The sequence below is a fragment of the Zwartia lucis genome, assembly GCF_965234455.1.
Lineage (GTDB): Bacteria > Pseudomonadota > Gammaproteobacteria > Burkholderiales > Burkholderiaceae_B > Zwartia > Zwartia lucis.
Map to the genome: position 1 here is coordinate 57672 of NZ_OZ248474.1, position 56917 is coordinate 114588.

59 protein-coding genes, 2 pseudogenes and 1 riboswitch (2 of these 62 only partly in view) are annotated in these 56917 nt (G+C 53.2%); of the genes and pseudogenes, 40 read left to right on the top strand and 21 right to left on the bottom strand.

The annotated features are described in order from the left end of the window. A protein-coding gene (locus AC8GE9_RS10915; protein ID WP_506677203.1) for an MATE family efflux transporter crosses the window boundary here: on the top strand, positions 1-398 show its end. 979 nt of this gene lie to the left of the window's left edge; only the last 398 of its 1377 coding nucleotides appear in the window; the start codon falls outside the window, past its left edge; its stop codon occupies positions 396-398. Between the two features lie 31 nt (positions 399-429). Here the strand turns inward: AC8GE9_RS10915 and AC8GE9_RS10920 are convergent. Further along, a pseudogene (locus tag AC8GE9_RS10920) lies at positions 430-1845 on the bottom strand (high affinity choline transporter 1). 126 nt (positions 1846-1971) lie between these two features. On the opposite strand from AC8GE9_RS10920, the gene AC8GE9_RS10925 reads away from it, so the two are divergent. The 5 genes from AC8GE9_RS10925 to can all read left to right on the top strand — a co-directional run bounded on the left by AC8GE9_RS10925 (position 1972) and on the right by can (position 5539). Beyond that, the gene (locus AC8GE9_RS10925; protein ID WP_506677204.1) at positions 1972-2517 is read left to right on the top strand and encodes a cytochrome b; all 546 of its coding nucleotides are present in this window, start codon (positions 1972-1974) and stop codon (positions 2515-2517) included. Positions 2518-2776: 259 nt separating this feature from the next. Then, positions 2777-3493: a TerC family protein gene (locus AC8GE9_RS10930; RefSeq protein ID WP_506677205.1), complete on the top strand. Its 717-nt coding sequence runs from the start codon at positions 2777-2779 to the stop codon at positions 3491-3493. Positions 3494-3614: 121 nt separating this feature from the next. Then, positions 3615-4361: an SDR family NAD(P)-dependent oxidoreductase gene (locus tag AC8GE9_RS10935; RefSeq protein ID WP_506677206.1), complete on the top strand. Its 747-nt coding sequence runs from the start codon at positions 3615-3617 to the stop codon at positions 4359-4361. Between the two features lie 15 nt (positions 4362-4376). Continuing rightward, the gene (locus AC8GE9_RS10940; RefSeq protein WP_506677207.1) at positions 4377-4874 is read left to right on the top strand and encodes a hypothetical protein; all 498 of its coding nucleotides are present in this window, start codon (positions 4377-4379) and stop codon (positions 4872-4874) included. Beyond that, positions 4874-5539, top strand: a complete 666-nt coding sequence (can, locus tag AC8GE9_RS10945) for a carbonate dehydratase (protein ID WP_506677208.1) — start codon at positions 4874-4876, stop codon at positions 5537-5539. The genes AC8GE9_RS10940 and can overlap by 1 nt, the downstream gene beginning before the upstream one ends. Here the strand turns inward: can and AC8GE9_RS10950 are convergent. Continuing rightward, complete coding sequence (locus AC8GE9_RS10950) at positions 5519-6769, bottom strand: MFS transporter (RefSeq protein ID WP_506677209.1); 1251 nt, start codon at positions 6767-6769, stop codon at positions 5519-5521. The two genes, can and AC8GE9_RS10950, sit on opposite strands and share 21 nt — an antisense overlap. 82 nt (positions 6770-6851) lie before the next feature. Between AC8GE9_RS10950 and AC8GE9_RS10955 the strand changes: the two genes are divergently transcribed. Beyond that, complete coding sequence (locus AC8GE9_RS10955) at positions 6852-7733, top strand: DMT family transporter (RefSeq protein WP_506677210.1); 882 nt, start codon at positions 6852-6854, stop codon at positions 7731-7733. A gap of 13 nt (positions 7734-7746) precedes the next feature. Here AC8GE9_RS10955 and AC8GE9_RS10960 read toward each other — a convergent pair whose 3' ends face one another. Continuing rightward, on the bottom strand, positions 7747-7941 hold the full coding sequence (locus tag AC8GE9_RS10960) for a hypothetical protein (RefSeq protein WP_506677211.1): 195 nt from the start codon (positions 7939-7941) through the stop codon (positions 7747-7749). Between the two features lie 125 nt (positions 7942-8066). On the opposite strand from AC8GE9_RS10960, the gene AC8GE9_RS10965 reads away from it, so the two are divergent. The 4 genes from AC8GE9_RS10965 to AC8GE9_RS10980 all read left to right on the top strand — a co-directional run bounded on the left by AC8GE9_RS10965 (position 8067) and on the right by AC8GE9_RS10980 (position 12191). Beyond that, a complete protein-coding gene (locus tag AC8GE9_RS10965; RefSeq protein ID WP_506677212.1) occupies positions 8067-9221 on the top strand; it encodes an alpha-hydroxy acid oxidase in 1155 nt (384 codons plus the stop codon). Positions 9222-9312: 91 nt separating this feature from the next. After that, positions 9313-9813 (top strand): TIGR00645 family protein, encoded by a 501-nt coding sequence (locus tag AC8GE9_RS10970; protein WP_506677213.1) that lies wholly within the window; start codon positions 9313-9315, stop codon positions 9811-9813. Between the two features lie 10 nt (positions 9814-9823). Next, entirely contained in the window at positions 9824-11386 is a 1563-nt protein-coding gene (locus AC8GE9_RS10975) for an alkaline phosphatase D family protein (protein ID WP_506677214.1), read from the top strand. Between the two features lie 151 nt (positions 11387-11537). Then, the gene (locus tag AC8GE9_RS10980; RefSeq protein ID WP_506677215.1) at positions 11538-12191 is read left to right on the top strand and encodes a response regulator transcription factor; all 654 of its coding nucleotides are present in this window, start codon (positions 11538-11540) and stop codon (positions 12189-12191) included. Here the strand turns inward: AC8GE9_RS10980 and AC8GE9_RS10985 are convergent. From AC8GE9_RS10985 to apaG, 6 genes are read right to left on the bottom strand one after another with little or no spacing between them, the layout of a single operon-like run. Beyond that, the gene (locus AC8GE9_RS10985; RefSeq protein WP_506677216.1) at positions 12184-13257 is read right to left on the bottom strand and encodes an AI-2E family transporter; all 1074 of its coding nucleotides are present in this window, start codon (positions 13255-13257) and stop codon (positions 12184-12186) included. The two genes, AC8GE9_RS10980 and AC8GE9_RS10985, sit on opposite strands and share 8 nt — an antisense overlap. Next, positions 13257-14204: a D-2-hydroxyacid dehydrogenase family protein gene (locus tag AC8GE9_RS10990; RefSeq protein ID WP_506677217.1), complete on the bottom strand. Its 948-nt coding sequence runs from the start codon at positions 14202-14204 to the stop codon at positions 13257-13259. Before AC8GE9_RS10990 ends, AC8GE9_RS10985 begins: the two co-directional genes overlap by 1 nt. A gap of 32 nt (positions 14205-14236) precedes the next feature. After that, positions 14237-14992, bottom strand: coding sequence for a DsbC family protein (locus AC8GE9_RS10995; RefSeq protein WP_506677218.1), 756 nt, complete (start codon positions 14990-14992; stop codon positions 14237-14239). 8 nt (positions 14993-15000) lie between these two features. Continuing rightward, positions 15001-16167, bottom strand: coding sequence for an FAD-dependent monooxygenase (locus AC8GE9_RS11000; protein ID WP_506677219.1), 1167 nt, complete (start codon positions 16165-16167; stop codon positions 15001-15003). 39 nt (positions 16168-16206) lie between these two features. Then, a complete protein-coding gene (gene mltA / locus AC8GE9_RS11005) occupies positions 16207-17496 on the bottom strand; it encodes a murein transglycosylase A (protein ID WP_506677220.1) in 1290 nt (429 codons plus the stop codon). Between the two features lie 33 nt (positions 17497-17529). Next, complete coding sequence (gene apaG, locus AC8GE9_RS11010; protein WP_028816673.1) at positions 17530-17904, bottom strand: Co2+/Mg2+ efflux facilitator ApaG/CorD; 375 nt, start codon at positions 17902-17904, stop codon at positions 17530-17532. Positions 17905-17963: 59 nt separating this feature from the next. Between apaG and rpe the strand changes: the two genes are divergently transcribed. The 11 genes from rpe (at position 17964) to AC8GE9_RS11065 (ending at position 29631) form a co-directional block, all read left to right on the top strand. Then, positions 17964-18677: a ribulose-phosphate 3-epimerase gene (gene rpe, locus AC8GE9_RS11015; protein ID WP_506677221.1), complete on the top strand. Its 714-nt coding sequence runs from the start codon at positions 17964-17966 to the stop codon at positions 18675-18677. 3 nt (positions 18678-18680) lie between these two features. Next, positions 18681-19397 (top strand): phosphoglycolate phosphatase, encoded by a 717-nt coding sequence (locus AC8GE9_RS11020; RefSeq protein ID WP_506677222.1) that lies wholly within the window; start codon positions 18681-18683, stop codon positions 19395-19397. Between the two features lie 256 nt (positions 19398-19653). Next, complete coding sequence (locus AC8GE9_RS11025; protein ID WP_506677223.1) at positions 19654-21192, top strand: anthranilate synthase component I family protein; 1539 nt, start codon at positions 19654-19656, stop codon at positions 21190-21192. 24 nt (positions 21193-21216) lie between these two features. Next, positions 21217-21807: an anthranilate synthase component II gene (locus tag AC8GE9_RS11030; RefSeq protein WP_506677224.1), complete on the top strand. Its 591-nt coding sequence runs from the start codon at positions 21217-21219 to the stop codon at positions 21805-21807. Between the two features lie 11 nt (positions 21808-21818). Further along, positions 21819-22847: an anthranilate phosphoribosyltransferase gene (trpD, locus tag AC8GE9_RS11035; protein ID WP_506677225.1), complete on the top strand. Its 1029-nt coding sequence runs from the start codon at positions 21819-21821 to the stop codon at positions 22845-22847. Then, positions 22844-23632 (top strand): indole-3-glycerol phosphate synthase TrpC, encoded by a 789-nt coding sequence (trpC, locus tag AC8GE9_RS11040; RefSeq protein WP_506677226.1) that lies wholly within the window; start codon positions 22844-22846, stop codon positions 23630-23632. The genes trpD and trpC overlap by 4 nt, the downstream gene beginning before the upstream one ends. A gap of 16 nt (positions 23633-23648) precedes the next feature. Next, positions 23649-24395, top strand: coding sequence for a uracil-DNA glycosylase (locus AC8GE9_RS11045; protein ID WP_506677792.1), 747 nt, complete (start codon positions 23649-23651; stop codon positions 24393-24395). 287 nt (positions 24396-24682) lie between these two features. Beyond that, a complete protein-coding gene (locus AC8GE9_RS11050) occupies positions 24683-26449 on the top strand; it encodes a DEAD/DEAH box helicase (protein WP_506677227.1) in 1767 nt (588 codons plus the stop codon). Next, complete coding sequence (locus AC8GE9_RS11055) at positions 26433-27680, top strand: class I SAM-dependent methyltransferase (RefSeq protein WP_506677793.1); 1248 nt, start codon at positions 26433-26435, stop codon at positions 27678-27680. Before AC8GE9_RS11050 ends, AC8GE9_RS11055 begins: the two co-directional genes overlap by 17 nt. A 42-nt stretch (positions 27681-27722) precedes the next feature. Further along, positions 27723-28724 (top strand): Bug family tripartite tricarboxylate transporter substrate binding protein, encoded by a 1002-nt coding sequence (locus AC8GE9_RS11060; RefSeq protein WP_506677228.1) that lies wholly within the window; start codon positions 27723-27725, stop codon positions 28722-28724. 94 nt (positions 28725-28818) lie between these two features. Continuing rightward, positions 28819-29631, top strand: a complete 813-nt coding sequence (locus tag AC8GE9_RS11065) for an aspartate/glutamate racemase family protein (RefSeq protein WP_506677229.1) — start codon at positions 28819-28821, stop codon at positions 29629-29631. On the opposite strand, the gene AC8GE9_RS11070 is transcribed toward AC8GE9_RS11065, so the two are convergent. Then, positions 29617-30708 (bottom strand): tRNA nucleotidyltransferase/poly(A) polymerase-related protein, encoded by a 1092-nt coding sequence (locus tag AC8GE9_RS11070; RefSeq protein ID WP_506677230.1) that lies wholly within the window; start codon positions 30706-30708, stop codon positions 29617-29619. The genes AC8GE9_RS11065 and AC8GE9_RS11070 overlap by 15 nt on opposite strands. Beyond that, positions 30705-32897, bottom strand: a complete 2193-nt coding sequence (locus AC8GE9_RS11075) for a lytic transglycosylase domain-containing protein (RefSeq protein WP_506677231.1) — start codon at positions 32895-32897, stop codon at positions 30705-30707. Before AC8GE9_RS11075 ends, AC8GE9_RS11070 begins: the two co-directional genes overlap by 4 nt. A gap of 52 nt (positions 32898-32949) precedes the next feature. On the opposite strand from AC8GE9_RS11075, the gene AC8GE9_RS11080 reads away from it, so the two are divergent. Further along, complete coding sequence (locus tag AC8GE9_RS11080) at positions 32950-33570, top strand: 5-formyltetrahydrofolate cyclo-ligase (RefSeq protein WP_506677232.1); 621 nt, start codon at positions 32950-32952, stop codon at positions 33568-33570. Between the two features lie 4 nt (positions 33571-33574). On the opposite strand, the gene metF is transcribed toward AC8GE9_RS11080, so the two are convergent. The 4 genes from metF to AC8GE9_RS11100 all read right to left on the bottom strand — a co-directional run bounded on the left by metF (position 33575) and on the right by AC8GE9_RS11100 (position 37262). After that, positions 33575-34420: a methylenetetrahydrofolate reductase [NAD(P)H] gene (gene metF, locus AC8GE9_RS11085; RefSeq protein ID WP_506677233.1), complete on the bottom strand. Its 846-nt coding sequence runs from the start codon at positions 34418-34420 to the stop codon at positions 33575-33577. Further along, positions 34417-34755 carry a phage holin family protein gene (locus tag AC8GE9_RS11090; RefSeq protein WP_028816663.1) on the bottom strand — a complete coding sequence of 113 codons (339 nt, stop codon included), beginning with the start codon at positions 34753-34755 and terminating at the stop codon, positions 34417-34419. The genes metF and AC8GE9_RS11090 overlap by 4 nt, the downstream gene beginning before the upstream one ends. Positions 34756-34787: 32 nt before the next feature. After that, positions 34788-36203, bottom strand: a complete 1416-nt coding sequence (gene ahcY / locus AC8GE9_RS11095; protein WP_506677234.1) for an adenosylhomocysteinase — start codon at positions 36201-36203, stop codon at positions 34788-34790. Positions 36204-36283: 80 nt separating this feature from the next. Further along, a riboswitch (S-adenosyl-L-homocysteine riboswitch) is annotated at positions 36284-36381 on the bottom strand. Positions 36382-36449: 68 nt separating this feature from the next. Continuing rightward, on the bottom strand, positions 36450-37262 hold the full coding sequence (locus tag AC8GE9_RS11100; protein ID WP_506677235.1) for an N-acyl homoserine lactonase family protein: 813 nt from the start codon (positions 37260-37262) through the stop codon (positions 36450-36452). Positions 37263-37410: 148 nt separating this feature from the next. Here AC8GE9_RS11100 and AC8GE9_RS11105 point away from each other — a divergent pair. Then, positions 37411-37815: pseudogene (locus tag AC8GE9_RS11105) on the top strand (carboxymuconolactone decarboxylase family protein); the annotation flags it as partial. Positions 37816-37952: 137 nt separating this feature from the next. Beyond that, positions 37953-38867, top strand: a complete 915-nt coding sequence (locus AC8GE9_RS11110) for an NAD(P)-dependent oxidoreductase (protein WP_506677236.1) — start codon at positions 37953-37955, stop codon at positions 38865-38867. Here AC8GE9_RS11110 and AC8GE9_RS11115 read toward each other — a convergent pair. Both AC8GE9_RS11115 and metK read right to left on the bottom strand, forming a co-directional pair. Then, positions 38864-39133: a DUF1289 domain-containing protein gene (locus tag AC8GE9_RS11115; RefSeq protein ID WP_506677237.1), complete on the bottom strand. Its 270-nt coding sequence runs from the start codon at positions 39131-39133 to the stop codon at positions 38864-38866. The two genes, AC8GE9_RS11110 and AC8GE9_RS11115, sit on opposite strands and share 4 nt — an antisense overlap. Position 39134: 1 nt before the next feature. After that, complete coding sequence (metK, locus tag AC8GE9_RS11120) at positions 39135-40304, bottom strand: methionine adenosyltransferase (protein ID WP_506677238.1); 1170 nt, start codon at positions 40302-40304, stop codon at positions 39135-39137. 215 nt (positions 40305-40519) lie between these two features. Between metK and dapF the strand changes: the two genes are divergently transcribed. From dapF to AC8GE9_RS11160, 8 genes are all read left to right on the top strand, one after another. Further along, positions 40520-41446 (top strand): diaminopimelate epimerase, encoded by a 927-nt coding sequence (gene dapF / locus AC8GE9_RS11125; protein WP_506677239.1) that lies wholly within the window; start codon positions 40520-40522, stop codon positions 41444-41446. Then, complete coding sequence (locus AC8GE9_RS11130) at positions 41443-42132, top strand: DUF484 family protein (RefSeq protein WP_506677240.1); 690 nt, start codon at positions 41443-41445, stop codon at positions 42130-42132. The genes dapF and AC8GE9_RS11130 overlap by 4 nt, the downstream gene beginning before the upstream one ends. 24 nt (positions 42133-42156) lie before the next feature. Then, positions 42157-43098 (top strand): tyrosine recombinase XerC, encoded by a 942-nt coding sequence (gene xerC / locus AC8GE9_RS11135; protein ID WP_506677241.1) that lies wholly within the window; start codon positions 42157-42159, stop codon positions 43096-43098. A gap of 261 nt (positions 43099-43359) precedes the next feature. Then, positions 43360-44526 carry a CobW family GTP-binding protein gene (locus tag AC8GE9_RS11140; protein WP_506677242.1) on the top strand — a complete coding sequence of 389 codons (1167 nt, stop codon included), beginning with the start codon at positions 43360-43362 and terminating at the stop codon, positions 44524-44526. A 222-nt stretch (positions 44527-44748) separates the two neighbouring features. Then, entirely contained in the window at positions 44749-45153 is a 405-nt protein-coding gene (gene dksA, locus AC8GE9_RS11145) for an RNA polymerase-binding protein DksA (RefSeq protein WP_506677794.1), read from the top strand. A 111-nt stretch (positions 45154-45264) separates the two neighbouring features. After that, complete coding sequence (gene hslV / locus AC8GE9_RS11150) at positions 45265-45801, top strand: ATP-dependent protease subunit HslV (protein ID WP_028816652.1); 537 nt, start codon at positions 45265-45267, stop codon at positions 45799-45801. Positions 45802-45803: 2 nt separating this feature from the next. Beyond that, positions 45804-47135, top strand: a complete 1332-nt coding sequence (hslU, locus tag AC8GE9_RS11155) for an ATP-dependent protease ATPase subunit HslU (RefSeq protein ID WP_506677243.1) — start codon at positions 45804-45806, stop codon at positions 47133-47135. Between the two features lie 8 nt (positions 47136-47143). Continuing rightward, positions 47144-47686: a cob(I)yrinic acid a,c-diamide adenosyltransferase gene (locus tag AC8GE9_RS11160; protein WP_506677244.1), complete on the top strand. Its 543-nt coding sequence runs from the start codon at positions 47144-47146 to the stop codon at positions 47684-47686. Here AC8GE9_RS11160 and AC8GE9_RS11165 read toward each other — a convergent pair whose 3' ends face one another. Further along, positions 47687-48163 (bottom strand): type II toxin-antitoxin system YhaV family toxin, encoded by a 477-nt coding sequence (locus tag AC8GE9_RS11165; protein ID WP_506677245.1) that lies wholly within the window; start codon positions 48161-48163, stop codon positions 47687-47689. Between the two features lie 23 nt (positions 48164-48186). Beyond that, positions 48187-48516, bottom strand: a complete 330-nt coding sequence (locus AC8GE9_RS11170; protein WP_506677246.1) for a type II toxin-antitoxin system PrlF family antitoxin — start codon at positions 48514-48516, stop codon at positions 48187-48189. A 197-nt stretch (positions 48517-48713) separates the two neighbouring features. Between AC8GE9_RS11170 and AC8GE9_RS11175 the strand changes: the two genes are divergently transcribed. From AC8GE9_RS11175 to AC8GE9_RS11185, 3 genes are read left to right on the top strand one after another with little or no spacing between them, the layout of a single operon-like run. Next, complete coding sequence (locus AC8GE9_RS11175) at positions 48714-49676, top strand: Bug family tripartite tricarboxylate transporter substrate binding protein (RefSeq protein ID WP_506677247.1); 963 nt, start codon at positions 48714-48716, stop codon at positions 49674-49676. A 30-nt stretch (positions 49677-49706) separates the two neighbouring features. Continuing rightward, positions 49707-50879: an L-rhamnonate dehydratase gene (locus AC8GE9_RS11180; RefSeq protein WP_506677248.1), complete on the top strand. Its 1173-nt coding sequence runs from the start codon at positions 49707-49709 to the stop codon at positions 50877-50879. Positions 50880-50884: 5 nt separating this feature from the next. Further along, on the top strand, positions 50885-51808 hold the full coding sequence (locus AC8GE9_RS11185) for a dihydrodipicolinate synthase family protein (RefSeq protein ID WP_506677249.1): 924 nt from the start codon (positions 50885-50887) through the stop codon (positions 51806-51808). A gap of 27 nt (positions 51809-51835) precedes the next feature. Here AC8GE9_RS11185 and AC8GE9_RS11190 read toward each other — a convergent pair whose 3' ends face one another. Then, positions 51836-52765 carry a LysR family transcriptional regulator gene (locus tag AC8GE9_RS11190; RefSeq protein WP_506677250.1) on the bottom strand — a complete coding sequence of 310 codons (930 nt, stop codon included), beginning with the start codon at positions 52763-52765 and terminating at the stop codon, positions 51836-51838. A 115-nt stretch (positions 52766-52880) separates the two neighbouring features. Between AC8GE9_RS11190 and AC8GE9_RS11195 the strand changes: the two genes are divergently transcribed. Next, the gene (locus AC8GE9_RS11195) at positions 52881-53906 is read left to right on the top strand and encodes a 4-hydroxythreonine-4-phosphate dehydrogenase PdxA (protein WP_506677251.1); all 1026 of its coding nucleotides are present in this window, start codon (positions 52881-52883) and stop codon (positions 53904-53906) included. Positions 53907-54069: 163 nt separating this feature from the next. Here the strand turns inward: AC8GE9_RS11195 and AC8GE9_RS11200 are convergent, their stop codons facing one another. Beyond that, on the bottom strand, positions 54070-54498 hold the full coding sequence (locus AC8GE9_RS11200) for a hypothetical protein (RefSeq protein WP_506677252.1): 429 nt from the start codon (positions 54496-54498) through the stop codon (positions 54070-54072). A 212-nt stretch (positions 54499-54710) separates the two neighbouring features. Here AC8GE9_RS11200 and AC8GE9_RS11205 point away from each other — a divergent pair, with 212 nt between their 5' ends. From AC8GE9_RS11205 to AC8GE9_RS11215, 3 genes are all read left to right on the top strand, one after another. After that, positions 54711-55400, top strand: a complete 690-nt coding sequence (locus AC8GE9_RS11205; protein ID WP_506677253.1) for a GntR family transcriptional regulator — start codon at positions 54711-54713, stop codon at positions 55398-55400. Positions 55401-55424: 24 nt separating this feature from the next. After that, positions 55425-56396 (top strand): Bug family tripartite tricarboxylate transporter substrate binding protein, encoded by a 972-nt coding sequence (locus tag AC8GE9_RS11210; protein WP_506677254.1) that lies wholly within the window; start codon positions 55425-55427, stop codon positions 56394-56396. Between the two features lie 102 nt (positions 56397-56498). Next, positions 56499-56917, top strand: partial view of an FAD-dependent oxidoreductase gene (locus AC8GE9_RS11215; protein WP_506677255.1) — the 5' end (the start) only. The gene runs 958 nt beyond the window's last position; the window shows 419 of its 1377 coding nt (coding positions 1-419); the start codon lies at positions 56499-56501; the stop codon falls past the right edge of the window.

A 56917-nucleotide genomic window follows, 5' to 3' on the forward strand; every position in this document is an offset into this window, starting at 1 on the left:
TAAAAATCGCCTTGACGGGTGGCGCTATGGCCTTTGTCGTCGCCGAGGCCATTGGACTGGCTGCCGCCATTTGGCCTCACAGCTGGATGAGACTGTTTAGTGATGATCCCGACATGATCGAAGCAGGCGTTAGCTACCTCCGGGTGGTTGGACCCTTCTTTGGTTTTTTTGGCTTAGGCTTCACGCTTTATTTTGCGGCCCAGGGCGCAAGAACGCTTTTTTGGCCCCTGACCTCTGGTGTACTGCGTCTGATTGTTGCAGTCCTTGGCGGCTGGGCCATTTTGCACTTCACCGGTTCATTGACATGGTTCTTTGCCGCCTCGGGCCTTGCCATGGCGCTCTACGGCATCGTGATCTTGGCGACGACCACACCACGCGTTTGGTTTAGGCGCAGATAAATGCCAGGAAGTCTGTCGAAACCTGCCTTTGCTATGCCTGCACGTTTCTTTTATTGGGCGTGATGTAAGAACCCAAAATCATGCCAATCAAACTCGCAATCAAGCCAAAAACTTGCGGCGGCACCGGCTCATCGACCCCTGTGATCTCTAAAATAATCCATGTCGATAGACCAAATAAAATCGCAAACGCCGCACCTAGATTGCTGGCGCGTTTCCAAAAAAGACCCGCAGCCAAGGGCACGAAGGCGCCTGCCAGCGTGATACGGTAAGCATTCTCGACCATCGTATGAATCGTGGCGTCCGTCGCGATCGCATAAAACGTGACCATTGCGCTAAATACCAACACCGTGAGTCTCGTTGATAAGAGCAACTGACGATCCGTCATGTGCGGCGCAAAACCTTTCAAAATATTTTCAGTAAAAGTGATGGATGGTGCAAGCAAGGTTCCAGAAGCTGTACTCATGATCACGGAAATCAATGCACCAAAGAAAATCACCTGCATATAAAACGGCATGTGATTCATGATCAAGGTAGGCAAGATCAATTGAGAATCTGTATCGATCAGGCTAGCAACCATTTGTGGATCGATAATATTGGCTGTGTAAGCCAGTAACAAGGGTACGGCTGCGAAAAAGAAATACTAGATACCACCCAAGGTAGTCGCCCACACGGCAATCGTTTCGTTACGCGAAGAGTTCACGCGCTGAAAGACATCTTGTTGAGGAATCGAGCCGAGCCCCATCGTGACCAGCGCAGCCATCCATCCCAACATATCCCAGATCTCAAAGGACGGTAAGAAATCAAATTTGCCCTCGGCGGAAGCCTTGGCCAATACGTTCGTCAAACCGCCCGCCTGATCGGTCGCAAAATTCGTGACCAACAACAAACCAATGATGATCACAATCATTTGCACGAATGTTGTCAGCGCGACTGACCATAGACCGCCGAAAATTGTATACAACACCACAACACCCGCGCCGATCAACATACCTTGGGTGACAGAAATGGCATCGACAGACAAGACGTTGAACACCAAGCCTAGCGCTGTGATTTGCGCAGACACCCAACCCAAATAGGACACGACGATACAGATTGACAGTAACAGTTCAGTTTGTCGGTTGTATCGAATTCGAAAGTAATCGCCAAGTGTCAGGAGATTCATCCGATAGAGCGGACGGGCAAAGATCAGACCAAATAAGACCAAGCAAAGCGAAGCGCCCAAGGGATCCGAAATCAAGCCTCTAAAACCTTCTTTCAAAAAAGTCGCCGAGATCCCCAAAACGGTTTCCGCGCCAAACCACGTCGCAAACACCATGGCGAGCACCATCGCCATCGGCAAGTTTCGACCTGCGGTCACATAGTCTCTCGCGTTGTGCACCTTGGATGCCCCATAGAGGCCAATAGCGACAGAAAGTGCGAGATAAGCAATGACAAGCCAAAGCAACATATCCAGAGTTCCTATCAGGCACGCAGTCTTAAGGAAAATTATTTTTCCGAATTATAGACAAGCAGTGCATAATTTCATCCATTTCCTGCAAAGCGACGCGTGCCTGTTCACGCACTTGAGAGAGCCATGACACATACCCACCCTTTGACGTTGAGAGTGCTGCACTGGCTCACTGCGCTTTTCCTCATCATTTTGATCGCTCTCGGTGTCTGGATGACGGAGCGGGCAGCCGCCAACCTCTGGGACGCGCTAACAAACACACTTTACGGCTGGCATAAACTCATCGGCTTTCTGGTGCTGTTTCTGACGGCGGTCAGAATCGTGGTCAAGCGGCGTTCGAGCCCACCTGCCTATCCTGCCAGCGTGTCACCCGCCACCGTCAAACTTGCCGCTGCCGGGCATCGTGCCCTTTATTTGCTCTTATTAGTCGTACCGTTACTAGGCTGGGCAGGCGTCACCGCCTTTCCCGCGCTCATCACACTGGGCGGATACCATCTTCCCGCCATGCCCGGCATCCCCAAGGATCAGGCCTTAGCCAAGCAACTCTTTGAAATCCACGGCAACCTCGCCCTCGTACTGGCAATCCTCGCCCTGGGACACATGGCGGCTGGGCTGCATCATTTAATCGTCAAAAAAGATGGTGTCTTTCAGCGGATGTGGTTTAAGTTATAAGGGTAAACACTCATAACACCACACTCTGCCCCCCAGAAGAGCGCTCTTAGGCAAATTTTGGTACATTGCGTACTCGATGGGGAGTAGCTCTGGTCCAGCAAAACAGGTGTTCTAAAGCCTGCTTAAAAGACCTTCGACAAGTCGTCATGCACGAAGCTCAAGCATTTGCGAAGCTTCCGGTTTGTCGGGCAGAGAGACACTGTGTGACTCGCTGAGCAAGACCGTCGTTCCTTAATCACACTAAAGGCCTCTTAAAATTATGGAACTCTTCTCCGCTCCCTGGTGGTCAGCTCTTTTGGCTATCATCATTATTGACCTCGTCCTCGCTGGCGACAATGCCATCGTGATCGCTCTTGCTGCACGCAAGCTTCCTCCCAAACTTCAAAGAAAAGCTATTGTTTGGGGCACCGTAGGTGCGATTGTCGTACGCTCGGCCATGACGCTTGTCGTTGTCTGGCTCCTCAAAATCCCTGGCCTGATGTTGATTGGCGGCTTGGCTCTAATCTGGATTGCTTATAAGTTACTCGTCGATACAGGTAGCGAAGACGATCACGACAGCGTGCAGGTCAACGGTTTCTGGGGTGCGATGAAAACCATCATCATCGCTGACGCCGTCATGGGCATCGACAACGTCTTGGGCGTCGCGGGCGCTGCTCAAGGCGCCTTTGATTTAGTCGTCATCGGTTTGTTAATTAGTATCCCAATCGTGGTGCTTGGAAGCACGGTCATCCTAAAACTGGTCGAACGTTTCCCGATTATTATCAGCCTGGGTGCCGCTGTCTTGGCCTTTACCGCCGCTAAAATGGTCGTCAACGAGAAGCTTCTCAGCGACATTTTCAAAGCAGGCACCAACACCTCAGTGATGTTGAGCTGGGGCTTAACCGCTATTGTGATTGCCGGCGTTCTTTACTTTGGTAACCAGAAAGCCAGAAAAGCTAAAGCTACCGCAGCAAGCGCCAACGCAGCAGATTCATAAACAGCAATCCCTGTCTGGCAGGTCTTACAACTGCTGCACTTAAAATTGGCCCCTTAAATACCTTAAGGGGCCAATTTTTTTGCTATACACTCGTCTGCATCTTCTCATCAGGAACAGCGCCATGCAGATCAATTTAAAAGGTAAACGAGCCCTCATCGCAGGCGGCAGTCGCGGTATCGGACTAGGCATCGCACAGTGTTTTGCAAAGGCCGGTGCAGATGTCTCGATTTGCGCACGTACGCAGAGCTCCTTGGACGAGGCGCAAAAAACCCTCTCTCAGCATGGTGGTCGCGTGTTGACAACGGCTTGTGATCTGGGCGATGCGAGTGCGATCCAAGCATGGGTCACTCACTCCGCCGCTGACTTGGGGGGCATCGACATCTTAGTCAACAATGCTTCTGCCTTTGGTCGCCAGGACAACGAAGAAGATTGGGCAGCGAGCGTACAAATCGATCTGATGGCGGCTGTCCGCGCAAGTGCTGCCGCGATGCCTTTTCTAGAAAAACAAGGTGGCAATATCATCCATATCTCATCCATCTCAGGCTTAAAAGCGACTGTTCGCTCCGTTCCCTATGGCGCGATCAAAGCTGCCATGATGGAATACACACAGACCCAGGCCCTCTCCTACGCCAAGAAAAACATCCGTGTCAACTGCATTGCGCCGGGCTCTGTCTTTTTTGAGGGCGGGAATTGGGACAAGGTCAAACGCGACAACCCAAAACTGTACGAAGCAACCTTGGCCAAAATCCCTTTTGGACGCTATGGCAAACCCGAAGAAATCGGACAAGTCGTAGCCTTTCTCGTGAGCGATCTTGGCTCTTGGGTCACGGGGCAAACCATCGTCGTTGACGGCGGCCAAACACTTTAGTTGATGGAATCTCTTATGCGCGTACTTTTTCATTCAATACTTGGCGCCGCACTCCTTTCCATTATGGTGGGTTGCGGTAGCTCTGAAAAAGATAAGAAAAAACAAGTCATTACATTACCTGAGCGTCCTGCCGAAATGATCTTTAGAAATATCAATAGCGTACAGGTTAAAAATAGCCTGATGAGTGCATGCTCCCAAAGCCGCATGCGAATTCAGCCTGACCAAAGCGAAGTCCTATGCGTTCGTCACCTCATGGACGAAACGCGCGAACAAATGCTGGTCAACATTGTCAATGATGAGTTTGCCAAAAATATTACTGACAACGTCAAATTCGTCATTACGCCAGAAGGCCGTGATGTCCGTGTCATTGGCAATGCCTATGTTCAATTTTCCTCCCCACTGAGTATGGGGATCAGTGGGGGCGTTAGAGCAACGCGCGTGAACCTGCTGGACGATGTCTCCTTTTCCATGGTCGAAACCCTACTCAAACAAGCAGGCGTGAGTCAACCCTGATGACCAAAACGAATAATCCCCACGAACTCACTCATCTTTTCGAAAAAAATAGAGAGTGGGTCGCCTCTGTCATCGACAGCGATCCTGATTTTTTTAATCGCCTCGCCAACCAGCAAACCCCAGAATACCTCTGGATTGGTTGCTCAGACTCGCGCGTCCCTGCCAACCAGATCACAGGCTTGGCCCCTGGCGAAGTCTTTGTGCATAGAAATATCGCCAACGTTGTCGTTCATACAGATCTCAACGCACTTTCCGTCATTCAATTCGCCATTGATCAACTTAAGGTCAAACACGTCATCGTGGTGGGACATTATGGATGTGGGGGTGTGCGTGCTGCCATGGAAAATGTACGTATCGGTCTCGCCGACAATTGGATCCGACATGTCAAAGATGTCCATGACAAACACGGCACCTATCTCGGTCGGCTCACCAACCAAACCGAGCGCCTCAATCGCCTGTGCGAACTCAATGTAATCGAACAAGTTGTGAACGTTTGTCAGACTACCAGCGTGCAAGATGCCTGGCATCGTGGTCAACCCGTGACGATTCATGGCTGGGTATATGGTGTAGAGGATGGCCTTGCCCGCGACCTAGGCGTGAGCGTGGCCTCGCCCGACGAGCTCGAGCAACGTTACCAACTCGTCCTAGCCAAACGCTTTACCTGACACGCCCAAGCTCTGGCGTCTGAGGCGCCAGAACAACCAAAAAGCAATCGTCAGGTTCAGACCATTCCAGATCAATCCATTGATCATTGCGACCTTGTAGGATCCCGTCACGTCAAATATTTTGCCGGACATCCAGCCACCCAAGGCCATACCAAGCATCGTGGCCATGATGACAGCCCCTACACGCCGACCTGTTTCCGCTGCAGGAAAATGCTCACGAATAATGATGGCATAAGACGGTACGATGCCGCCCTGAAACAGACCAAACGTCGCGGCAATGAGATAAAGCGACACCAAGCCATCAAAGGGTAAAAACATCAATAGCGCGATTCCCTGGAGGGAAGAGCCCAGCAATAGCGTCCTGATCCCGCCAATTTTGTCGCAAATCATCCCTGAAATCAGCCGGCTCACCACGCCACACGCTAGCATCAGGGAGAGCATCTCGGCGCCACGCGCTGCGCCATAACCCAAGTCGACACAGTAGGCCACGATATGCACCTGAGGCATCGACATCGCCACACAACACGCGAGTCCCGCAATGATCAGAAACGTCTGCGCCTGCCCCATACTCAGGCCAAAAGGACGTGTTGAGGCAAAGGCGGTTGAACTAGCAGCGGTAGGAGCCACATTCAGCGGGGGACGTCGCCTCAGGAACAAAGCAAGAATGCCCATGCTGACGCCACACACCACGCCCATCCAGAGATAGGTCTCCCGCCAGCCTATTGTGGTGACACCCCATTGGGCCAAATAAGGCCACACCGCCCCTGCAAGATAGTTACCACTGGCGCATACCGCTACGGCGATGCCCCGCCGCTTATTCCACCACAAAGAGGTGTCGGCCACCAATGGCGCAAACGTCGACGAAGTCCCGAGCAAACCCAGAAATAAACCATGCGCCATGGCAAAGCCCATGATGCTGGTACTCAAGCCTGCCCAGATGAAACCAATCAGAATCCCGGCCGAACCAATCAACAAGGAAATTGAGACACCGAAGCGATCGGCGAGCTTGCCCATGTAGACACCGCCAATACCGAACCCAATCATCATCAAGGTATAAGGCAATGTGGCATCGGAACGCGAAACACCGAACTCGGCCTGCACTTCGGGCAAAACAACCGCTACAGCGAACATACAGCTGCTGCCCATCAGCATCGCCAACAAGGCAATCACTAGACGCCAAAAGGCGTAGCGCGAGTCAATCAGATCAGCAGGAGCCGGAGTGTTGTTCATACATTGCATTTACGAGGTGCATGCAGCGTAACATGACTCAAACCCCCTTTGTAAGCCAGCATCTGGACGTACACTCTTACCCATGCAAAGCACCTTTTGGTTTACCCCGGCTTTTATCCTGATCTGGAGCACCGGCTTCATCATTGCCCGCTATGGAATGCCCTATTCCGAGCCGATGACCTTTCTGGCGATTCGTTTCGGCGTGGTCGTGCTGTGCATGATTCCGATCGTGCTCTGGCTCAAAGCGCCTTGGCCGCGCGGACGCCAGATTTGGCATATCGCCATCGCAGGCGCTTTGTTTCAGTTTGGGTATTTGGGTGGCGTATGGGCGGCCGTCAAACTCGGCATGCCCGCCGGTCTGGCCGCGCTGATTATTGGCTTGCAACCCATCCTGACAGGACTGCTTGCTTCTTTCGTCTCTGAGCGCGTCACGCCTCGTCAATGGCTTGGCCTCATCTTGGGCTTAACCGGTGTCGCACTTGTACTCATCACCAATATCCGCCTCGAAGGACTCTCCCTGACGAGCATCCTGCTTGCCTTTGCTGGAATGTTCGCCATCACCTCGGGCACGCTTTATCAAAAACGGTTCTGCCCAACATTTGACCTGCGTACAGGCTCGGTCATCCAGTTTTCGATTAGTACCTTGCTGTGCGTGATCATGATGTTAATTTTTGAAACACGTGAGATTCAATGGACTGCGCCCATGATTGGCGCGATGCTGTGGGGCGTTCTTGCCATCTCAATTGGTGCGATGAGTTTATGGTTTATTTTGTTACGTCGCGGCGATGCCACCAAAGTCAGCAGCATGATGTATCTTGTCCCACCCTGCACGGCAATCATGGCTTGGATACTTTTTGATGAGCCCCTCACACCGACTGTACTCATGGGCATTTTCATCACCATGCTGGGCGTATTGATTATCAACCAGACTTCGTGGCCTCGGTGGCTCAAACGAAGCCCTTAGGACAACTTTGCACCTAGCGACGGCGCTTCCAAAGCAGCACACCGGTCACTAGAACGACAGCCACGACAAGTATGAGCGGAAGATGATCCGCCGCCGTCAACGTATGAACAATCTCATCCCACAGGCTGTCGCCATGTCCTGGGTGAGCCGCCGCCTGATAACTGACCCCAAACAAACCACCCAAAACAGCTAATTTTTTTAATTCCATTGATCACTCCTCAAGAATTACCTGCATAAAGGCTTTACGCCCGTTAAACTTACAATTGCGCAAGGTCACAAAGCGTATGCGCTACTTTAGTTGATTCATGCACTTATGTCCGGAGATCATGCACCATGACAGTGATTACCAATGTCGAAGACCTACGCGTTCTAGCTAAAAAACGTGTTCCACGCATGTTTTACGATTATGCGGACTCTGGCTCCTGGACTGAAAGCACATATCGTGCCAATGAAAGCGATTTTCAAAAAATCAAGCTGCGTCAACGCATCTTGGTCAATATGGAGCATCGCTCGACCGTCACGACCATGATTGGTCAACGCGTTGCCATGCCTGTTGCTATTGCGCCTACCGGCCTGACGGGTATGCAACATGCTGATGGCGAAATTTTGGCTGCAAGAGCAGCCAAAGAATTTGGCGTCCCTTTTACTCTCTCGACCATGAGCATTTGCTCGATCGAGGACGTGGCCAAAGGTACAGATCATCATCCCTTCTGGTTTCAGTTGTATGTGATGAAGGACCGCGATTTTATCGAGCGCCTGATCGAGCGCGCCAAGCGTGCGAATTGTTCGGCGCTTGTGCTCACACTTGATTTACAAATACTCGGTCAGCGACACAAAGACCTGAAAAACGGCCTAAGCGCGCCCCCAAAACTCACGATCGCCAACATGATCGACATTGCGACCAAGCCGCGCTGGGCCCTTGGCATGCTGGGCACCCCGCGTCGCCAGTTTGGCAATATCGTCGGACACGTCAAAGGTGTCTCAGACATGAGCAAGTTGAGTGAATGGACCGCATCCCAGTTCGATCCTGCGTTAAACTGGAACGATGTTGAATGGATCAAAAAACTGTGGGGCGGCAAATTGATCCTCAAAGGCATCCAGGATCCCGAAGATGCGCGCCTCGCACTCAACAGCGGCGCCGATGCTCTGATCGTGAGCAACCACGGCGGACGACAACTCGACGGTGCCGAGTCCAGTATCCAGTGTCTGCCCGCGATTGTCGATGCAGTCGGCAAACACATCGAAGTCCACATGGATGGCGGCATCCGCAGTGGCCAAGACGTGCTAAAGGCCCGAGCGCTTGGCGCGCAAGGTTGTTACATCGGCCGTGCCTTTTTGTACGGTTTGGGCGCTATGGGTGGCCCAGGCGTCACCAAGGTCCTTGAAATGATTCACAAGGAGCTTGATCTAACGATGGCCTTTTGTGGACATACGGACGTTGAAACCGTGGATAAAAGCATCCTGCTGCCGGGTACTTTTCCGACCTGATAAATGTCTTTAATCTCTTTGAACTGTGATTTAATCCATGTCGTCGATTCTCTCATTTTTTTAAACAATGACCACTTCACGAATTAACCATATGCGTGCGCTGCCACGCTGGATTTTCATGAGCCGCTGGCTCCAAGCCCCTCTTTATTTGGGCTTGGTCGTTGCTCAAGGCATTTATGTTTGGCAGTTCTGGAAAGAGCTGATTCACCTGATCGGCATGATGGCTGTTGAAAAATCAGTCACCGAAACCGAACTCATGCTGATTGTGTTGGGTTTGATCGACGTTGTGATGATTTCAAACCTCTTGATCATGGTCATCGTCGGAGGCTGGGAAACCTTTGTCTCGAGGCTCGATCTCAAAAATCATCCCGACCAGCCCGAATGGCTTTCTCACGTCAACGCTGGCGTGCTCAAGGTTAAGCTCGCAACTGCCATCATTGGTATTTCGTCAATCCATCTGCTGAAAACCTTTATCAATGCGCCTAGCATGGATGACTCAACGATGTTGTGGCAAACAGTCATTCATCTAGCCTTTGTGGTGTCCGCCCTCGCGATTGCTTACACCGAAAAGTTGCTCCGCTCGAATCACTAATGCCTTCCACATGAAACGCCGCCAACTCCTCAGCTTGGCGGCCGCTTCAGCGGCCTTGGTTGGCTTACCCAAGACGAGCTGGGGGGGAGCAAAGTGGTCAACTTACCCTTTTTCACTTGGCGTTGCGAGTGGCTCTCCTACAAGCGACTCCATGGTTCTTTGGACACGACTTGGGCGCGCTGCACTCGAGCAAGCTGGTCGCAACCACACCCCAGTCGAGGTGACTTGGCAACTCGCCCTCGACCCGCAATTTACCCACATCGTCCAATCTGGCCAACTCAAGGCGAAACCCGAACTTGGGCATTCCCTGCATGTCGAGGTAGAGGGACTCTCGCCAGCGCGCGAATACTTTTATCGGTTTTTATCAGGTCAGGCCAGCAGTCCTATCGGTAGAACGCGTAGCTTTCCAGCTCCTCATCGTCCCGCGAATCGCTTACGACTCGCCTACGCCTCCTGCCAACGCTGGGGAGATGGTTTTTACTCAGCTTATCGGGATATGCGAGAGCAAAATCTCGATCTGGTGATGTTCTTAGGTGACTACATTTACGAGTATCCACCTTCCGCTTTTCGTGATGTCAGACCAACAACAGGGGGTTGGGTCTTGACTCTGGACGAATATCGCGATCGCTACGCGCTCCACAAGTCCGATCCTCACCTACAAGCCATGCATGCTGCATGCCCTTGGATCGTGACCTGGGATGACCATGAGGTCCAAAATGATTACGCCGAACTAACGGCGGGCTTCTCAGGCGCGCCCGTTCAGGATTTTGCTGCACGCAGAAGGGATGCCTATCAAGCTTTTTATGAAAACATGCCCGTACGGTACGCGGACTTCGCTCAACTCCTCAACCGACAAAGCAATCAGGTGCAGGTTTTTGGCAGTACCAAATTTGGCCAACTAGCCACCCTGTACAACCTCGACAATCGCCAATATCGGCACCGTCAAGCATGTACGCCTGGCGAGCGCCCAGGTGGAGCTAGGATTAATCCCCAGAATTGCGAACTGCTTAGTCAAGAGTACCGAACGCTTTTGGGCCAGCAGCAAGAGGGTTGGCTTAAGCGTCAATTCGAACGGAGTCAAACCCAATGGAACCTCATCGGTCAGCAAAGTCTAATTGGACCCCGCGGCATGGGCTCGGGCATGTCCAGGGTTTGGAACGATGGCTGGGATGGCTATCCAGCCGCGCGTCAACGACTGATTGACGCCATACAAACAACCGGTTTAAACAATCCCGTGATTCTAGGTGGTGACGTACACCAAAACTGGGTCGGCCACATTCTTTCGGATTATGCACGCCCCGACAGTAAAGCTGTCGCCGTAGAGTTTTGTGGCACAAGTATTACCTCTCGCAATAGCGCCACAGAAGCCGAGATCGAGAAGATATTGCAACACAGCCCATATTTTGTTTTTGCCAATGCCCAATATCGAGGCTACGGTGTTGTGGATGTTCAGCAACACTCCTTGACCACAAGCTTGCGTACCGTCAAAAATATCAGAGACCCTGATTCTGAGGTATTCACACTCAGTAGATTCAGCGTTGACGCGGGCCGCTCAGAGATACGAAAGCTCTAGAATAAGCCTAATGGCGTATATCCACGCCTTAAAAAGTTTTGTACTGTTCGTATGCACTTAATCAGTGCAAGGATCACTGGCCTCGCACATCAATCGTGTGGTTCCATCGCTCCACTTAAGGTCATCATCACAATAATTATTTCGGTGCAGCGTGAATACTTCTGGCGATACCCCTAGCTCAGGTCATATTTATTTAATCGACGACGATGCCTCCATTCGACGGGCCCTCACCGGTACCCTAGAAAGATTGGGCTATTCCATGAGCGTCTACGAAGCACCCGATGACTTTCTGAAAAGCGCTGTGCCGGTCTCGCCTGCAGTCATCTTGCTTGATATGCGGATGCCTAGTAAGTCTGGCGTCGAAGTCCAAGCAGAACTCATTGCCAACAAATGGCAAACACCCATCATCTTTATCAGTGGCGAAAGTCTACCCGCCCAGATCGTGCGGGCGATGAAACAAGGTGCAACCGACTTTCTACTCAAGCCTTTTTCGATGGAGTCCTTGCTACGCGCCGTCGATAGCGGCTTAGCCAAAGATGCCGAACAGCATTCCCTGTTGCTGCGCTCGCTCAACATCCAGCAACGCTACAATATACTCACGCCACGTGAAAAAGAAGTGTGCACGGAGATCGTATCTGGGCGGTCCAACAAAGAAATCGCTGAAATCAGCGGCTCAGCCGCTGCGACGATCAAGCTACATCGCGCTCGAGTCCTCAGCAAAATGCAAGCCAAATCCTTAAGCGACCTCATCGCCATGTTTGAGGGAACCAACTTGCTGCCCGAACCCAATAAAACGGTCAACTAAGTGGTTGTTGGTCGCTTTCTTGGACTTCTAAGACCCACTCTCGCCACAACGCAACAATCAATGCCATTAAGACGGGTCCGATAAAAAGACCCACAAAACCCATCGTCGTCACACCACCCACCAAACCAAAGAATGTGGGTAAAAATGGGAGTTTGACAGGCCCTCCCACCAAGCGAGGGCGCAAGGTCTTATCCACGATAAACAATTCTATCGAACCCCAAGCAAATAATGCGAGCCCTGTCAAAGCCTCTCCAGAACCCACGAGATAAAGAGACACCAAGGTGAACGACAACGGTGCGCCACCCGGGATCATGGCCATCACCGCGGTGATCACGCCCAGCAACACCGGCGAAGGCACACCCGCCACCCAATAGGCTAACCCAAGCACCACCCCTTCGCCGATCGCAATCAAGCCCATTCCCGTCACGGTCGAACTTGTTGTCGAGGGAATCACGCGTGACAAGCGCTGCCAACGGGTGGGCAAGATGCGCTCACCCAATACATCGAGCTGAGCCGCCATCCGGTGTCCGTCCTTGTAGACAAACAAGAGCGTGATCAGCATAAACAGCAGCGTCAACAAAATATGAAATACATTTCCTGTCGCGGACAAGATGAGGCGATAAATATTGCCGATATGCTGGCCACTCACCATTTCGACCATACTGCCCAAAGCGTGGGGCTGCCCAAGGTACTCATCCCAATAACCGCCCAAACGTTCACCCACCAGCGGCAAGGCCGTGATCCACATCGGCGCGCCTACACCGTCCTTGTTGGCGGCAATCAACCACGCCAGCAGATGACTCGCTTCGGTAAAGGCGTAATACAACGCAGCAGAAATCGGCGCGATCAAGACCAAAGTGATAAAAATAAGCGCCCCACTTGCGGCGAGTGTCGTTCGCCCCCCGCAAACATCGACCCACCGCGAGTAGATCGGCCAACTGGCAAACCCAATGATCAGTGCTGCGAGGACCGGCACCACAAAGCCACTAAAAAAATAGACGCCTGCCGCCAGTAATAAAACCAGCAGAATGCGCGCAACAATGTGGACCGGCAGTACGGGTTGCATTAGGTCAGCACTCTTGTGGGTGTGCCTGCAGCAAAGGCGGCGATATTGGCCACCACGTTCTTGTAAAACATCGCAAAGTTTTCAGGCGTCGCATAACCCAGATGCGGTGTCAGCACCGTCCGTGGAACTTGGCGCCAAGGATCGTTTGCCAATACTGGCTCTGACTCATACACATCCAGGCCTGCGCCACCAATTTTTCCTTGCTCGAGCGCTTTTTTGAGCGCATCCAAATCTACCAAGCCTGCGCGCGAGGTGTTGACCAAATAGGCAGTGGGCTTCATCGACTGAAGGCTCGCGGTATCCACAATCCCGCGCGTGCGATCGCTCAACACGAGGTGCACACTGATCGCGTCCGAGGTTTTAAAAAGCTCCTCTTTGCTGACCAGCTTGACACCCGCTTCGGCGGCACGCTCAGGCGTTAAGTTAGGACTCCAGGCCACCACGTCCATGCCAAAAGCCAAACCGACGCGCGCCACTTGTTGGCCCAAATTACCTACGCCCAAGAGTCCGAGTCGCTTACCCTTGATCGTCGGCGGCATCGAAGTCTGCCACAGACCCTTTCTCATATTGGCGTCTTCTTGCGGAATCTTTTTAAATAAGGCCAATAACAATGCCCAAGACAACTCAGCCGTCGCACCCGTACTCATCGGGTCTCCGGGCGAACCCGACACCACAACACCTTTTTTACGACAGGCCTCCAGATCGATCGAGTTGTTACGCAATCCCGTAGTGACCAACAATTTCAGATTAGGCAAGGCCTCAATCACCGAAGCGGGAAATGCCGACCGCTCACGCATCGCGACGACAACATCAAAAGGTGCGAGTGTGGCGGCAAGCTTTTCGGGCTGGATAAATGCATTAAAAAAAGTGACTTCGGACTTGAGCGAACCCCAATCGGCCAAACCCTCTGCCACTTTCAAATAATCGTCTAGTACGGCAATACGCATAGTGCTCTCCTGTGTTTTTCTATTGAATTAATTTACTTTATTGTTGTCGATGCTTTCAACCGCTTTTCGATTTCGTCTTTCGGTATTGCGCCCCCTACGCGACTACCATCTTCAAAGAAAATAGCAGGCGTGCCACGCACCAAGAGTTTTTTGCCTAACGCAACCATTTGATCGATCGGGACCTCACAGTCGATCTTAGGCGGCACCTTGCCCTTTAGCATCCAAGCATCCCAGGTCGCGGCGCGATCGCTTGCACACCAGACGTTACGAACCTTTTGCGTCGAGTCAGGAGACAAGATCGGGAAGGGGAAGGTGTAAACCGTCAGGTTATCGATGTCGCCCAACGCTTTACGCAGCACTTTGCAATAGCCACAGTTGGGATCCTCGAAAATGGCGAGCTTGCGCGACCCATCACCTTTGACCTGCTTCATCGCTAGTTCGACGGGCAACTGGTCGAAAGGTACGCGCGCAATGGCGTCCATCCGCTCGCGGGTGTAATCCTGACGCGTTTTTGCATCGATCAACGTCCCGTCGAAAACAAATGTGACATTCTCATCGGTATAAACCAACTCGGGACCCATCTGGATCTCATACAAACCATAGGGTGTCAGACGTACCGCCGTGATGGACGGGTTGTCGAAACGTTGCGAGAACAACTTTTTTACCGCTTGCAACTTGGCTTCGTTGGTCGCACTCGACGCACTCGATGCGCCTTGGGCAAAACTCACCGGGCCAAAAAGAGACACGCAAATAAAGGTCAAACCAAGCAATACATGCTTAAAAAACATCACAACTCCTAACGAGAGGCACCTGCAATTAAATGGCGTTTGATAAATGGAAGCTTTTCAACCACATTCATCCCCACATTACGCAACCAAGCCACGGGAGCTTGTTGCGCATTAAACAACCGAAACAACCCATCCGTCACTAAACGCATCGCCAACACGGGCTCCGCCCGAGCACGGCGATATCGTCTAAGCAACATCGCATCACCCGGACTGCGAAAAGACTCTCGATTGGCAATGGTATCAACAAGCGCTTCGACATCCCCAAGTCCGAGATTTAAGCCTTGCCCGGCCAGAGGATGGAGTCGGTGCGCCGCATCACCCGCAAGCGCCAGTCCATCGGCAATCATCGGCGATTGATTCAAACTCAAGGGAAACCCGTGCAGCGGACTTCTCATGGTCAGCGGACCCAAGCGAGATGCTGTCATTTCAGTGAGTGTGACGTTCAAGTATTGCGCCTGCTCAACAGCGGGCATGGACAATACCTCGTTGGCCAACGCCTCTTTCGCCGACCACACCATCGACACTTGAGGTCCGTCCGAAGTAGTCGGCATCGGCAATAATGCCAGCACGCCTTCCGGTGTAAACCATTGTATTGCCGTACCTTGGTGTGGGAGGCGCGTCGTGAAATGCGCCACCAAACCTGTTGCACCATAGGGCTGAACCGTGACGGGCACGCCGGCTGCCGCACGAAGTGCGGACTGCGCACCATCGGCAGCCACAAATAAGTCTGCCCGCATAATCAATCCTTGATCCGTCGCGATTTGCCCCGGCGTATAGCTTGCAAATTTCTCAGCGATCCAGGGCACGCCAAACATCTGCACGGCTTGTCTCAACACCCGCTCTATTTCAAGCGACTCCACTATCCAGGCTAGTTCAGTCTGCGCGGTTTGCCAGGCATTTAAATGCAACAAACCATCGGCGTCACCATGAATCTCCATGGCCTCTACCGGTGTTATTCGTCGCGCATCCAGCAAGTCCCAAACACCTAGCGCCGCGAGATAGCGCTGGCTTGCAGGCGAAATCGCATAGACACGCGCGTCAAACACCTCCGCCAACGCGGGATCGAAACTGCGTTTCGGGCCCAATATGGTCACGCGCTCGCCTCGGCGGGCGAAACCCAATGCGGCCGCAAGACCGACAATGCCCGTGCCGCAGATAACAATAGGCGTGTTCATAAGGGGCTTTTTATCATTGAGTTGAGGATCTCGGCGCACCTATCGCGCCGAAGGTTGACCTGCTTGTTTAGGCCACAGCGCCCACATCTGTCCTTGCTGCTTCATACGACCCGCCATATTGCCTGCCGCCTCGCCAAAACCCCAGTAAAAGTCCGCACGTGCGGGACCTTTAATCGCTGTACCTGTGTCCTGAGCAAATACCAGTCGATTGAGCGACTCTTTCGAAGAAGGCATCGTTGTGGATAAAAACACCGGCGTACCCAGTGGCACAAAATTAGTATCGATCGCAATCGATCGCTGTGCCATCAGGGGGATGCCGTACGCACCCTTAGGTCCGATTTCCGGATCGGTCACAGGCTCTTCCTGAAAAAACACCAGCGCTGGATTGGCATTGAGCATTTCCTGGGTACGATTGGGATTGCGCTTGGCCCAGGCGCGGATATTTTGCATCGACGTCTGCGCGAGAGGAATTTCACCCTTGTCGGCTAGCCATTTTCCAATTGACACATACGGGTGTCCATTATGGTCCGCATACGCCAAGCGAATCGTTTTTCCATCGGGTAATTGGACGCGTCCCGAGCCCTGAACTTGTAAAAAGAAATTGTCGACCGGGTCATCGACATACACGATGGCCGGTGGACGACGACCCGAAGATTCAATCGCCGCTCGGCTGTCATAGGGCACGACGCGCTTTCCCTCAAGCTTGCCCCGCACGCGTTTACCCGCAAGCTCCGGATACACGCGACCCAAGTCAATTGTCAATAAATCAGCGGGCACCGTATAGAGCGGCCATTGATACGCGCCACTCTTGGTGCGTGAACCCTTGACCAAGGGCTCGTAATAGCCAGTCACGATGTTGGCGGCCGTTTTGCCATCCGGCGCTTGTAAGCGCCAAGGCGAGAGCCATGTTTGAATAAAGCGACGTACAGCCTGTGTGTCATTGGCCGCCGGAGCGCGCTTTGGATCCAACGCAGCGGCACAGACGGGCTGCCAAGCGCGCGGTGTCGCGCGCGTGGGGCCTGCCAAATTGGTCGACGTAGGTCGCATCAGACCACGACAATTACGCACAAAAGTCGTCCAAACATTGCGTAAATCATCCTGATTCCATCCCGGTAAATCAGACCATGTCGCTTCCACAAACTTGCCCTGCAAATTGCGGGCGGCACTATCGGGCAAAGCACTGAGAGGGGGGACCGTCAACGGTGCATCAGGCGAGGCAGTGCCGGCGACACCGGGAGCCGCAGACTCAGGGGGTGTAGACACGGTCGAGCAACCCGCGATCAGCACCACAATTGTGGCCAAACTCAGGCGAAGCGTTCTTTTTTGCATCGTGATCGTATCTCGGTCTGTCGTAAAGTAAGGTTAGTGGAGAGTACGGGGCATTGCCAAAACAAACTCAGGGATATCCACCTCGAATGGAACCCCATTTTCACCTACGCAATGGTAACTGCCGCGCATTGTGCCCACGGGTGTCTTGAGCGGACAGCCGCTGGTGTACTCAAAGGTCTCGCCTGGTCCTAGCAGCGGCTGCTGACCAACCACGCCCAGGCCGCGGACCTCGTGCTCGCCCCGTTCTCCATCCGAAATAATCCAGTGGCGACTGATCACCTGCGCTGGGCGCTCACCCGTATTAGTAATCCGGACCTTATAGGCAAAAACGAACTGCTGTTTGCCCGGATCAGACTGCTCCGGCACAAAATGCGGCTCAACTACGACTGAGAGCTCAAAAGGTTTCACAAGCACATCCAAAGAAAACTGTAATAATGAAGGTTAACTAGAATCGGTGCTCGCATATCATGCCAGAAACACAAAATTTACCGAAAGCTCGTCTCGCTCCCAGTATTTTATCTGCGGACTTCGCCCGACTGGGCGAAGAAGTTAAAAATGTTGTGGCAGCAGGCGCGGACTGGATTCATTTTGACGTCATGGACAACCATTACGTTCCCAATCTGACGATCGGCCCTATGGTTTGTGAGGCTATTCGCCCGCACGTACAAGTCCCCATCGATGTTCATCTGATGGTCGAGCCTGTCGATAGCCTGATCCCGATGTTTGCCAAAGCGGGCGCCAATGTCATCACGTTTCACCCCGAAGCCTCCCGTCATGTCGATCGCAGTCTTTCTCTGATCCGTGACCAAGGCTGTCAGGCAGGCCTCGTCTTTAACCCCGGCACACCACTCGACTGGCTCGCACACGTGATGCACAAGGTCGACATCATTTTGCTAATGTCGGTCAACCCCGGCTTTGGTGGCCAAAGTTTCATCCCCGGCACCTTAGCCAAGCTGCGTCAGGCGCGCGCCTTGATTGATGCGCACACCCGAGTTGGCGGACAACCCATCGCTCTCGAGGTCGATGGAGGTGTCAAAACAGACAATATCGGTGCGATCCGTGCCGCAGGCGCTGACACATTTGTCGCAGGCTCCGCTATTTTTGGTCAGCCCGACTACACAAGCGTCATCCAAGACATGCGCAAGCAAATCGCGCTTGCGGATAAACAGGCATCGAACTAAACCATGACAACACCAACAACAGCGGCCCCTTCTGCCAAGCTCTCCTCCAAGTCTTACGATGCCGTCCTGCTGGATCTGGACGGCACACTGATGGATACGATCCCCGACCTAGCGATCGCCGTCAATGCCATGCTGACAGAGTTGGATTTCGCCACCATGCCTCAGTCGGAGATTTCGACCTATATTGGCAAAGGTTCTGACAGCCTAATGCGCCGCATTCTGGCAACCGCCCAAGGAGGCAAACCCGCCTCAGAGGCCTTGTTTTTACGTGGTCGCGACATCTATTACGCTGAGTACCACAAGATTAACGGCGATCACGCCATCATTTTCAATGGCGTGATCCCAGGGCTTGAGCGCATACAGAGCATGGGCCTGAAAATGGCTGTCGTGACGAACAAAAATACTGAATTCACCATGCCCCTGCTGGAGCGCACCGGTCTATTGCGCTTTATGCAAGGCGTTGTTTGTGGTGACACTCTGCTCGAACGTAAACCAAACCCTGCCCCGATGGTCCATGCCTGCGCCCTCTTGGGATCCAAACCCGCGCGCACCTGCGCGGTCGGCGACTCGATCAACGATGCACTCTCAGCGCGCGCAGCAGGCTGCTCGGTTCTGGCAGTCCCCTACGGCTACAATGAAGGTCAGAGCGTGCATACTCTGGATGTCGATGCTATAGTAGACTCCATTGATGCGGCAGCCCTATGGGTTGCGGCCCGCTAGTATCAGCATAGCGCCCTACGGATTTAGACCCTTATTTAAGAGTATAGTTTTTTAGATGAACAGTCCCGCTCACATCCAAACCCTTCCTTGCGCCTCGTGGCGCTGGTGGCGTTTGTGTTCCGGGTGATGGTTCGTCTGACTCCGGCCGCGAGGCTATAAACCTCAAAGCCAACAATACAAACCAAGCCCGTCCAACCATGGCCGGGCTTTTTTTTTAGTAAACCCGGTCTGCTAACTGCGAGAACCGCCCGAACAGATGACTGAAATCGAATTTAAAGCCCTTGCGGCTCAAGGCTACAACCGCATTCCATTGATCGCAGAAACCTATGCCGATCTGGATACCCCTCTGGGGATTTACCTCAAACTAGCGCACACCGGACCGCAGGGAGGCAAAAACTCCTGCCTGCTCGAATCTGTCGTGGGCGGCGAGCGCTTTGGGCGCTATTCTTTTATCGGACTGCCTGCGCGCAATGTCATCCAAGCGCGTGGTAGCAAAACCACACTATTACGTGACGACAATATTGTCGAAACCTACGAAGGCGACCCGCTGAGCTTTATCTCCGAGTATCAAAGCCGCTTTAAGGTCGCGTTGCGCCCTGGCATGCCGCGCTTTGCAGGTGGCTTGGCGGGCTATTTTGGCTACGACACGGTGCGCAATATCGAGCCCAAGCTCGGTCCCGCCCTCAAACCCTACCCTGCTGGCATGGGCGAAGGCCCCCCAGATATCTTGTTACTACAGACCGACGAACTCGTCATTGTGGACAACCTGGCCGGTCGGATTTACCTGATGGTGTATGCCGACCCCACTGAACCCGAAGCCTTTAGTCGTGCGCAAAAGCGCCTCAAAGAGCTACGAATCAAGCTGCGCAAACCTATTGAGATTCCTTACAGCCACGCAAGCGTCGTGACCAAAGAAGAGCGCAGCTTTGCCAAAGTGGACTACCTCGCTGCTGTGCGACGCGCCAAGGAATACATCGCCGCGGGCGATCTGATGCAAGTCCAAGTCGGACAGGTCATCACCAAACCCTTTAGCGATTCGCCGCTTTCGCTTTACCGCGCGCTGCGCTCGCTTAACCCTTCGCCCTACATGTACTTCTGGAACTTTGGTGATTTCCAAGTCGTTGGCGCCTCGCCCGAGATTTTGGTGCGCCAAGAAGCCTTGCCTGTTGCCCAAGACGCCCCCGCAGGGACACAAGCCGAAACAGAAATCACCATTCGGCCGCTGGCGGGTACACGCAAACGTGGTGCGACGCCCGAAGAAGACGCGGCACTCGCCGAAGAGCTGCTCGCCGATCCTAAGGAGCGTGCTGAACACGTCATGCTGATCGACCTCGCGCGCAATGACGTCGGTCGTGTGGCCAAAATTGGCTCCGTTAAAGTCACCGACACCATGGTGATCGAGCGCTATTCGCACGTGATGCATTTGGTCTCTAACGTCACCGGCACTCTCGAGGCCGGCATGAGCAATATGGATGTATTGCGCGCCTCGTTCCCCGCCGGCACATTGACCGGCGCACCCAAAGTTCGCGCCATGCAAATGATCGATGAACTCGAGCCCGTGCGCCGAGGCATTTACGGGGGTGCCGCCGGCTACTTGAGCTACGGTGGCGAAATGGATGTTGCTATCGCGATTCGCACCGGTATCATCAAGGACGGCATGCTCTACGTGCAGGCCGCCGCCGGCATCGTAGCCGACTCGGATCCCGAAATGGAATGGCTCGAGACCGAAGCCAAAGCACGCGCCGTTTTACGTGCTGCAGAACAAGTACAAAACGGTCTCGATGATCCGTTCTAACTCGCCAAAAACAGGACTGATGACATGTTATTGATGATCGACAATTACGACTCGTTTACCTACAACCTGGTGCAGTATTTTGGCGAGCTCGGCGAAGACGTGCGCGTCTACCGCAACGACCAGATCACGCTCGAAGAAATCGACGCGCTCAAACCAGATCACATCTGCATTTCACCGGGCCCCTGCTCACCCGCCGAGGCCGGCGTCTCCGTCGACGTCATCAAGCGCTATGCAGGTAAAGTGCCGATTCTGGGCGTGTGCTTGGGACATCAAGCCATCGGCGCTGCCTTCGGTGGCAAGATTGTACGTGCCCAGCAAATCATGCATGGCAAAACTTCGGCAATCACGCATACCAACTCGGACGTGTTCAAAAACCTGCCCTCACCCTTTACCGTGATCCGCTATCACTCACTGGCCATCGAGCGCGCCACGCTTCCGGAATGCCTGGAAATCACCGCCCAAACCGCGGATGGTGAAATCATGGGCGTGCGCCACAAAACACTGCCCATCTATGGCGTACAGTTTCACCCCGAATCCATTTTGAGTGAACATGGTCACGCCATGCTACGTAACTTTCTCGAACTGCCTGTCACCACAACAGCTTCGACCAAATAGGACTGCGCCCCATGATTACTCCGAGCGAAGCACTCCACCGCTGCATCGAACATCGTGAAATTTTTCATGATGAAATGCTCCACCTTATGCGTATGTTGATGCGCGGCGAGATGTCGCCCACCATCGCCGCGGCCTTGCTTATGGGCCTGCGCGTCAAAAAAGAAACCATTGGTGAAATTACGGCTGCCGCACAAGTCATGCGCGAATTCGCCACCCCTGTGCATGTCGCCAATCCCCAAGACATGGTGGACATGTGCGGTACGGGCGGTGATGGCAGCAACACCTTTAACATCTCCACGACCGCGATGTTTGTCACTGCGGCGGCTGGTGTACCCATCGCAAAACACGGTGGACGCAGCGCATCCTCATCATCAGGCAGCGCAGATGTACTCGAAGCGCTCGGCGCTAATCTTTCTCTGACGCCCGAACAAGTCTGCGCATGCATTGAGGAAACTGGCATCGGCTTTATGTTCGCCCCCGCTCACCACGGCGCGATGAAAAATATCGCACCCGTGCGTAAAGAACTCGGCGTGCGGACAATTTTTAATCTCCTTGGTCCTTTGACGAATCCTGCTGGTGCCGCCAATCAACTGATGGGCGTCTTTCACCCCGATCTCGTCGGCATACAGGTGCGCGTGTTGCAGTCCCTCGGCTCACGTCATGTCATGATTGTGCATGGTAAAGACGGGATGGATGAGGCCTCGCTGGGTGCAGGCACACTGGTTGGCGAGCTCAAAGACGGCGTCATCCACGAATACGAAATTCATCCCGAGGACTTTGGTTTAACCATGGCCTCCAATCGCAGCATTAGAGTCCAGAGCAAAGAAGAATCACGCGATTACGTCCTCGAAGCGCTGGGCAATATACCCGGCACCGCGCGCGACATTGTGGCGTTTAACGCAGGACTTGCCATTTATGTGGGCAATCATGCCACCACGATTCAAGACGGGATTAAGATGGCCTTTGAAGCGATTGCGAGCGGTGCCGCACGCAACAAACTCGAAGCCTTTTGTGCACACACACGGAAATATGCAGAATGAGCGATATCCTCAATAAAATCCTCGCCGTCAAAGCCAAAGAAGTCGCCGCAGAGCGCCAAGTGCGCAGCGAAGCCGAGCTCCTCAAAGAAGCCAAAGCGCGCAAAGATGTCCGCGGTTTTGGTAAAGCACTCGAAACAAAGGTCGCCGCAGGCAAGCCCGGCGTCATTGCCGAGATTAAAAAAGCCTCTCCCTCAAAAGGCGTACTGCGCGAGATTTTTATCCCTGCCGAAATCGCCGCGTCTTATGCCGAGCATGGTGCAGCGTGTTTATCCGTCTTGACAGACAAACAATTTTTTCTAGGTGACGATGACTATCTGCGTCAAGCGCGCGAAGCGTGCACACTCCCCGTATTACGCAAAGACTTTATCGTCGATCCGTATCAAATTATCGCTGCCCGGGCCATGGGTGCGGACTGTGTCTTGCTGATTGTTTCCGCCTTGAGTTCTACTCAACTTTCTGAGTTTGAGGAGTGCGCCTTCGAGCTTGGTATGGATGTGCTGGTCGAGGTCCATGATGCCGAGGAACTCGACATCGCGCTCGACATGAACACCTCTCTGCTCGGCATCAATAATCGTAATCTGCGTACCTTCGAAACCTCGCTGCAGAACACGCTCGATTTGCTGCAACGCATCCCCATTGGCAAACTTGTGATTACCGAAAGCGGTATTTTGGCGCCAGCGGATGTGCAATTGATGCGTGACAATGATGTCCATGCCTTCCTGGTTGGCGAAGCCTTTATGCGCGCACCCAATCCCGGCGCAGAGCTTGCGCGTTTGTTTGTCTGAGCGCGTTGTCCTGCGCATGACACCTCAGAGCAATCAGCTCCAAGAGGCCTCACTCTGGGCGCATTTCGAACGCATTCCGAACGCGTGGCAACCATGTCTGACATCTCCGTCTGTGCGCACCGCGCTCGAGAGCCTCTCGGCCATGCTGCAGACCCGCCTCGCGCAAGGTGCAGTCATTTATCCCTCGCGCCCTTTTCGAGCGCTTGACACCCTGCAACCCAGCACTGTCAAGGTCGTGATTTTGGGTCAAGACCCCTATCACGGCTCCGGACAAGCGCAGGGTCTCGCCTTTTCTGTCCCAGATGGTTTCAAACGCCCACCAAGCTTGCGTAATATTTTGCAAGAAATTGAGCGCGAGTATCCGACCAATCAGTCAGAACTTATATTGGTCTCCAACCTTCTTAAAAACGATTTGTCACGTTGGACACAGCAAGGCGTACTTCTCCTCAATACCTGTCTGACCGTCGAGGATGGACAACCCGCCTCACATGCCCGGGCGGGCTGGGAAACCGTGACGGATGCGCTCATCTCTGAGGTTGCCCGCGATCCCTCACCAAAAGTATTCATGCTCTGGGGGGCACACGCCCAAGCCAAGCGTGCACACCTGACCGATCAAGGCGATCACCTGATTTTGATGGCTAATCATCCCTCGCCACTCTCAGTCAGGAGACCTCCAGTTCCGTTTGTCGGCTGCAATCATTTCCACTTGGCAAATGAATGGTTAAAACAACACAACCGCCAAGTAATTGACTGGAAAGCATAATTTTTTACCTAAAGGGTATACCCGAATTAAAAAATAGGTTAGTATCTGGCTCTGCATAAAAAATGCATAAGTCTGAAAACAGGCAAACAACCTAGATTTCGGCTTCACATCATCGATTCCTGACCTCCTTTCCTTTCGTGGGCAGCTAGTGTGATCCAGATAGATGGATCTACAGCCCAGACGTTCGGTTGATTCGGTCGGCACGATGCTCGATTCAACCGACGACCGCCGGTCTACCAACTCTCCGGGCTGCGTCACATGGCCACTATCTGGCCTAAAGGAAAGTCATGTCCTTCGATTCGTTGGGGCTCGTCCCCGCTTTGTTGTCTTCCATTGAACGTACCGGCTTTACCACCCCGACACCCGTCCAGATGTCTGCGATTCCTGCAGCCTTGGCCGGTGCCGACTTGATGGTATCCGCCCAGACAGGCAGCGGCAAGACCGCAGCCTTTATGCTTCCCGCACTGAACAAAATCGCTCACAAGCCCGGTAACAAAGGCCGTGGCGTCCAAGTGCTGGTACTCACTCCCACACGCGAACTCGCCATGCAGGTGAGCGAAGCCACCGAAATGTACGGTAGCAACCTAGACGATTTGCGTGTCGCGACCGTTGTCGGCGGTATGCCTTATGGCGCCCAGCTCAAAGCACTCTCACGTCGTGTCGATGTGCTGGTGGCCACACCCGGCCGTCTCCTGGATCACCTGCAAGCCCGTCGTGTCGACTTGTCGACCGTGCACACCTTGGTACTCGACGAAGCTGACCGCATGCTCGACATGGGTTTCATCGACGACATCAATACCATCGTTGATCGTTGCCCCGAGTCACGCCAGACCTTACTGTTCTCAGCGACGTTAGACGGCACCGTTGCCAAGCTCGCAGCACGCATGATGCGCGATCCACAGCGTATCGAAATGACCTCTCAGTCAGATCGCCACGCCAACATTACACAAACGCTGCTGTATGCCGATGACGCTGGTCACAAACTGCGCTTGCTTGACCATCTCTTGCGCGACGTTTCGATGCATCAGGCCATTATCTTCACCGCCACCAAGCGCGGCGCGGACGATCTGGCCGAACACCTCGCCGACAGCGGCTTTTCAGCGATGGCCTTGCATGGCGACATGAACCAGCGACAGCGTTCACGGACCCTGTCCGAAGTTCAGGACGGCCGTGTCCGTGTCTTGGTTGCCACCGACGTTGCTGCTCGCGGCATCGACGTTCAGGCCATCAGCCACGCCATTAACTACGACTTGCCGATGCAACCCGAGGACTACGTTCACCGCATTGGTCGTACCGGTCGTGCCGGTCGCGATGGCGCAGCCTTTACCTTGGCCGTCCATAGCGAGCGTCACAAAATACGCCGCATCGAACATTTCATTGGCAACACCATTCCTCCAGACGTGATCGCAGGCCTCGAGCCACAGCGCTCCCCAAGTGCTCGCCCCGAAGGCGCGTCGCGCGGTGCGGGTGGTAAAAAGCCAAATCGCTGGAGCAATGACCGCAGTAGTGATCGCTTCGGTAGCAGCAACGACCGTTACTCCGCTGGCCGCAGCGAGCCCCGTACTTTTGTCCCGCGTGGCGATGCGCCTAGCGGTGCACCGCGCGGAGACCGACCCTATGCGGATCGTGGCGAGAAATCTTTCGCACCTCGTGGTGACAAACCCGCCTACGCACCTCGTGGTGACAAGCCTTTTGGTGATCGCGAGCGCACGTTTGCACCACGTGGTGACAAGCCCTCTTATGCACCGCGCGGTGATCGTGGCGATCGTCCCCAAGGTGCACGCAGCGACAATCCTTTCGCCAGTACACGCGGCGAAGGCCGTCCTTTCGAGCACCGCGGCGATCGCGCACCCTCAGATCGTCCGGCCTATGCGGGTAAGCCTGCAGCACGCTCAGGGCGTGAGTTTGCGCCTCGATCAGCCGCGCCAGGCAGCAAGACTTTCGCCCCACGCGGTGATGGTCCTGCTCGCGCACCAGGTGCGGCACGTCCTGGCGCACCTCGCGCTGCGGCAGGCGCACGTCGTGGCTTTAACTTTGATGGTGGTCGCCGCTAATCCAGCGATCTCCATTAGCGCGGACGCACTGGCTCACAGTCAGCGCGTCCGCGCTTTTTTGCATATGCAGATCCAGCAGGCGGGCGGTTGGCTTCCCTTTAGCGCCTGGATGCATCATGTGCTGTATGCACCCGGACTCGGCTACTACGCTGCGGGCAATACTAAACTCGCCGACACACAAAACCCCAATACGACAGCACTGAATGGCGATTTTGTTACTGCACCCCAGCTCACACCTTTGTTCGGATATACGCTTGCGCGACAGGTCGCCGAGGTACTGCGACAAACCGACACACTCGACGTACTCGAGTTCGGCGCCGGCAGTGGCGCACTCGCGCACGATCTTCTTACCGCACTCAACGCGCTAGGTCTCAGCGTTCGCTACAGCATCCTTGAGGTGTCAGCCGATCTCAGACAGCGTCAACAAGCGCGTTTGGCTACCTGGGGTGAACGTGTCACCTGGCTTGAGACGCTTCCGAAACACTTTGCCGGCTGCGTCGTCGGGAACGAGTTGCTCGATGCCATGCCGGTTGAGCTCTTTGTCTGGTCTGAGCAAGGTCAGGTCCTCGAACGTGGCGTCGTTTCACTGAAGTCCAATACTGTACCGACGTCAGACTCAATGAGCTTGGCTCAGGAATTCGCTTTTCAAGACCGGCCCGCCTCACCCATACTCATCGAAACTATCCAAACACGGATGCCCGCTCTGCCAGGCTACAGCTCTGAAATCAATCTGCTAGCAGAAGCCTGGATCCGCGATCTCGGTCGTTGGTTAACCCGCGGCGCAGCCTTACTGATCGATTACGGTTTTCCGCGTCATGAGTATTACCATCCCCAGAGGCAACGCGGCACCCTGATGTGTCATATCCAGCATCGCACTCATGATGATGTTTTTCTCGCACCCGGCCTCCAAGACATCACTGCGCACGTTGATTTCACTGCAATCGCCGAGGCCGCTCAAAAAAGCGGCCTCGACGTTCTTGGCTATACCTCTCAAGCACGCTTCCTATTGAATGCCGGCTTACCGCAGCTTCTGGAAGACTACGCGCAACAACAGCTCAACACGCCCGATTCAAAAGCACGCGTGCAAACCTACGCCGCTGTGCAAAAACTAATATCCGAGGCGGAGATGGGAGAGTTATTTAAAGTGATCGCACTGGGCCGAGGCATTGATTCGCCACTGAGTGGTTTTACACGCAGCGATCGCTCAGGGCAGCTTTCCAAGCAACTCTGATATGCTGGAAGCCACTTACCCAATTCATATAAATGGCCTTTAGTGCTTTTAAAAAAGGGAGATAAACGAATGAACATAAAAATGAAGTCTTTCGTACAAAGGATGGCTGGAGTACTTATCGCTGTCGGCATTAGCACAAATGCAGCGGCTTATCCCGATAAACCAATCAATCTCGTTGTCGTATTTGGTGCAGGCGGCACAAGCGATGTCGTTGCTCGACAAGTCGGGCAATCCCTCAGTGACGTGCTTAAAACAGAGGTTGTTGTTTTGAATCGACCAGGCGCAGGCGGTAATGTGGGCGCGACATTTGTGGCGAAGTCAGTTGCGGATGGCTATACCTTGCTTGCAGGATTTCCTGGACTGACCACCAACGCAGCGCTATATCAAAAGCTTGGTTATGATCCTGAAAAAGATTTCATACCCATTTCACTTGTTGCAAGCGCACCAAATGTTATCGTGGTTCCCGCGACATCAACAGCGAAAACATTAAAAGAATTCATCGCGCAGGCCGTTCAAAAACCAGCAGGCTTAAGTTTTGGTTCTGCCGGAGCAGGCAGCTCCTCCCATCTGGCCGGTGAGCTTCTCAAGGAAATAACTGGATTGAATTTCACGCATGTGGCCTACAAGGGAGGAACACCCGCGTTGGTAGATCTCGCGAGCGGACGTTTGGATTTAATGATTATTCCGCTGCCTGAAGCAATCAATTTAATTAACTCAGGGAAAATCAAACCCCTCGCATTAGCCAGTGACCACCGCTCCAAACTTATCCCAAATGTTCCTACGACCAGAGAGGCAGGATTGAACGATTTTGTTGTTGGCTCTTGGTATGGACTGCTTGCGCCACGAGGAACTCCTGACAAAGTTGTCGCAGCCCTATCCAATGCAACATCTAAGGCTCTCAAATCCGAAGGTATAAACAAAAACTTCGATACCAGCGGAATAGAGATGGTCGCGAGCACTTCAGATGAGTTCAGAAAATTTTTAGCAGATGAAACAAAACGTTGGCGAGCCGTCATCGAAAAAAATAAGATTCGGCTAGACTGATTTCTACATCATGCTGTCGACTATCAATGCCGAGAAAGCCATCTTTTATGCGCTTTCTCGGTCTTAATGTTTCGTTCGCTAAAGTGAGGACTGAATGAAAATTTGGTATCAAAGTTTTGTACAGCAAACCCTATTTGAAACCTATTTCACGCAACTTAAAAGAATCATTGCCGAAGCAAAAGATGAGTCAACAGTTGTGGATATTGTTGGCATAACCAAAACTGGCGGACTTGGAAAGCAACATCATTACTTGGAGTTTCTTCAAACAGCCGAGGTGCTCCAAAACATTGAAACTGCAAACGAGCAGGGCTATGACGCATTCATTATCGGCCACTTCACTGACTCTGGTCTCTATGAAGCAAGAGAGATCTCAAGAATTCCAGTCATCGGCCTTGGGGAGTCCAGCATGCATATGGCCTGCATGATGGGACGTCATTTTTCACTCATTGGTTTAAATCGTAAATCATTAGGCTTTATCGAGGAGCGCGCTCATCTTTACGGACTCTCCTCACGACTATCACCGTCCCAAACGATGTCGTTAAAAAACCCCGTCTTTCTGGAGCGTGCATTTGTCGATAAAGAGGTCATGAACAGCGTGATAGATGACTTCATGTCCGCTGCAAATAAAGCGCAAGAATCTGGTGCTGAAGTCGTGATCCCCGCTGGCGGAGTCGCGATGGCGGCCTTAAATGCAGCCGGAGTACATTTCACGCTTGACGGAGCAACCATATTGAATGGCATCGCCGCAGTCGTAAAAACCGCCGAAATGGCTGTAAAAATGGATCGGCTCATGTTAGGTCGATTCACAAGCAGAGCGTTGCATTTCGCCCCGCCAGGGTCTGATGAGCTTAAGGAGATACGGAAATACTACGGAAACAATGCCTACCGCAGCTTAGATAAGCGCTAACAACCGAGCGCTGCGTACGACTTGCTTGATCTCGGCCGGTGTTTTTGCGGTTTGGGCAGCTGCGCCGGCATCCACTCCTAAAACAGTATCTAACCGATTAAGCCAATTTATTTGATCAAACTCGGTCACCATTTTTGCTGTCTCAAATAAAGTTTTCATACGATCCGGCTTTCGTATCGCGTCACAAACCTCAAACAGCGACAATATTTCTTCAGGCTGCGTGACGCCAATCGCTTTTATCACCATAGGTAAAAGACGCGCCATATCAACACACTCACCCGGTACGCGCAGGCGCCTACCTAACTCCGCCAGTGACTCTGTTTGCAGACAGAGCAGTGCGTAACGTGCGCCCAATGGGAGATGAAATTGAGTTGTCCCTGCGGCTCCATCCACCCACTGCGCAACGCGGAGACTTTCTCGCCACTCGGGCATGATGCGTGCACTCGCACCCGTATCCACCAATACGGTCAACATACGCGAAGGTTTTACACTCATTAGTCCGCGCGATAACTCCTGCCAGACGCGCTCAGGCACCAGCGCATCAACCTCTCCACTCGCAACCATCCGTCGGCAGAGCGCCAATGTTTCTGGCGCAATAGAAAAATCCGTAAACCTTGCGGCAAAACGCGCCAGTCGCAAAATCCGCACTGGATCTTCTTCGAAGGCGGGGCCCACATGACGAAACATTCTTGCCTGCAAATCCGCAGCACCATTGAGTGGATCAACCAGCTCGCCCGACATCGACTGCGCCATCGCATTGATCGTCAGATCGCGACGCTTTAAGTCTTCTTCGAGGGTGACATCCGCACCCGTGTAAAACGTAAAGCCTTTGTAACCACGCCCCGACTTTCTTTCCGTGCGTGCAAGCGCATATTCTTCTTTCGTCAGCGGATGTAAAAAAACCGGAAAGTCGCCACCCACAGGGATAAACCCACGCGCAACCATCTCTTCGGGTGTCGCGCCCACTACGACCCAATCACGGTCACCAGCGGGCAGACCTAACAACGCATCACGCACAGCGCCACCCACAATGAAAACCTGCAAACCCGTCAAGGCGCGATCTTCAGTCATCTTCACGGCAGAGGCGAACGACCATACGGTCGGGGCTCAATTTGTCCCAGACGCTGCTTGAGCGACTGGGGATTACCGGTAAAGATCGCCGCATAGTAGGTGGCGTTAGACATCACTTTTTTAACGTAATCGCGCGTTTCGTTGAAAGGAATGGTTTCAGCGAAAATCGCGCCTTCGACCGGGGCATCGAGTTTGGAGCGCCACAGCATCGGACGACCCGGACCCGCGTTATATCCTGCGCTAGCCAACACCTGTGAGCCACCCAGATCAGACTGCACCATACTCAAGTAACTCGTTCCCAACTTTGTATTCGTATCAAAATCGTTCACGCTACCAGGTGTGAAGTTCGTCAATCCGATTTTCTGAGCCATCCACTTTGCCGTGGCAGGCATCAACTGCATCAAGCCCGAGGCCCCCACGTGTGAACGCGCGTCCATAATGAACAACGACTCTTGACGGATCAGCCCATACACCCAAGCTGGCTCGACATTGACCTCGCGGGCCTGAGCACTGACACGCCCTTCAAAAGGCGCTACAAAACGCTGCGTAAAATCCACCTCATTTTTAGTACGGACAGAGGTCGCCACGACGCGATCATAGATACTCTCGCGACGCGCCAACTCAGCAGCCGCCAACAATTGACGATCTGTCATGCCACGAAGCGCAAACGTCCACTCCGGCACAGCCTCTGGCCGCCAGCCTCTTTTGAATAAAGTCACGGCGCGCTGCAGGCCTGGATGAGCACGGGCCTGCGCCAACTCTTTCTCTGAAACAGGCTCGGGGCGCTTTGGTGCGGTAATCGTTCGACCAAGCTCCTCGACGGCGAGCTGACCATAAAAGCTGTAATCCGATACGATCGAAGCATAGGCTTTCTCGGCATCCGCTTTTTTACCTGTCGCCGCCAGACCACGCGCTTTCCAGTACACCCACGTCGGATCGCTACGTTGTGGCTCACGCATCGTATCGATACTTTGCATCACCCACTTCCAGTCAATTTTGGGTTGACGTAGCGCCATACGAACACGCCAAGCTTCGTTGTTGTCGGATAAGCGAACGGCGCCAGAGTCGCGATACCACGTATGCGCACGTGGATCGAGATTCATACTCGCGACCAAAGCCATCTGGCCATAGACCCATTGCATATTTTGCTTGGGAAGCAAGTTTTTCCATTGCTTTTTGACTAAGTTATCTGCCGCCGCCAGATCTGTCCGCGCCACGCGAGCGAGTCCCAGCGCAATGATCTCATTACGTTCAGGCGAGCCCAACGCGTTCTGCGTGGCCAACCACGCCGCAGGCCCTTTGATCATGGCGTCATACGCCGCCAGTTCTTTAGCGTCAAAGACATACGCGGCAAACCGGCGCGCATCCGGCAGTTTATTGTTTTCAATCGCTTCATTGAGGTACGGCATCAACTCAGCAGGCGTTAAAACACGGTCTGCGACGAGTTGGTCAAATAGTTTCCAACATGCGCCAAATGGCACAAATATTTTCATCGACTCCGCCGCTGTCGCACGCTGACCCTCCATATGCTTGGCCTCAAGCTGAGCACACAACACCTGATTGCTTGGGTTAAGGACAGTTCCCAACGCGCGTACCGAGACAAAATCACCGCTCCGCGCAGCGGTTAAAACCCATTCGCCGCGCAATCTATCCGCAAGATAGGCGCCACTGTTTTTTTCCAGAAACTGCTCCAAACTTTGATTCACACTTGGCGTTCTATAAAGACCTAACTGGGTTCGCAAAAACCAATACTCGGGGTAAATTGCCAATACATCACCCTTGGCCTGCGGCACGAAACTGGCGAGCTGACCAAACTGCTTGCTATTGACGGCTTGACGCGCTGCGGCAACCGCTTTGGCTGCTGCCGTATTTTCCGATGCAGCGATCGAGTCTCTCATCCCTGCCGGACCCGCATGTGGTGTATTGCTTTGCGCGGTACTAGGCGCAGTACTCGCCGTACTCGCGGGTGCCGCATTGCTGGTAGTTGGAGTAGAGGGCTTAGCTAAAGGAGCTGCAGTGCCGTCCGCGACGGGCGTGATGCTGCCATCCGCCTTCAAAACAAACCTTTCAGTTAACCCAGACTGAGATTGTGCCGTTGTTGGAGCCGCCAACATAAACGCACTGCCAAATACCAAAGCGGTCACCCAGACGCCAACTTGAACTCGGATATTCTGATATTTTGCGCTTGTGTGCATACAATGCCTTTGAACACCATTCACTACAATTAGTCAGTAACTGCTACGGTATATGTCAAAGAATAGCCCAGACCAGCTTCGGATGCGGCTTCGCAGCCTGCGAGAGGCGATTCCTGTTGCCGAACGCCAACAGGCCAGTGCTCAACTCTGTGCTGAACTACGGCTTTGGTTCGACGCACGCAGCGCGTCTCGACACACTTTTGGACACACCACGCCTGAAATAGTTGCCGGATTTTGGCCTTTGGAAAACGAGCCCGACTTAAGGCCTGTTTACGAATATTTGCACACCCAAGGCTTGACCGTCGCGTTACCCATTGTCGTCAAAAAACAGTCGCCTCTTGAGTTTCACGTTTGGCGTCCCACCGACACCTTGAAGCCAGGCGCCTTTGGCGTCTTGGAGCCTGTCCGTGGTGAAAAGCTGATCCCAAACGTGATGCTGATTCCGACACTTGGTTTTACAGACCAGGGCGCACGTCTCGGCTACGGAGGAGGTTATTACGATCGCACCCTCGCCAATCTCAACGCAGCAGGCAAAGATTTTTTAGCTCTTGGTATCGCCTGGAACCAAGCCCGCATCGAAGAAGAGGCCGGCCATCAACCGCAAGCACACGATTATCCACTCGACGCCATCCTGACACCCAGCGGTTGGACGCAGGCTCCGCCGCCAGCCTGATACGCTAGCGATCCAAGCCGTGCCATATCGACAGCGTGGCTTCGGCATTATTCAGGGTATAGAAATGCAAGCCTGGCACGCCATTGTCTAACAACGTTTCACACAGACTCGTCACGACATCTGTGCCAAACGCCCGGATCGAGTCTTTGTCATCGCCCATCTCGGCCAAACGCAGACGGATCCAACGTGGCACCTCTGCACCACACATCTCTGAAAACCGCATCAATTGCGTGTAATTGGTGATGGGCATGATGCCAGGCACAATGGGGATATTGATTCCCTTGGCTTGGACACGATCGACAAAATCAAAATACGCATCGGCATTAAAAAAATACTGCGTAATCGCACTGTTGGCGCCCGCACGGACCTTATTAATAAAGTGAGCGAGATCTTTTTCAGGCCCCGCAGCTTGTGGATGCATCTCGGGATAGGCAGCGACCTCAATATGAAACCAGTCGCCTGTTTCATGACGAATAAATTCAACCAAGTCGCTTGCATACTGAAGAGCACCGGCAGCACTCGCCCCCATGCCCGAAGGCATATCACCGCGCAATGCGACAATGCGACGCACGCCTTCTTCGCGATAGCGCTGTAGCAAGACACTAAGCTCATCGCGCGTAGATCCAATACACGACAAGTGCGGCGCGGCATCACGGCCGAGCGCGCGCATCATGCGAACGGTGTCAAGCGTACCGTCTCGCGTCGAGCCACCCGCGCCAAACGTCACGCTGACGTAGTGCGGGTCGATGACCAACATTTGTTTGGCGCCATCGACAAGGCGCTGCTGCGCGGCGGCATCGCGTGGTGGGAAGAACTCTAGGCTAAACGCAGGCGTCAAAGGGGAGCTCATCGATTAATCAGACTCGTCAAAAACCCGGAGATCACGCTATAAAAGAGGGCACCGCCGACCGCCCACCAAAAGCCATTGACCTGAAAACCTTTCAGGATCGACCCGGCGAGCCAGAACATCAGCGCGTTAATCACCAGTAAAAACAGACCCAACGTCACAATCGTGATGGGCAAGGTCAATAAAATGAAGATTGGTTTAACCAACATGTTGATTAAACCAAGCACGGCTGCAGCAAGCATGGCGGACCAGAAGCTGGACACCACAATCCCAGGCAGCACATAGGCAACAATGAGTAGTGTCACCGCATTTAATATCCAGACTAACAATAAAGTCATGACAATCTCCGGTGAACACTACTCAAAGTCAATCAATAGCGGTAAGCATCGCCCTTGAAAGGACCTTCTTGTTTGACGCTAATGTAAGCCGCTTGCTGAGGCGTCAACGTTGTCAAGTTTGCACCGATCTTCTTGAGGTGCAGACGTGCGACTTTTTCGTCGAGATGCTTAGGCAACACATAGACCTGACCTGACTTGTACTCTTCGTTGCGCGAGTACAGTTCGATCTGAGCAATCGTCTGGTTGGTAAACGATGACGACATCACGAACGAAGGGTGACCTGTGCCACAGCCGAGGTTCACGAGACGGCCCTTAGCCAACAAGATAATGCGCTTGCCGTTAGGGAAAATCACGTGATCGACTTGTGGCTTGATTTCTTCCCACTGCAAGTCTTCAATACCGACGACATCGATTTCGTTGTCGAAGTGACCGATGTTACAAACAATGGCCTGGTCCTTCATGCGGTCCATGTGGGCGCGTGTGATGACGTTGTAGTTACCTGTTGCCGTCACAAAAATGTCTGCCTTGTCTGCGGCTTCTTCCATGGTAACAACCTTAAAGCCTTCCATCGCAGCCTGCAGTGCGCAGATTGGATCGACTTCAGTGACCCAAACTTGGGCGCGCAACGCGGCTAAGGCTTGAGCTGAACCCTTACCCACATCGCCGTAGCCTGCAACCACTGCAACTTTGCCAGCGATCATGACGTCTGTCGCACGCTTAATGGCGTCGACCAACGATTCGCGGCAGCCGTACAGGTTGTCAAACTTTGACTTAGTGACGGAGTCGTTGACGTTAATCGCAGCAAAAGCAAGCTCGCCTTTTTTCGACATTTGATACAGACGCAGCACGCCTGTGGTGGTTTCCTCAGTCACGCCCTTGATCTGGGCCAAACGTGTGGAGTACCACTTAGGATCTTTTTTGATCTGTGCTTTGATAGCGGCAAACAGGACGACTTCTTCTTCGGAGCCTGGGTTATTCAAGACCGAAATATCGCTTTCAGCCTTTGTACCGAGGTGCAACAAGAGTGTGGCATCACCGCCGTCATCCAAAATCATGTTGGCTTGCTTTTCGCCGGGCCATTCAAAAATCTTGTGTGTGTATTCCCAGTATTCGACCAGTGACTCGCCTTTTTTAGCGAAGACAGGCGTGCCCATTGCAGCGATGGCCGCGGCAGCGTGGTCTTGGGTCGAGAAAATATTGCAAGAGGCCCAACGCACTTCAGCGCCGAGTGCCTGCAAGGTTTCGATCAGCACAGCAGTCTGAATCGTCATGTGCAAGCTACCCGTGATGCGGGCGCCTTTCAATGGCTTGGTTTTAGCAAACTCTTCGCGCGTGGCCATCAGACCAGGCATTTCTGTTTCAGCAATGGCGATCTCGCGACGACCAAAATCAGCCTGATTGATATCGGCAACGATGTAATCAGCGAATTTTTCTTTGATAGCGTTCATGTCTAAAAGCTCCGTTGAGCCCGCGGAACAACGATTGAACGGTTGTGTCTTGAGCACCACCGCAATCGCTGCTTGGCAGGATTGGGTGAGCGCTGTTAAGGTCGACAAAAGGGCCGACGGTAACGGGAAAGCTTATGAGCCTGGCGGGATGTGACCCGTCGCAACGCTCCTCAAAAGCACGGTTATTGTAGCCCGTTTTTGGAAATTACGACAGGGTTTACCCGACAACCCCTTAATATTTAAGTCTTATGTGTTGTCTGAGGTGGCCAGTGGTGGCAAGTGCAACGCCACAATGTCATTCTCTGGCTTGCCATGGAACGGATAGCGCGCACGCACCAAAGGATCATGACCAGGAATAATATGTGCGGGCGAAGCAGCCGCCGCGCGCAAGGTCGCATAGCCGGCCACCATATCGCCCACATGAAACACGATCGGAAACGGCGAGGGCCTTTCCATATTTTCATAAAAATGGCTCGCATCCGAAGCCAGTACCACCCAGCCCCGCGCTGTGTGCACGCGCAAAGACTGCAGACCCTTCGTATGACCCCCTATTTTGATCAATTCAATGCCTGGCGCTAGCGCGTGTCTGCCTTGATGAAAATGTACCCGCTCGGCATACACACGTCGCACCAAGCTCACCACATCCTCCACATCGTACGCATGACGAAACAATCCATGACACATGTGCTTACCGCAGGCGTAATCCAGCTCGTCTTCTTGAACATGAAAACGCGCATTCGGGAGCAAATCGATATTGCCAGCATGGTCGTAATGCAAATGCGTCAACACAACGTCCTTGATATCCTCTGGCGCGAGTCCTAGCAAAGACAGTGCGCCAATCGGGCAGCGCAGAAGCGTTCGCCCGCGCTCTTTAGCCTGGCGCGCATTAAACCCCGTATCAACCAAAATATTGCGTTGTCCGTCGCGAATCAGCCAGACAAAATAATCCATTGGCATCGGCTCATCATGCGGGTCCTGAGCGATAAAGTTTTCGCGGCGCATCCGTTGCTGAATCGTCGCATAGCGCAACGCGTAAATTTCATATTTAGGCACATTCATTGATCGCTCCTTTAAATGCCTCCATGATGAATCTAGCTTGACATAGGTAAAGACAAGCGCAGACAATCAAGACCATTCGCGGTGTTAGTTACACTGTTTACTTTATTTACTTTATTTACTTTTGATCATACTGATTCTGGAGCATTAAATGTCTGCTAAAAACGAAACCGCTCAATTGTTTAAAGACGGCCTGGCCGTTCGTCGTGCCGTACTCGGCGCGGATTACGTAGACGGCTCCATTGCCAAAGCCAACGACTTCACCATGGCGTTTCAACACATCACCACAGAGTGGTGCTGGGGCTATGCCTGGACCCGTGACGGTCTGAGCCGCAAGACGCGTAGCATGCTCAACCTCGCCATGCTGACTGCGCTGAACCGTTCCGCTGAAATCAAGCTGCACGTCAAAGGTGCACTCGCCAACGGCGTCACCGTCGAAGAAATCAAAGAAGTCCTGCTGCACGCTACCGTCTACTGCGGCATCCCCGCTGGTCTGGACGCGTTTAAAGCCGCCAACCAAGTGCTCGAAGAAGAAGGCGCCTACGAAAAAGCAGCCGCCAAAGCCGCCAAGAAAAAGGTAGCGGCCAAGAAAGCCACGGCTAAAAAAGTCGCTGCAGCTAAGCCTGCTGCCGTTGAGGCTGCTGCAGAAAAAACACCTGCGAAAAAAGCTGCTGCAAAAAAGGCAGTTAAGAAATGAGCGCCTTGCCCACAATCGGTTTTGTAGGCTTGGGCAGCATGGGGTGGCCGATGGCCTCCCTGCTGCACAAAGCAGGCTACCCACTTCAGGTCATCGATGCCTCGAAAGAGCGTGCGCAAGCCTTCGCCAAGGAAATCGGGGGCTCGGTTGCCGCCTCCAACCGCGCACTCGCCGCCGCCTCCGAGTTCATCATCACCATCTTACCCACCAGCAACATTGTTGAAGCCGTCCTCAATGGGCCCGATGGCCTACTGGCGGGACTGCGTCCGGGCGCAGTCGTCATTGACATGACATCAGGCGTGCCGACCATCACACGCACGCTGGCTGAGCAAGTCAAAGTGGCCAAAGGCCATCTGGTCGACGCCCCTGTTTCTGGCGGTGTGCCGCGCGCCAAGACAGGCGAACTCGCCATCATGTTTGGTGGCAGCGCCGAGATCCTCGAGCGCGTCCGTCCCGCATTGTCTTGTATGGGCACCTCGATTACGCCAACCGGAGACGTCGGCTCTGCCCACGCCATGAAAGCACTGAACAATCTGGTGTCTGCTGGCGGCTTTTTGATCGGCGTCGAAGCACTGCTGATCGGCAAGCGCTTTGGTCTTGATCCTGCCGCCATGGTGGACGTACTGAATTCTTCGACGGGAATGAACAACTCCACACAGAAGAAATTCAAACAGTTCGTCTTGTCGGGTCAATACAACGCTGGCTTTGGTCTGGACCTGATGGTCAAAGATCTGAGCATCGCGCTGGGCATTGGTCGCGATACCAACACACCGACACCTTTTTCGTCCTTGTGCCGCGAAATGTGGGCCTCATGCGCACAAATGCTCGGACCCGGTCAGGATCACACGGCAATCGCCAAGTTGTCCGAAGCCTTAGCCGGCGACACCTTATCGGAAAAGAAAGAGAGCTAGGTTTCCCCGGGCTTTTTGGGGTAGCCTTCAGCACGAATACGCACCCAGACAGGGTGCTTTTCCTCTTTGGTCATGAAGACCCAGTTCGAAACCTCCATGACCGTACGGCCACAGCCACGACACACATCATCAAACAAGGTAGAACAGATCGCCACACAGGGCGAGTCTGCTCCCTTTGAAACATCTTCTGATGTATGACCGGAAGACTGGGATGAAGCACCCTCAGGTGCCTCATCCCAATTTAATGACGGTGGCTGAGTAGTCAACTTAGACCGACTTTTTCAGTGCAGCAGCACGGTCAGTGGCTTCCCAGCTGAACTCGGGCTCGTTACGACCAAAGTGACCATATGCGGCTGTCTTGCTGTAGATTGGACGCAACAGGTCAAGCATGTTGACGATGCCTTTTGGACGCAGGTCAAAATGTTCGCGCACAAGTTTGGACAATTGCTCGTCAGACACGACGCCTGTGCCATGTGTGTCAACCGTGATGTTGATCGGCTCTGCCACACCAATCGCGTAGCTCACCTGCACTTCGCACTTGCTCGCCAAACCAGCGGCCACGATATTTTTAGCCACGTAACGTGCAGCGTAAGCAGCTGAACGGTCAACCTTTGATGGGTCCTTGCCGGAGAACGCGCCACCACCGTGACGGCATGCGCCACCGTATGTGTCGACGATGATCTTGCGACCTGTCAGACCGCAATCACCCTGGGGTCCGCCGATCACAAAGCGACCGGTTGGGTTGATCAGGAACTTGGTCTTGGCTGTCAACAAACCAGCGGGGAAACTTGGACGAATGATGTCTTCGATCACGGCCTCGTGGATCGCAGTCTGTGAAATCTCAGGGGCGTGCTGTGTCGACAACACCACCGTGTCGACCTCGACGGGCTTGCCATCGACATAACGGAACGTGACCTGAGATTTTGCATCAGGACGCAGCCAGGGCAGACGGCCATCTTTGCGCAACTCGCTCTGACGCTGCACCAGACGGTGTGCGTACCAAATTGGAGCAGGCATCAGATCAGGTGTTTCGTTACATGCGTAACCAAACATCAAACCCTGGTCGCCAGCGCCCTGATTGAGGTAATCCTCTGAGCTACGGTCCACGCCCTGAGCGATATCAGGTGACTGTTTGTCGTAGGCGACCAACACCGCGCAGCCTTTGTAGTCAATACCGTAATCGGTATTGTCGTAGCCGATGCGCTTGATGGTGTCACGGGCGACCTGGATGTAGTCGACGTTGGCAGTGGTGGTGATTTCACCGGCCAATACGACCAAACCTGTATTGCAAAGCGTTTCTGCTGCGACACGCGCATGAGGGTCCTGAGTAAAAATCGCATCCAAAACGGCATCAGAGACTTGGTCAGCGACCTTGTCTGGATGTCCTTCGGAAACGGACTCAGAGGTAAAAAGATAGTCAGAAGAAGTTGTAGCCATGATCACGTCCTAATTCTGGCAAAGCCAGGGTGAGGTTAAGGAGGTGCGTTGCACCCCGTACCGACACCTAAATAGACGCTGGATTGGGCGCGACGCTTTAGCGGATTTATTTTTGTGTTGACGCAGCATTTCAGCTTTTGTCCAACACCGTCGCCCCGCAAGTTGTCGGTTAACTCAGCGACTCGAATTCTATTTTAAGGCAAAACTACGAACAAATGGGCGATAATCCCTTCATGATCTGGAACTTCACAAAAATGCACGGCGCCGGCAACGACTTTGTGGTCTTGGATGGGGTGCGACAACCCATCGAAATGACTGCCGAGCGCGCACGTGCCCTCGCCCACCGCCAATTCGGCATTGGCTGCGATCAGATATTGCTGGTCGAACACCCTTCTCATCCTGAGGCACACTTCCGTTACCGGATTTTCAATGCCGACGGTAGCGAAGTCGAGCACTGCGGCAACGGCGCGCGCTGCTTCGTTAAGTTTGTCCATGAACAAAAGCTCTCTTCGCGCAACCCCTTGCGGGCCGAGATTTCCACAGGTTTGATTACGCTTGAAGCGATGCCCAACGGCGAAGTGGTGGTCGATATGGGCCAAACCCGTTTCGTCCCCGAGGCCTTACCGTTTGACGTGACCGGTCTTGCGACGCGCACCGAGGGTCAGGACACCCTGTACGCACTCCCTCTCCATACCCATACCAACCTCGGCGAAGTCACCATCTGGCTATCGGCTGTTGCGATCTCCAATCCGCACGTTGTTCAATTTGTGGATGACGTAGATACGGCACCTGTGTCCATCGTTGGCCCCTTGATTGAGTCGCACCCGCGTTTCGCACGCCGGGTCAACGCCGGTTTTCTCCAAATCGTCGATCGTCATACCGCTCATCTTCGTGTTTATGAGCGTGGCGCGGGAGAGACACTCGCCTGCGGCTCAGGCGTCTGCGCAGCCATCGCCGCCGGCATTCGACGCGGCCTGCTTGATTCACCGGTGCGCGTGCGCACCCACGGTGGTTGGCTCACCATCGCCACCCATGGCGATCAAATGCGTATGACCGGCCCGGCCACGACGGTCTTTTCCAGCACGATCGATATCGATCGTCTGGTCGCCTCCATTCCCACTTCCTTTAGTACCAAGCCATGACTGATTCACTGCATCCTCATACCGTTGCCAAGTTCCTCCAAGAACATCCCGAGTTTTTTGTCCAATACGCCGAGGTATTCTCCACGCTCGAGGTCCCTCATCCACACCAGGCGCGGACGATTTCACTCGGCGAGCGTCAAATCATGACCTTGCGCGAGCGTCTGCGTGACTTTGAGTTTAGGCTCTCAGACTTGGTGCGCAACGCCGCACTCAACGAAATCACCACCGACAAGCTCAATCGCTGGTGCGTGCGAATGTTGGGCGAACAATCATCGCTGCGCTTGCCGGGCGAGGTTGCCCTAGGTTTGGCCGAACAGTTCAACCTCCAAGAAGTCGCTTTGCGCGTCTGGGGCTTAGATCTGCCTTCCGAAGGGGTAGGTGCCCCCGTTGATGAGAAAGTACTCACTTACGCGAATAACCTTGTTAATCCTTATTGTGGCAATGATACGGCGCTCACTCCCGCGAGTTGGCTCCATGTCAAACCGGTCTCACTTGCAATCTTGCCCTTGCGTTCTGCCGTAGGTCAACCGGCCTTCGGGCTGCTCGTGCTGGGCTCGGATGACCCGGAGCGCTTCGCACCCGAGATGGGTATCGCGTTTTTGCAAACCGTCGGTATCCTGGCGAGCTCCGCACTCTTTCGCCTAAAACCGGCCGGCACAAACCTGCGCGCCGCTGACGACGCCTGAATTCTCCTGAAAACGCCGCCACCTATGTCCGATCCCGTCACGACCTGGCTCAAACATCTTGAAGTCAACCGTCGTTACTCCGGGCACACCCTCTCGGCCTATCGTCGCGATCTGAATCAGCTTGTGACACTTGCAGATGGGAAACCGCTTGAGCAAATCGTCAACGGCAACATTCGGCACTTTCTCGCCCGACTCCATGGCCAAGGGCACAGCGCGCGAAGTCTGGCCCGCATGCTCGCTGCCTGGCGGGGCTTTTATACCTGGTGGGCGCCTCAGAGCCACATGGCGTCCAACCCAGCGACCGATGTACGAGCGCCCAAAGCCTCGCGCGGTTTGCCCAAAGCCTTATCGGTCGATCAGACTCAAGCACTGCTCGAGGCTCCCGCCCTCGTGACCCAAACAGACCCCGCTTCGCTGCGCGACCGGGCCATGTTTGAATTGTTTTATTCAAGCGGCCTTCGCCTAAGCGAACTTGTGGGTCTTGATGTCGACTACACACACACTCAAAAGTACACCTCCGCTGGCTGGATCAATTTGATCGATCGCGAGGTCAATGTCTTAGGCAAAGGCGGCAAACGTCGCAGTGTACCGATCGGCACCCAAGCGCTCGAATGCTTGGCGCGCTGGCTCGAAGCCCGTCCTCAGTTTGTTCGTCCTCAGGCTTCCGAGGATCATGCGGCCGCTCTTTTTATCGGCGTGCGCGGCGCTCGCATCAGCCCCCGCGTTGTACAGAGCCAACTCACCAAACTCGTCAAACTGGCAGGTTTGCCGACGCACGTACATCCTCACGTTTTGCGGCATAGCTTTGCCAGCCACGTTTTACAATCTGCCCAAGACCTGAGAGCAGTTCAAGAAATGCTTGGTCATGCCAACATTTCCACGACTCAACTTTATACCAAGCTGGATTTTCAACATTTAGCAAAAGCGTACGATTCTGCACACCCCCGTGCCGGCAGAAAAACCTAATAAAAACATAGGCTTACTCGCCACTCACGCTCAATTTGGTAGTAATAGACTTGAAATTCATGGTTTTACCCCCATATATACAGGCGTCATAAAGTTTGTACTGCACATGAAAGTGACATTTTCGTGTCAGTCTAAACATCTAAAATGTTTTTTTAATGTTTGCCCGAAGGCTTCGGCTGTGCTGTAATCCGACGTTCGCCTTTGCTCTGAGCACCGATCCGAAGCCCTGCACTCTTACCCGTTTTTGAAGTCAATCTGACCATGAATTCCCCTCGCAGCCTAGACCAAATGGTCCCAGTCACGATTCTCACCGGCTTTCTCGGTGCAGGCAAGACCACGCTTTTAAAACGCATCCTGACGGAGTACCACGGTAAGCGTATCGCGGTCATCGAAAACGAATTTGGACCCGAGAGCATCGACAACGAACTACTCGTCCAAGATCAGGAAGAGGAAATCATTGAGCTGTCCAACGGCTGTATATGCTGCACCGTGCGTGGCGATTTGATGCGCACCTTGCTTGACCTGCGCAAGCGTCATGAAAGTGGCGAGCTGAAATTCGAACGCGTGATCATTGAAACCACCGGGATGGCCAATCCGGGCCCCGTTTGTCAGACGTTTTTCATGGACGATGACATCGCCGAGTACTATCGCCTCGATGCGGTTGTCACCATCGTCGATGCCAAGCACGGCATGGATACCCTCGACGAGCAAGAAGAAGCCCAAAAACAAGTCGGTTTTGCGGATCGTATTTTGATCTCCAAAAAAGATCTCGTGACTGAGGCTGATTACGCCTCTTTGCGTCGCCGTATCGTGCACATGAACCCGCGCGCCTCCATCGAAGCCGTCAATTTTGGCGATACCGATCTAAAAAAGATCATCGATATCAGCGGCTTTAATCTCAACACGATCTTGGATATCGATCCACAGTTTCTGGCTGACGATCATCCCGATGCCGCGCACGACCACGATCACGATCACGATCACGATCACGATCACGATCACGATCACGATCACGACCATGGACATGATCACGCGCACGCACATGGTCATGATCACGGCCATGATCATAATCCCGCGACCTGCACCAATCCAGACCATGATCACGGTCATCACAAGCCTGCGCACAACGACAACATCGGTGCGTTTGTTTTTAAATCGGACAAGCCCTTTGATCCAGAGCGCCTCGAGGAGTTTCTCGGTGGCGTTGTTCAAGTCTACGGACCCGATCTTCTGCGTTACAAGGGGATTCTTTACATGAAAGGCATCAACAAACGGATGCTCTTTCAAGGTGTCCATATGTTGATGGGCGCCGAACCCGGCAAACCCTGGCTGGCCAACGAAAAAAAGACCACCAAAATGGTCTTTATCGGACGCAAGCTGCCCCAAGAGATCTTTACCAAAGGTCTCGAGCAGTGTCTGGCTAAGTAGTCCCTCTGCGCCCGTGTGCAGAATTTATTTAATGGAGTGTTTTTAATGGTAACCAAGGTAGCAAAACCCGCAGCAAGCAAGACGACTGCAGCAAAAGCCCCCGTATCCACCAAGGTCGCGGCCGCTAAAAAAGCAGCTCCCGTACCGGCAAAAACACCCGCGGTTGCCTCTAAAGCTGCGCCGAAAAAGCCTGTTAATAGGGGTGATTTATCTGAAAACAATCTGCCCACCGAGGCAGAATTGCTCAAGATGCCAGAGTCCGAGTACATGAACGAGCGTCAGCTTGGCTTTTTCCGCGACCGCCTCAGACAGCTCGAACAAGAAATTCTCAGCAATGCAGGTGCCACCACAGAGCATTTGCGTGAGACGCAATTTGTGCCTGACCCAGCCGATCGTGCGACGATCGAAGAAGAGCACGCACTCGAACTACGTACCCGCGATCGCGAACGCAAGTTGCTGAAAAAAGTTCAGCAATCCATCATGCGTATCGACGGCGGCGAATATGGTTGGTGCGAAGAAACAGGCGAGCCGATTGGCTTACGTCGACTGCTCGCACGTCCCACAGCGACACTCTCTCTAGAAGCACAAGAGCGTCGGGAAATGCGACAGAAAATGTTTGGTGACTAAATAATATCCCCTGCAGAACTCTTGCAGGACTGACACACACCGGGGCACACTTGCGTTATCACGAGTGTGCCCTTGTTGACTTTAAGCTCTACTCTCTATCAAAGTACACATATGGAACAATTTCACGGTACCACGATCGTTTGTGTTCGGCGCGGCAACCGCGTCGCACTCGGTGGCGATGGCCAGGTCACACTGGGCAACATCATCATCAAAGGTACGGCACGCAAAATCCGTCGTCTTTATCATGACAAAATTCTCGCGGGCTTTGCCGGTGCGACCGCTGACGCGTTTACGCTTCAGGAACGGTTCGAAGGCAAGCTCGAAAAACATCAAGGCAATCTGATGCGCGCCGCTGTCGAGCTCACGCGCGACTGGCGCACCGACCGCGTGCTTCGCCGTCTCGAAGCCATGCTAATCGTGGCCGATCGCGAACACACACTGGTACTGACTGGCAACGGCGATGTACTCGAACCCGAAAATGGTTTAGCTGCGATTGGTTCCGGCGGTGCCTACGCACAATCCGCCGCGATGGCATTGTTGCGCCACACCGAACTCGCACCCGAGGTGATCGTCAAACAGTCACTCGAAATCGCCGGCGATCTTTGTATCTACACCAATCAACAGCACTTGATTGAAACACTGGAATAAGCATGTCAGCCTCCACCATGACACCTAGCGAGATCGTATCCGAACTGGACAAATATATCGTCGGACAACATCGTGCCAAGCGCTCTGTTGCCGTCGCGCTGCGCAATCGCTGGCGACGCCAGCAGGTCGCCGAGCCCCTGCGTCACGAAATCCATCCAAAAAATATATTGATGATCGGCCCCACAGGTGTAGGCAAAACCGAAATCGCTCGCAGGCTCGCCAAGCTGGTTGATGCGCCTTTCATCAAAATAGAAGCCACGAAATTTACCGAAGTCGGCTATGTCGGTCGCGATGTCGACACGATCATTCGTGACCTCGCTGAGATCGCCGTCAAGCAGACCCGCGAACAAGAAATGAAACGCGTGCGTACGCTTGCCGAAGACTCCGCCGAGGATCGCATCCTTGATGTGTTGCTCACGCCGCCGCGTGCCGCAGATGGCTCACCGATTCGCGAAGAAACTGCGACACGGCAAACTTTTCGTAAGCGTTTGCGCGAGGGTCACCTCGATGCCACCGAAATCGATATCGAAGTCGCGCAAGCCACGCCGCAAATGGACATCATGACACCCCCGGGCATGGAAGAGATGGCCGAACAACTCAAGGGTATGTTCGCCGGTCTATCACGTGAAAAAACCAAGTCACGCAAAATGACCGTCAAAGAAGCGTTCAAGCTCTTGGTAGACGAAGAAGCCGCCAAACGCGTGAACGAAGAAGACATCCGCACCGTCGCGATCCAAAAAGTTGAACAGCACGGCATCGTTTTTCTCGATGAAATCGACAAAATCGCCTCACGCCAAGAGTCCGGCGGCGCAGAGGTGTCGCGCCAAGGTGTGCAACGCGATCTGCTGCCCTTGGTCGAGGGTACAACCGTCACCACCAAGTACGGCATGATCCGCACCGATCATATTTTATTTATAGCCTCAGGTGCGTTTCACCTTTCACGGCCTTCGGATTTGATTCCCGAACTCCAAGGCCGCTTTCCGATCCGTGTCGAGCTCGACTCATTGACCGCCAAAGATTTCGTACAGATTTTGTGCGAAACCGATGCTTCGCTGACCAAGCAATATACGGCTTTGCTCGCCACTGAAGAAGTACATCTGAACTTTACTGAGGAGGGAATCGCCCGTTTGGCCGAGCTCGCCTTTGACGTCAACGAACGCACTGAAAACATTGGTGCACGCAGACTCTATACGGTCATGGAAAAACTGTTAGAGGACTTGTCCTTTGACGCCACTAGCAGCAGCGGTCAGACGATCATGATTGATGCACACTATGTCAACGCTCAGCTCGCAGAAGCCGCAGCCAGTCAAGACCTGGCCCGTTACGTACTTTAAGGATAAATATGAGCACTCGACTCTCGATCATCGCGACACGTACCGGAGACGATGGCTCAACGGGCTTGGGTGACGGCACACGCGTCCCCAAGGATAGCGCCCGCGTACAAGCCATGGGGGATGTGGACGAGCTCAATAGCTGCCTAGGCGTACTGCTGGCCGATGACGTGCCTGTAGACATTGCCGCGGCCATCGCCCCCGCGCAACACGTTTTGTTTGACCTAGGTAGCGAGCTCGCTGTGCCGGGTTATTTTTTGATGAAACCCGAACAGGTCGCTTATCTGGATCAGCAGATCAGTACCTTCAATGCACGGCTCGAACCGCTCAAAGAATTTATCCTACCTGGTGGTACGCGTACCGCTTCGCTTGCCCACATTGCCCGGAGCGTTTGCCGCCGTGCCGAACGCTCGGTGGTGGCCCTGCATCACGAGACGCCGATGGGTCCCCTGCCGCAACAGTATCTGAATCGACTATCAGACTTGCTCTTTATCCTGGCACGATGCCTGAATAAAGCAGCGCAGCATCCCGATTCGCTGTGGCGGCGGGACTGATTACTTTTCATGTAATGTGTATTTTCTCAAGCGGGGCGACTCTGCTTGAGCTTCTTTAAGTAGTAGCGCCCAATTATCCGGAGGATGGCCACTTTCTAGCATGTTGCGAAACACTAAATATGCATCATCGCAACTCTCATATGCTCGCTTAGTCTCCTGATCGTTGACCCAAACGTACACAATCATTTTGACTTGTGCGTGGTAACGAAAGAATAAGCGATACTGCTGAAAGAATTTAGCGCGAAACCAGTGTTTGCGATCATTTCCCAAGGTCGCGCCTTGACGATATTCGATCCTCATTGGATCTTGCGGTATGACCTCAAATGCTAACTTGATGATCGCCGCCAATCGCTTGCTTGCATTTTTCCTCGCATACCCGATCGGATCTTTCTTTTTAAGAAGCTCTACTTGACTGGTGAGTTGCTCAAGCTGAGTTAAAAAAAGTGGGTGAGCAAAGACGGCCCAACCATTTATCACGAGTCCTTCATTCGACGCGCGGATCACTCATCGTCTGCCGATAAAGGTGCATCCAAATCCACGTCGATACCTTCGACTAGAGATTGCATCCGTTGAACGAAAGCGGAATCTATTGCCTGTAGCCTCTCAGGATGAGTTGCGACATCGCGGGTAAGAAAACTCAGAAACGCGTCAAGAACCGGGTCACTCTTTTCGGCGACATCTGCACGCGTGAGCATCACCCCACCTTCGGGGAGAATGGTGTAATGAATCTTGTCACGTTTGCCAAGACGTAAAGCGCGGCGCACAGTTTCGGGTACTGTGGTTTGATACCGATCCGTGAGCGTAGACTCAACTTCAAGCTTAATAGACATAAGAGACATAACAGACATAGGAGAAAACTAAACAAACATAATGGTAATGCAAATGCATTGTCACTGTCAAGCGAGAAAAAGGCTCATAATAATTGATATCCAATAGTTATCAATTAATCATTAAGTTTCATTTTACGTGAATCAATTCAGCTTCTAGTATGTGGGGGTAAGTCCAACAACGGAATCAGGAGACCCCCGTGAAAATTAAACTTATCATTACCTTGCTGCTGGGCCTGGCCGTGTCGATCGGCGCCCCCGCACTCGCACAAGAGTGGCCCACTAAACCCGTTAAATTACTCGTCGGCGCCTCTCCCGGCGGTGGTACAGATCAGATGGCCCGAGCCGTCGCAGACAAACTCACACCGATGTGGGGCCAAACCGTAGTGGTCGAAAACAGACCTGGCGCTTCAAACACCCTCGCGGCAGACGTGACGGCTAAATCAACAGATGGCCAAACCATGCTGATGGGCGTGTCGACTGCGCAAGCCATCGCACCGCATCTGCTCAAGCTCAACTACGACAACGCAAAAGATCTCATTCCCGTCGCTTTTACCGGCTCCGTGCCTAACGTACTCGTTGTCGCAGCAAATAGTCCCGTCAATAGCGTGCAAGACCTCGTCAAACTGCTCAAGAGCAAGCCCGGTCAACTTAACTTTGCTTCGAGCGGTGCAGGCAGCACACAGCATATCGCGGCCGAACTCTTTAAAGATCTGGCTGGCGTCAATGCCGTTCACGTTCCTTACAAAGGCAGCAGTCCCGCCATGATTGATCTGATCGCCGGACAGGTTCAATACGCCTTCGAAACCATGTCCTCGGCATTGCCTCAGATCCGTGGGGGCAAACTTAAAGCTCTCGGTGTTGCAAGCGACGCACGCAACCCACAACTGCCCGACACACCCACGATGAAAGAAGCGGGTGTCCCCTTGGTGATGAGTGCCTGGTATGGCGTCTATATGCCCGCCAATACACCTGCCGTGGTGATCAATAAAGTCAATGCGGATGTGAACAAAGTGCTCAACATGCCCGACACCGCCAAACGCTTGGAAACCATTGGTGCGACGATTCAGCCTATGTCACAAGCCCAGTTCAAAGCGTTTCACGATGCTGAGAACAAGCGTTATGCCGACGTCATTAAAAAGAACAACATTCAAGTCAATTAATTTTTTAAAAGCTGCTCAGGAAGTGTATTTATGAAGATCAAAGCCGTCCGCGCCCGTGTGTTTGAATGGAAAGGTAAAACCGTTCCCCCTCAGGGTAACTTTTGCTCAAACGCCATGGACTTGGTGTACTCAAAAAATGAAACCATGAGTACCTTCCGTTTCCATTCGTGGACGGTGGTCGAAATCGAGACTGACAACGGTATTGTCGGTCTCGGTAACGTTGCACTCGCCCCCAAGATTGCTAAAGCCATCATTGATGAGTATCTCGCGGCTATGGTGATTGGCGAAGACCCGTGGGATTACGAATACCTTTGGCAAAAAATGTATCGCGGCACGCATGCCTGGGGGCGCAAAGGCGTCACCATGGCCGCGATCTCTGCCATCGACTTAGCCATCTGGGACATCCTGGGTAAAAGCGTCAATAAGCCGGTCTTTAAATTGCTTGGCGGTCGCACCAAAGAAAAGATTCCTTGCTACTACTCCAAGCTCTACCGCACCGACTTGAATGCAATGCAAAAAGAGGCGCAGACCTTTCTCGACCAAGGTTTCAAGGCTTTTAAAATGCGCTTTGGCTATGGTCCCGCGCATCTGCAACAAGGTGTAGTCGAAAACCTCAAATCGGTCGCCGCAGTCCGCGAAGTGATCGGCGACGATACGGATCTGATGCTCGAGTGCTACATGGGTTGGAACCTAGAGTACGCAAAACGCATGCTACCCAAGCTGGAAAAGTATGCGCCCCGTTGGTTAGAGGAGCCCGTCATTGCCGACGACATCGATGGCTATGCTGAGCTCAATCAGCTGACCAGCATCCCGATTTCTGGTGGGGAACACGAGTTTTCTCTCTACGGTTTCAAGCAACTACTTGATCGTAAAGCGGTCTCTGTTGTGCAATACGATACCAACCGCGTTGGGGGCATTACCGCCGCACATAAAATCAATGCTCTCTGCGAAGCCTATAGCGTGCCGGTGATTCCTCATGCAGGTCAGATGCACAACTATCACCTGACCATGAGCACGCTCGCCTCACCCATGAGCGAGTACTTTCCCATGTTCGATGTCGAAGTCGGTAACGAACTGTTCTACTACATCTTTGATGGTGAGCCTGTGGCCAAAGATGGTTTTATCCAGCTCGACGACAATACGCCCGGACTTGGCCTCACACTCAAGACCGAGTTTCTGAAAGACTTCAACATCATCGAGTAAAGATCATGGCAGCATATCCCAGATATCAAGGCGTATTTCCCGTCGTTCCAACGATTTTTAAAGAGTCCGGCGAACTCGATCTGCCGAGTCAAAAACGTTGTGTCGATTTCATGATCGACGCGGGATCACACGGCTTGTGTATTCTGGCAAACTTCTCAGAGCAGTTTTCAATCTCTGATGACGAGCGAGATCGCCTGACCCGCGAGATCCTAGAGCATGTGGCAGGACGCGTGCCTGTCATCGTCACGACGACCCATTACGGATCACTGATTTGCGCACAACGCAGCAAACGCGCGCAAGACTTGGGCGCATCCATGGTGATGATCATGCCCCCCTATCATGGCGCGACCATTCGCGTACCAGAGCCAAACATATACGAGTTTTTTACAAAAGTCTCGGATGCAATCAACATCCCCATCATGATCCAGGATGCGCCTGTCAGCGGCACCCCCTTATCCGCCGCATTTCTGGCAAAGATGGCGACAGAAATCGCCAACGTCTCCTATTTCAAAATCGAGACTGCGGGTGCGGCTAGCAAACTGCGTGAGCTCATCAAACTCGGTGGTGATGCCATCGAAGGGCCTTGGGATGGCGAAGAGGCCATCACTTTGTTGCCCGATCTCGAAGCAGGCTGCACCGGCGCCATGACCGGTGGCGGCTACCCGGACGGTATTCGTCAGATCATGGATCCCTGGTTTGCGGGCAATCGCGAGCAAGCGATCAATGCCTACACTCGGTGGTTACCTTTGATCAATTACGAAAACCGCCAAGGCGGCATTTTGTCCGCCAAAGCACTCATGAAAGCGGGCGGCATCATCGACGCCGAGGTTTCACGACACCCTTTTCCTGCGATGAATCCGGCTGTGCGCAGTGGTCTGATCGAAACCGCCAAACGACTTGATCCTCTGGTATTTCGCTGGGGCAAGTAAGCCTCTGATATAAGCCATCGCTCTAAATCAGAGACTGGGTTCTGGCGGATGAAGCATCGTTAAAAATGCTTTTGTCGCTGCAGAAGCAGGTCGATCCCGCTTGAGCAGACTCCCATAGGGATCAAGCTTGTTCTTAATCCGATAGCGCAACACTTTGATTCGACCGCTATCGGCAAAAATCGCTGCGACAGATTCGGGAATGACTGCAATCATATCGGTGCGGGTGACGATATCCGCCGTAGTCAAGATAGAGGAGGTCTCGATGAGCGTCTCAGGCAACACCAAATGTTGGTCACGAAACTCTCGCTCGATCACCGCACGCATCGGACTGCCCGGCCCCTGAAGAATCCAGGGATACTGGTGCAAAGCCTCCAAGGTCACCTTAGCCTTGTCGGCAAGGGGATGATTCACGGCGCCCACAATCGATAGGGTTTCATTGGCAATCGGTCGAAATACATAATCCTCATGTTTCACGCTCACAATCCGTCCAATCACCAAGTCTAAGTTACCCTGATTGAGCGCCTCGATCAGCACATCGCTGGTCGCCGTCGAAATGTTGATCGACAGCATTGGATAGGATCGACGCATCGCAATTAACGCATCCGTCAAGATTGCGGGTGAGGCTGCCATAATGCTTCCCACCGACAACGTCCCATGAATGCCCATTTGCATCGCATCCAGTTCCCGAGCCAGAGATTCTAGGCTGCCTCGCATCCCTTGAAAAAAACCCAGCACCGTTTTGCCTGCGGCATTCAGAGTCAGTGTTCTGCCCGTTCGATCAAAAATCTTTGTCCCGAGCGCATCTTCGAGTTCGTGCAGCATTTTGGTGGCGGCAGGCTGGGTCATTCCCATGACTTGGGCCGCTGCACGTAAGGTCCGATGTTCCTGGATATTCAGCAATAACGACACTTGTCGCATACGCAAGCGATTGAGCAAGGTGTGGGCGTAGTGATTCATGCGATAGCTTTCATTTTTTTATGATAACTTTTAGATATCAATCAATGATGAAGTTTCATTTTACTGGAATTGATTATCTCCCTAAAATATGGCAACCACATTAAAAGAGAACCGTATGCAAAACGCCCGCCCCGTCGTCGTACTGACCCTCGGCGATCCTGCAGGCATCGGCGCCGAGCTCATTGCACGCCTACTCGCCCAGCATCCTGTATGCAACCTTGCCAACGTCGTACTCATCGGCGATCCGTGGCTATGGGAGCAAGGGCAACACATTGCGCAGGTCCATGTTCCGACCGCCTCGGTGGAGTCTTTTGATGCGGTACGAGAGCGTCCCAACCAAGATCTGCCAGCGTTTTTAGCGATTCACTCCATCGAACCCAACGATGTCCAGACGGGTCAAGTCAGCGCACAAAATGGATCTTCAACATTAAAAATTCTCAATGCCTGTATGGATGCGACCTTGGCCGGCCATGTCGATGCCATTTGTTTTGCACCACTTAATAAACAAGCGCTCAAGATGGGCGGTATGAAACACGAGGACGAGCTGCATCACTTTGCGCAGTACTTGGGTGTCACAGGATATTTTTGCGAGTTCAATACTCTAGGCAACCTCTGGACCTCACGCATCTCCTCGCACGTTCCGCTCAAGGATGTCGCGCAGTACCTGAGTCAAGAACGGATCCTGCAAGCGTCAGAACTCATCTACAAAGCGCTACTTGCAAGCGGTTTTGAAACACCCAAAATCGCCATTGCTGCGTTCAATCCACATGGTGGAGATGGCGGCTCCTGCGGCCGCGAAGAAATCGATATCATCGCGCCGGCAGTCGCGGCACTGCAAGCGAAAACCTGGCCAACCGACACGCCATTCCATGGACCTTTCCCAGCGGATACGATTTTCTTAAAAGCCCAGGCTGGCGAGTATCAAGCGATCGTCACGATGTATCACGACCAAGGGCAAATCGCCATCAAGCTTCTCGGCTTTTCAAGAGGCGTGACTGTTCAAGGCGGGCTCCCGATCCCGATTACCACACCCGCTCATGGGACCGCCTACGATATCGCTGGCAAAGGTCTTGCGAGCGTCGAAGCCACCTGGCAAGCCTTTCAGATCGCCGCACGCATGGGTAAAGCCTGGCGTCAATGACGGCTTTAAGCGCACGATCCCCCACATGCTGGGGATTTCCTCTGGCCATCTCGTGATGTTGCTCGCGATCGCCGCGGGTGTTATCCCAACCACGACAGCGCCAAATCTTTAACCTCATCATGGCACTTTTGCTGATTCTATCGATGGTGCCGGTACTATTGATTTAAGGCGTGCCTATACGTTCGCGCAACGCCACAAACAATTTAATCAAGATCAAGGTCTCCGGGACCCCGGAGAGATACGCATCGTAGTAATCAAAACTCGACTCCGCAAACATTGGGTCAAAATCATTCAACCCCTCAAGATAGGCATACACATGCCAGGCGATAAAGGGCAACAGCCAGAGCGTGCGGCCCTTGTCCACTGCCTGCTTTTTAATCAACCAATAGGCAACGCCCAGGTATACAAACAAAAAGATGGCAAAAATCCCTATGGGTAGTGTTAAAACACCCCCGCTTTGTTGCAAAAAATTAGAGGCAGAATTCGTAAAAAAATACGCCCCAATATTGAAAAAAGAGACGTAAAAATACATTTTCCAGAGCTCGTCTGGATTGTCGAAGGCCTTGAGAGTGGGCTTCGTGTCTGACGACATCACTGACCCCTATATTGATTCAACCGTAAGTCAATATATTCTCATAGTTTGCCTATCAACACCGCGGCACGGAGGTGATCAAAGAATCGCTAGGCGACCACCACAGTAATACCCATTGTCACGAATCCTTTTTTTGTATACAGTATTTAAATACGGTATTCTGCATTACATACTAAGCTTTTTTTATCCTGAGTTGTGAATTAACCGAGACTATGAGCGATTCTTTAGAAAAAATACAACCCCTTGATCTACTAGGAGAGCGCGTATATCGGCGACTTCGCTCTCATCTTTGGTCAGGCAACGTTCGTTGGGGAGAAACCCTGCGCGAAAGCGTTTTAGCGACACGGCTCGGTGTGTCAAGAACGCCCGTGCGTGAAGCGTTAACTCGATTAGCTGTTGAGGGTTTTCTGGAGGTCCGTGGTCGCAGTTTTGCAGTCCCCTTGTTATCCGAAGACGACGTCGAAGAGATTTATCACCTCAGGGTGCTGCTAGAGACAGACGCTGTGCGTATAGCGGCCATCGCTGTCCAACAAAAGCCTTCTCGCATCAAAAACGTAGAAGCAGCCATTAAACAGGCTGAACGTGCTGCCCTCGAAGGGGACTCAGAGGGTTTCATCAGAGCGAACCACGAGTTTCGTTCGAGCTGGCTTGCGCAGGTGAACAATCGCCGACTTGTCGCCGCTGTTGAGCTTTACGCTGGCCTAGTCCGTTCACTTCAGATACTGAGCTTAGGCGATAAAGAACGCCAAGCACTCGTTCTGGAACATATGCAAAAAATTTCCACCAATCTCCGAGCAGGCGAAGCTGATAACGCCGCGCTCACCATGCTCCAATACCTGTCGATTGCCCGCATCGCCATGCTGCAAAGCTTGCCCGCTGCGGAAAAAACACAGGCTTCTTAGTTCATGTTCCCATAGGAGGGCGCAATGATGTTTCGTATTGCTCAGAAAGCTGTTGTGATCAGCACCTTGCTATTTACTGTTTGCGCTACCGCCCAAACCTTCCCCGATAAGCCCATCAGGCTGATTCAACAGTTTGCCACCGGGGGAGGGAGTGACGCAGTCGCACGTCCGCTCCAACCCGAGTTAGAAAAAATCCTTGGTCAACCTGTTATTGTCGAAAACAGGCCCGGGGCAAATGGAGGCATCGCTAACCAAGCTGTTGCGAAAGCCCCAGCCGATGGATATACCCTTCTTTTTGCTGCCGCTGGACCTATGACTGCAGCACCCCATTTGTACGATCTTCGGATTGCGCCAAACGAAGCCTTTACCCCTGTTGCACTGGCTGTTAAAACACCCTACGCAATTATCATCAACAACTCTGTCAAAGCCTCTTCTCTGAAAGAGCTGATAGATTTAGCACGCGCCAATCCGGGCAAGTTAACCTTTGGTACTTCTGGCGTGGGCGGTGCTCCGCACTTAGCCGGTGAGATGCTCAGTGCAGTGACTGGAGTCAAATTCTTACCTGTCGCATATAAAGGGATGGGTCCGGCTCTGACTGCAGTCTTGGGAGGTGAAGTTGACTTCGTGTTTGCTGACATTGCTTTTGCCGCCCCACATGTCAACTCTGACCGAGTAAAAATAGTAGCGGTGACTGGCGACAAACGCTCAGCGCCTATTCCGAACGTAAAGACCGTTAGGGAGCTAGGTGTTGCCGATTATGAGTCAGGGACTTGGTACGGCGTATTTGTGCCAGTCGGTACACCCCCAGCGATTATCGAAACACTGAATAAAGCCGTCAACAAGGCGCTCGAAGGGCCGCTGCGTGCACGCTTCATCGAGCAGGGGATGGATCCAGCCTCCAACATGTCGTCTAGCGAGTTCTCGAAATTCGTGAAGTCTGATTACGATCGTATTGGCAAGGTTGTGAAACAGGCCAACATTAAAATCGAGCAATAAAGACATATCTCACTCTAACCATCGCTCTGCAGACCAAAGCGCGATAAGGGCTTGGGTCTTGCAGAGAGCCCTATCGCTTTAACCTTGACTGCAACAACACACATGCGCCCTCCTGCTGTAGACTATGAAGCCGATATTATCGTAATAGGTAGCGGCGCTTGCGGCCTGATGGCTGCCCATCGGGCCGGACTTTCAGGTCTAGATGTTATTTTGCTGGATCGAGACTCCCGGCTCGGTTGTAATGCAGAGATTGCCAGCGGGTCTGTCCCTGCGGCTCCCACAGAGCACCAACGCCGCGCTGGCGTTGAGGACTCAGCAGAACAAATGGCTAAAGATATTCTGCAAAAAAGCGGCAACCAAGCAAACCCAGCCATCGTAGATGTTCTTTGCCAGCGATCACCGGAACTCATCCATATTTTTGAGCACCAACTGGGTGTGCCTATGGAGCTCAATACAGATGCAAGCCGCTACGGATTTTCCGCCATGCGGCTTCACAATGGCCCCGGACGCACAGGCGCGCC

Coding starts and splice junctions, on each gene's coding strand:
- AC8GE9_RS11080 (WP_506677232.1), top strand. CDS start 32,950: ATGTCAAAGAATAGCCCAGACCAGCTTCGGATGCGGCTTCGCAGCCTG.
- AC8GE9_RS11170 (WP_506677246.1), bottom strand. CDS start 48,516: ATGTCTATTAAGCTTGAAGTTGAGTCTACGCTCACGGATCGGTATCAA.
- AC8GE9_RS10975 (WP_506677214.1), top strand. CDS start 9,824: ATGAAACGCCGCCAACTCCTCAGCTTGGCGGCCGCTTCAGCGGCCTTG.
- AC8GE9_RS11130 (WP_506677240.1), top strand. CDS start 41,443: ATGACTGATTCACTGCATCCTCATACCGTTGCCAAGTTCCTCCAAGAA.
- AC8GE9_RS11205 (WP_506677253.1), top strand. CDS start 54,711: ATGAGCGATTCTTTAGAAAAAATACAACCCCTTGATCTACTAGGAGAG.
- AC8GE9_RS10995 (WP_506677218.1), bottom strand. CDS start 14,992: ATGTTTTTTAAGCATGTATTGCTTGGTTTGACCTTTATTTGCGTGTCT.
- AC8GE9_RS11030 (WP_506677224.1), top strand. CDS start 21,217: ATGTTATTGATGATCGACAATTACGACTCGTTTACCTACAACCTGGTG.
- AC8GE9_RS11020 (WP_506677222.1), top strand. CDS start 18,681: ATGACAACACCAACAACAGCGGCCCCTTCTGCCAAGCTCTCCTCCAAG.
- AC8GE9_RS11110 (WP_506677236.1), top strand. CDS start 37,953: ATGAGCGCCTTGCCCACAATCGGTTTTGTAGGCTTGGGCAGCATGGGG.
- AC8GE9_RS11200 (WP_506677252.1), bottom strand. CDS start 54,498: ATGTCGTCAGACACGAAGCCCACTCTCAAGGCCTTCGACAATCCAGAC.
- AC8GE9_RS10925 (WP_506677204.1), top strand. CDS start 1,972: ATGACACATACCCACCCTTTGACGTTGAGAGTGCTGCACTGGCTCACT.
- AC8GE9_RS10990 (WP_506677217.1), bottom strand. CDS start 14,204: ATGCGTATTGCCGTACTAGACGATTATTTGAAAGTGGCAGAGGGTTTG.
- dapF (WP_506677239.1), top strand. CDS start 40,520: ATGGGCGATAATCCCTTCATGATCTGGAACTTCACAAAAATGCACGGC.
- trpC (WP_506677226.1), top strand. CDS start 22,844: ATGAGCGATATCCTCAATAAAATCCTCGCCGTCAAAGCCAAAGAAGTC.
- can (WP_506677208.1), top strand. CDS start 4,874: ATGACCAAAACGAATAATCCCCACGAACTCACTCATCTTTTCGAAAAA.
- AC8GE9_RS10970 (WP_506677213.1), top strand. CDS start 9,313: ATGCGTGCGCTGCCACGCTGGATTTTCATGAGCCGCTGGCTCCAAGCC.
- AC8GE9_RS11045 (WP_506677792.1), top strand. CDS start 23,649: ATGACACCTCAGAGCAATCAGCTCCAAGAGGCCTCACTCTGGGCGCAT.
- metK (WP_506677238.1), bottom strand. CDS start 40,304: ATGGCTACAACTTCTTCTGACTATCTTTTTACCTCTGAGTCCGTTTCC.
- AC8GE9_RS10985 (WP_506677216.1), bottom strand. CDS start 13,257: ATGCAACCCGTACTGCCGGTCCACATTGTTGCGCGCATTCTGCTGGTT.
- AC8GE9_RS11075 (WP_506677231.1), bottom strand. CDS start 32,897: ATGCACACAAGCGCAAAATATCAGAATATCCGAGTTCAAGTTGGCGTC.
- AC8GE9_RS10930 (WP_506677205.1), top strand. CDS start 2,777: ATGGAACTCTTCTCCGCTCCCTGGTGGTCAGCTCTTTTGGCTATCATC.
- AC8GE9_RS10950 (WP_506677209.1), bottom strand. CDS start 6,769: ATGAACAACACTCCGGCTCCTGCTGATCTGATTGACTCGCGCTACGCC.
- AC8GE9_RS11185 (WP_506677249.1), top strand. CDS start 50,885: ATGGCAGCATATCCCAGATATCAAGGCGTATTTCCCGTCGTTCCAACG.
- AC8GE9_RS10955 (WP_506677210.1), top strand. CDS start 6,852: ATGCAAAGCACCTTTTGGTTTACCCCGGCTTTTATCCTGATCTGGAGC.
- hslU (WP_506677243.1), top strand. CDS start 45,804: ATGTCAGCCTCCACCATGACACCTAGCGAGATCGTATCCGAACTGGAC.
- AC8GE9_RS11090 (WP_028816663.1), bottom strand. CDS start 34,755: ATGACTTTATTGTTAGTCTGGATATTAAATGCGGTGACACTACTCATT.
- AC8GE9_RS11025 (WP_506677223.1), top strand. CDS start 19,654: ATGACTGAAATCGAATTTAAAGCCCTTGCGGCTCAAGGCTACAACCGC.
- AC8GE9_RS11055 (WP_506677793.1), top strand. CDS start 26,433: ATGGTGGTCGCCGCTAATCCAGCGATCTCCATTAGCGCGGACGCACTG.
- AC8GE9_RS11160 (WP_506677244.1), top strand. CDS start 47,144: ATGAGCACTCGACTCTCGATCATCGCGACACGTACCGGAGACGATGGC.
- AC8GE9_RS10940 (WP_506677207.1), top strand. CDS start 4,377: ATGCGCGTACTTTTTCATTCAATACTTGGCGCCGCACTCCTTTCCATT.
- AC8GE9_RS10965 (WP_506677212.1), top strand. CDS start 8,067: ATGACAGTGATTACCAATGTCGAAGACCTACGCGTTCTAGCTAAAAAA.
- AC8GE9_RS11140 (WP_506677242.1), top strand. CDS start 43,360: ATGAATTCCCCTCGCAGCCTAGACCAAATGGTCCCAGTCACGATTCTC.
- AC8GE9_RS11050 (WP_506677227.1), top strand. CDS start 24,683: ATGTCCTTCGATTCGTTGGGGCTCGTCCCCGCTTTGTTGTCTTCCATT.
- AC8GE9_RS11000 (WP_506677219.1), bottom strand. CDS start 16,167: ATGAACACGCCTATTGTTATCTGCGGCACGGGCATTGTCGGTCTTGCG.
- AC8GE9_RS10960 (WP_506677211.1), bottom strand. CDS start 7,941: ATGGAATTAAAAAAATTAGCTGTTTTGGGTGGTTTGTTTGGGGTCAGT.
- AC8GE9_RS11100 (WP_506677235.1), bottom strand. CDS start 37,262: ATGAATGTGCCTAAATATGAAATTTACGCGTTGCGCTATGCGACGATT.
- hslV (WP_028816652.1), top strand. CDS start 45,265: ATGGAACAATTTCACGGTACCACGATCGTTTGTGTTCGGCGCGGCAAC.
- AC8GE9_RS11190 (WP_506677250.1), bottom strand. CDS start 52,765: ATGAATCACTACGCCCACACCTTGCTCAATCGCTTGCGTATGCGACAA.
- AC8GE9_RS11195 (WP_506677251.1), top strand. CDS start 52,881: ATGCAAAACGCCCGCCCCGTCGTCGTACTGACCCTCGGCGATCCTGCA.
- metF (WP_506677233.1), bottom strand. CDS start 34,420: ATGAGCTCCCCTTTGACGCCTGCGTTTAGCCTAGAGTTCTTCCCACCA.
- AC8GE9_RS11180 (WP_506677248.1), top strand. CDS start 49,707: ATGAAGATCAAAGCCGTCCGCGCCCGTGTGTTTGAATGGAAAGGTAAA.
- xerC (WP_506677241.1), top strand. CDS start 42,157: ATGTCCGATCCCGTCACGACCTGGCTCAAACATCTTGAAGTCAACCGT.
- AC8GE9_RS11065 (WP_506677229.1), top strand. CDS start 28,819: ATGAAAATTTGGTATCAAAGTTTTGTACAGCAAACCCTATTTGAAACC.
- mltA (WP_506677220.1), bottom strand. CDS start 17,496: ATGCAAAAAAGAACGCTTCGCCTGAGTTTGGCCACAATTGTGGTGCTG.
- ahcY (WP_506677234.1), bottom strand. CDS start 36,203: ATGAACGCTATCAAAGAAAAATTCGCTGATTACATCGTTGCCGATATC.
- AC8GE9_RS11210 (WP_506677254.1), top strand. CDS start 55,425: ATGATGTTTCGTATTGCTCAGAAAGCTGTTGTGATCAGCACCTTGCTA.
- rpe (WP_506677221.1), top strand. CDS start 17,964: ATGCCAGAAACACAAAATTTACCGAAAGCTCGTCTCGCTCCCAGTATT.
- AC8GE9_RS10935 (WP_506677206.1), top strand. CDS start 3,615: ATGCAGATCAATTTAAAAGGTAAACGAGCCCTCATCGCAGGCGGCAGT.
- trpD (WP_506677225.1), top strand. CDS start 21,819: ATGATTACTCCGAGCGAAGCACTCCACCGCTGCATCGAACATCGTGAA.